Origin of the sequence: Massilia sp. AB1, from assembly GCF_018119385.1 — a bacterium.
Lineage (GTDB): Bacteria > Pseudomonadota > Gammaproteobacteria > Burkholderiales > Burkholderiaceae_D > Telluria.
Window position 1 is genome coordinate 1 of the sequence record NZ_JAGKSG010000030.1, and the last position, 54,974, is coordinate 54,974.

Consider the following 54,974-nt stretch of genomic DNA (forward strand, 5'->3'; position numbering starts at 1 on the left):
TACAGGTCGGCGGCGCGCGCCGGCTTGACCAGCTGGTAGGCCACGCCCGCCTCGCGCCGCTGGACTGGGTCGGCCGCCAGTTTTTCCGGGCTGAGAAGAATCAGCTGGGTGGCGCGTGCCGCCGGCTCGGCGCGGATCGAGGCGGCCAGCGCCAGGCCGCTGGTGTGGGTCAGCTCCATGTCCAGCAAGGCCGCATCGAAGGCACGGCCGGCGCGCGCCGCGTCCAGCAGGCGTTCGTAGGCAGCGGCGGCGCTGGCCGCGCCTTCGCAGGAGGCGCGCCAGGTGTCGAGCTGGCGCATGAGTTCCGTGCGGCTCTCGTCCTGTTCGTCCACCACCAGCACGCGCAGGCCCTCCAGGCTGTGCTGGCGGTGGCCGGGCGCGTCGGGATCGACGCGGCGCTTGTCGAAGCCGACCGTGAACCAGAAGATCGAGCCGCGCTGGGGCGCGTTGTCGACGCCGATCGCGCCTTTCATGAGCTCCACCAGCTGCTTCGAGATCGCCAGCCCCAGGCCGGTGCCGCCGTACTTGCGGGTAGTGGAGTCGTCGGCCTGCGAGAAGGCGTTGAAGATACGCGCGCGCGCCTCGCGCGAGATGCCGATGCCGGTGTCGTGGACCTCGAAGCGCAGGTTGACCTTTTGCGCATCCTCGCCCGCCACGCGCACGCGCGCCAGGATGCGGCCCTGGTCGGTGAACTTGATCGCGTTGCCGAGCAGGTTGGCCATGACCTGGCGCAGCCGGTTCGGGTCGCCGCAGATGGCCACCGGGATGTCGTTGGCGATGTCGAAGTCGAAGCCGATGCCCTTGGCGGCGGCCTGCGGGTTGTAGACGTTGTGGATGTCGTCCAGCAGGTCCCACAGGTTGAAGTTGATGTACTCGATGGTCAGCTTGCCGGCTTCGATCTTGGAGAAGTCGAGGATGTCGTTGATGATCACCAGCAGGTGCTCGCCGGAGCGCTTGACCAGGGTGGTGTAATTGCGCTGCGCCTCGGTGAGTTCGGTGGCCAGCAGCATCTCGGTCATGCCCAGCACGCCGTTCATGGGCGTGCGGATCTCGTGGCTCATGGTGGCCAGGAAGGCGCTCTTGGCGCGGCTGGCCGCTTCGGCCGCGTTCTTGGCCTTCTCAAGCTGCTCGGTGCGCACGCCCACCTGGCGTTCCAGCTCGTCGCGGTGGTGCAGCAGGGCGGCGCCGCGGTCCTGGATCTGGGCCATCATGGTGTTGAAGCTGTCGATCAGGGTGCCCAGTTCGTCGGTGCGCGCGTGGCTGATGCGCAGGCCGTAGTTCTGGCTGGTGGAGACCTTTTGCGCGGCCTGGATCAACTTGGTGACCGGCTCCAGGATGCTGCGCTTGAAGCGCCCGGCCAGCATCAGGGCCACGGGCAGCGAGGCGCCCATGGCCAGGCCGATCACGCCCAGGCTGGCGAGGATGTCGAGCCACATGGGCAGCAGGTCGGCCTCGAGCATGACGATGCCGACCGGGAGCTCGCCATGGCGCACCTCGTGATAGACGCGCATGTGGCGCGACAGCAGGGTGCGGCCGCTGCGGTTGGCCTGGGCCAGGGTGGCGGCATCGACGCCGTCGAGCCCTTCCAGGTCTTCCTCGGCGCGGCCCTGGGCCTGGTAACGCGCCAGCGGTCGGCCGAGGCGGTCGTAGAGCACGGCGGCCGAGATCTCGCGCTGGGCCTCGAGGGCGGCCAGGGTGGCCTGGGCCTGCTTGCGGTCGACCAGCAGCAGTTCGCTGGCGCTGGCCGCGCCGATCACGCGTGCGAAGGATGCCAGCTGCATGCTTTCTTCCTGGCGGTGGTTGATCACCGAGCTCACCGCGAAGGCGGCGAAGACGAACAGCAGGGCGGTCGCCGTGGAAAGCAGCGAGAGGATGGTCAGCTTCTGGTTCAGGCTCGAGCGCTCGAAGTTCGGCATTGCGGTTCCCGCAGGCGGACGGCGAAGCGGACCAGCGATGGACGCAGCAGGTCCTCCTGTGCGGAATGCAAATTCCCGCAAGAAAAAATATACGGTAAGGGGGGATGATGTTTTTGAGGCAACGCAAAGTGGCGGGGGAGGGCGGGCGCTGACCCACGGCCACGATGTAGCCACCTGCCCGTCAACGTCATCCCGGCGAAGGCCGGGATCCAAGTTTGCGCGCGCATCCTCGAACGTCAAGCTCGGTGGGTACGCGACGAACTTGGATTCCGGCCTTCGCCGGAATGACGGTTTTTGGGCTGGAGGGGAGAGCGGGCGCGGGAGGTGTGCAAGCAAAAAAGAAGGGGGCGCTCTCGCGCCCCCTCGTCACTTCATCTGCTTAGCAGCAGCTCGCCCTCGACCCGCCGTACCTCGCCTCCTGGCGCTCACGGAAGAACTCCTCGTAGCTCATCGGCGTCTCATCAGGATGAGTACGCTCCATGTGCGCCAGGTAGGTGTCGTATTCAGGCAAGCCCACCATCAGGCGCAGGCTCTGCCCGAGGTACTTGCCTGCCTGTGCCAGCGAGCCGAACATCACTGCACCTGCGGCGTCGGCATGGCGACGTAAGGCGTTTCCTTCGCGGTCGGGCCGCCGGCGGCGCGGGCCGCCAGCACGGTGCGGACGCCGTAGAACAGCACCGCCACCACCACGAACATGAAGAAGCCCGACAGGGTCGCATCGACGTAGTCGTTGAAGATGATGCGTTCCATCTGCTCCACCGTCTTGGCCGGGGCCAGCACCGTGCCGGCGTCGTGCGCGGCCTGGAACTTGTTGGCGTGGGCGATGAAGCCGACCTTCGGATTCGCATCGAAGATCTTCTGCCAGCCGGCGGTCAGGGTGCAGGCCAGCAGCCACAGGGTCGGCACGATGGTGACCCAGGCGTACTTGGCGCGCTTCATCTTGAAGAGCACGCAGGTGCCCAGCATCAGCGCGATACCGGCCAGCATCTGGTTGGCGATGCCGAACAGCGGCCACAGGGTGTTGATGCCGCCCAGCGGATCGACCACGCCCTGGTACAGGAAGTAGCCCCAGGCCGCCACGCACAGGCCGGTGGCCAGCAGGTTGGCCGGCAGCGACTCGGTGCGCTTGAGCGACGGCGCGAAGGCGCCCAGCAGGTCCTGCAGCATGAAGCGGCCGGCGCGGGTGCCCGCGTCGACGGCGGTCAGGATGAACAGCGCCTCGAACAGGATCGCGAAGTGGTACCAGAAGGCCATCATGGCCTGGCCGCCCACCACGTTCGACAGGATGTGGGCCATGCCCACCGCCAGGGTCGGCGCGCCGCCGGCGCGCGAGATGATGGTGTGCTCTCCGACGTCCTTGGCCATCTGCTCCAGGGCTTCGGGCGTGATCACGAAGCCCATGTTCGACACGGCGGCCGCAGCCGACTGCGCGGTGGTGCCCAGCACGGCGGCCGGGCTGTTCATGGCGAAGTAGACGCCCGGATCGATGGTCGCAGCGGCCACCAGGGCCATGATCGCGACGAAGGATTCCATCAGCATGCCGCCGTAGCCGATGAAGCGGGCGTGCGATTCGTTCTCGATCATCTTCGGCGTGGTGCCCGAGGAGATCAGCGCGTGGAAGCCCGACACGGCGCCGCAGGCGATGGTGATGAACAGGAAGGGGAACAGGTTGCCCGACCACACCGGACCGGTGCCGTCGATGAACTTGGTCACGGCCGGCATGCGCAGGTCCGGCGCCACCAGCAGGATGCCGATCGCGAGGCCGACGATGGTGCCGATCTTCAGGAAGGTCGACAGGTAGTCGCGCGGCGCCAGCAGCAGCCAGACGGGAATCACGGAAGCGACGAAGCCGTAGCCGATCAGCATCCAGGTGAGTTCGGTGCCGGTGAAGGTGAACATCGGGCCCAGGACCGCGGAGTCGTGCACCCACTGGCCGCCGATAATGGCCAGCATCAGCAGCACGAAGCCGATCATCGACACTTCGCCGATGCGGCCGACGCGCACGTAGCGCGAGTACAGGCCCATGAACAATGCGATCGGGATGGTCGCCATCACGGTGAAGGTGCCCCATGGGGAGCCGGTCAGCGCCTTCACGACGATCAGCGCCAGCACCGCCAGGATGATGACCATGATCATGAAGGTGCCGAGCAGGGCGATCATGCCCGGGATCTCGCCCATTTCCGACTTGATCAGGTCGCCCAGCGAGCGGCCGTCGCGGCGGGTGGAGATGAACAGCACGAGGAAGTCCTGCACGGCGCCGGCGAAGACCACGCCGGCCAGGATCCACATCATGCCGGGCAGGTAGCCCATCTGGGCCGCCAGCACGGGGCCGACCAGCGGGCCGGCGCCGGCGATCGCGGCGAAGTGGTGGCCGAACAGGACGTACTTGTTGGTCGGGACGTAGTCGAGGCCATCGTTGAATTTATAGGCCGGGGTCTGGCGCTTGGGGTCGAGCTGCATCACCTTGCTGGCGATGAATAGCGAATAAAAGCGGTAGGCGATCAGGTAGACGCAGACTGCCGCCGCGACGACCCAGATGGCGTTGATGGTTTCGCCGCGCTTGACCGCGACGACGCCGAGCGAAAACGCGCCCAGCAGCGAGAGCGCGACCCAGCCGAGCGCGCGCATGGAACGATTCATTGTGACTCCTCCGATTAAGGATTGATGCTTATTTTCCGCCGGTGGGGCCGGCGCATTTATTGACAGCTATCGGCCAGTATCTTGCACTATCAGTTACGCCACAAGCGCATGATTACGGAGGGGCTGCGTAGTATTACGTAGGGCAACTGTGCGCCTGAGGCGTAGTCGCTCCGTTAGCCGAGTCCCGGGACGACGGCCTTCGGGCTAATGCAGTGAAACTTCGTCAGCGCCTTGCAAGCACTTCGGTAAAAAACCGCCCTCAGGCGTAAAATGCGCGGATGCAAGTATTCGATGTGGAAGCGCCAAATGGCTGAGACATTACGCCTGAGACAAAAGGTCATCGTGCTGGCGATCGCGCCGCTGATCGTGGCGCTGGTGGCCATTGCGCTGTTCGTGCGCCAGCAGGCGGTGACCCTGGCGCAGCAGCAGCGCGCCACCATCCAGCGCGCCTACCTGGACAGCAAGGAAGCCGAGCTGCGCCACTACGTGGCCCTGGCCGCGCGCTCGATCGCCCACCTGACCCGCTCGGGCCGCAGCGACCCCGCCACCCTGGCCGAAGCCAAGCGCATCCTGGCCTCGCTCAGCTACGGCGACGACGGCTACTTCTTCCTGTACGACATGCAGGGCAACAACCTGATGCACCCGCGCCAGCCCGAACTGGTCGGCACCAACATGTGGAACTGGCGCGACGACCTGGGCGAACCCACCATCCAGCGCCTGATCCAGCGCGCCCAGGCCGGCGGCGGCTTCCAGCGCTACCGCTGGGTCAAGCCATCATCCAGCCAGCAGGCCCTGAAGCTCGGCTACGTGGTGCCGGTCCCGCACTGGGGCTGGATGATGGGCACCGGCATCTACCTCGACGACGTCGAGGCCGCGCTGGCCCAGGTCGATGCGCAGCAGTCGCGCAACATCGAAGAAACCATGTTGTGGATCGCCGGCCTGGCCATCCTGGCCGCGCTGACCGTGGCGACCGGCGGCCTGGCGCTGAATATCAGCGAGCACCGCGTGGCCGACGCCAAGCTCAAGGCCCTGGCCCAGCGCGTGGTCGATTCGCAGGAAGAAGAACGGGCGCGCCTGTCGCGCGACCTGCACGACGGGATCAGCCAGGCGCTGGTTTCGGTCAAGCTGCAGCTGGAGGCGGGCATCATCCGCCTGGGCGGCGACGAAGGCCAGCGCGCGCAGGCCAGGATCGGCCTGGAACGCACGGTGGAGCAGGTGAAGTCGGTGCTGGGCGAAGTGCGCCGCATCTCGCACGACCTGCGTCCGACCCTGCTGGACGACCTGGGTCTGGCGCCCGCGCTCGACCACCTGGCCAGCGAATTCGGCGAGCATGCCGGCACGCCGGTGCGCTTCCGCACCGAAGGACAGCTCGACGGCCTGCCCGAGATGGTGGGCACGGTGCTGTTCCGCGTAGCCCAGGAAGCCCTGACCAACGCCGAGCGCCATGCGGGCGCCGCCTGCATCGACATGAGCCTGGTGAGGGCGGAGCGGTGTTTGAGCCTGACGATCCAGGACGACGGCCTGGGCTTCGACGCCGACAGCGTGGCCGTGCACCCGAAGCGCGGCATCGGCCTGCGCAACATGATGGAGAGGATGGAAGCGATCGGCGGCCGGCTCGCGATCGCCTCCTCGCCGGCCGGCACCCGCGTGGTGGCCAGCATCGACCTGGAGGAACAGGCATGAGCCAAGAAGTGAAGATACTGCTGGTGGACGACCACCCCCTGGTGCGCGACGGCCTGCGCGCGCGCCTGGAAGCCGCGCCGCACCTGCGCGTGGTGGGCGAAGCCGGTTCCGGCCAGGAAGCGCTGGAGCAGGCCGGCCGCTGCCAGCCCGACCTGGTGCTGATGGACGTGAACATGCGCGCTAGCAGCGGCATCGAAGCCACCGCCCAGCTCACGGCGCGCTATCCGGGCATCGCGGTCTTGATCCTGTCGATGCACGACAAGCCCGAGTACGTGAGCCAGGCCATGCAGGCCGGTGCGCGCGGCTATGTGCTCAAGGACGCGCCGGGCAAGGACATCGTGCTGGCTATCGAGACCGTGATGGGCGGCGGCATCTACTACAGCGCCGCGCTGGCGCGCCAGCTGGCCAGCCCCCTGGCGGCCGACAACCAGCTGACCTCGCGCGAGCAGGAAGTGCTGCGCCATATCGCCGCCGGCCAGTCGAACAAGCAGATCGCGCGCGAACTCGACCTGTCGGTACGCACCGTCGAAACCCACCGCCTGAACATCAAGCGCAAACTCGGCATCGAAGGGCAGGCGGAATTGATCCGTTTCGCCGTCCAGCGCGCCGGATTCGAAGAAAACCCATAAATCCTTGTCTTCCGGGATGCATATTCTTCGGATATCGTGTCTTTACGGAAACAGCGGGTGTTGCTTTCTAATAATTGGTGCACTAAGATCATCTGAATATCACCTTTGAAACAACACATGGCTGCGCAGGAACAAGATTCAATCCCGCTGGTTGCATTCGACCCGGTCGCCAATGCGCAGAACGAGTGGGTGGCGCTTTGCGTGCGTGTGGAGCCCGGCGAGAACATGCCGGCGCGCCTGCAGGCCGTGTTCGGCATGCCGGACCTGCTGGCCGCCATCGCGCCGCTGGACGGCCTGTTGATGGTCGATTCCCCCGCTGCGCTGACGCCGCCGGTGCTGGCGCTGCTGCCGGCCAACCGCATCGGTTTCGTCGTGGCGGCCGATGCGCTGCTGCAGGAGGGCGCCATGCGCCGCCTGGGCGAGCTGCACGAAACCGGTTACCGGGTCTGGCTCGATGGCGCGATTCCTGAAGGCGTGAAGGCGCCGGCCGCCCTGCGTTCGGTGGCGCGCGACTGCGGCGCGGATGCGCCGCCTCCCGGCCGCCTGGCCGCGCTGTTCGGCCCGCACCTGGCGCGCAATGTGCACACTGCGCTGCGTTTTTCCGAATGCGAGAACGCCGGTTTCGACTGGTTCAGCGGCGACTACCCGCTCGACCCGGCCAGTTTCCCATCGCCGAGCGACGACGGCAGCTCGCGCCGCCGCCTGCTGACCCTCCTGGGCCTGCTGGCGCGCGATGCCGATTCGCGCGAGCTGGAACTGCAGCTCAAGCAGGACCCGACGCTGTCCTATCACTTGCTCAAGCTGGTGAATTCCGCCGCCTTCGCGGTAAGCACCCAGATCACCAGCTTCAACCAGGCCATCAACCTGCTGGGCCGGCGCCAACTGCAGCGCTGGCTGCAGCTGCTGCTGTACGCGCGCCAGCAGCCGGACGGCCCGCCGAACCTGCTGCTGCCGCTGGCCGCGCGCCGCGGCGCGCAGCTGGAAGCTCTGTGCAAGCACGCCGGCGGCAGCCGCGACGAACAGGACCTGGCCTTCATGACCGGCGTGTTCTCGCTGCTGGACCGGCTGCTGCGCATGCCGATGCACGACATCGCGGCGGACCTGTGCCTGCCCGAGCACATCGCGGGCGCGCTGCTGGAGCGCAGCGGCACCCTGGGCGGCTGGCTGCGCCTGACTGAGATCGATCCGCTTGGGGATGACCTGGAGCGGGCCGGCGTGACGATTGACGCCTGGTGGAACAGCCAGTTGCACGCGTATCACTGGGCGATACAGGTGGGCCGCAATGTCTGACCTGCACGAGGTGGTTCCGGTCGCGGTAGATGTCGTCGGCGGTTCTGCCGCCGTGTGCGAGGCCGTCATCCGACTGCGTGGGGAAGCGCTGTCGCATGAGCTGGGCCGCGTGGCGCGCGAGCTCATGTCCAGCCCTGTGGGGCGCTTCGTGCAGGGCGCGGGCAGCTTCGAGACCGGCGTCTATGGCAACTCGCTGCGCCATCCCGTCTGTGCGGGCACCGAGCAGTTCGGCTACTACGAGGTGGCGGGGCGCGGCTACTGCGACAGCGACTACCGCCAGCTGGCCGCACTCGCGCAACTGACCGGCAACCTGATGCAGATGCAGGCGCTGGCCCAGCGTTCCACCCACGCGTACGCGCAGATGGAAGCGCAGCTGGCGCACCAGTCCCAGATCCTGGACCAGATCCACGAATCCGTGCTGACGATGGACCAGATGGGTTACATCACCAGCTGGAACCGCGGCGCTGAGGAGCTGTTCGGCTACTCCGCGCTGGAAGCCATCGGCCGCAACATCCTGTTCCTGTACGCGGACGAGGACGAAGGCTTCCACGACGTGTTCGCGGAGCAGGGCGGGCGCATGATGGAAGTCCGGCGCCGAAAGAAGTCCGGCGAGGTGTTCTGGGCCAGCCTGTCGCTGTCGCCGCTGCGCGACCTGGCGGAGCGGCCGATCGGGCTGATCGCCTACCTGACCGATATCACCGAACGCAAGCAGGCCGAGGAACAGCTGCACCACCTGGCATATTACGATGAACTCACCGGGCTGCCGAACCGCACGCTGTTCGCGCGCCTGGTCGACCAGGCCCTGATGGTCGCCCAGCGCAACGAGGCGAATGGCTGCCTGCTGTTCATCGACCTGAATCGCTTCAAGCGCATCAACGATACCTTGGGCCGCCGCATTGGCGACGAGCTGCTGAAGCAGGTGGCGCAGCGCTTCCGCGATACCTTGCGCGACGAGGACGTGGTGGCGCGCTTGTCCGGCGACGAATTCGCGGTCGGGCTGTTCGACATTCGCCAGCACTACGAAGCCACCACGGTGGCGCAGAAGCTGCAGGGCGTGCTGGATGCGCCGTTCTACATCGCCGGGCACGACCTGCGCGTGGGCGCGAGTATCGGCATCAGCGTGTATCCGCAGAACGGCAACGATGCGGAGACCTTGCTGGGACTGGCGGACATCGCGATGGAGCGGGCCAAGAAAGGCGACGCGAATCCGGACCGCAGCGTGGCCTTCTACAGCGACGACATGAACCAGGGCATGCAGGAGCGCATGCGCATTGAGACCGGCTTGCGCCAGGCGCTCGGTAACGGTGAATTGATCCTGTATTACCAGCCGAAGTTCGAAATCGGCAGCGGGCGCATCGTCGGTGCGGAGGCGCTGGTGCGCTGGGTGCATCCGCAGCGCGGCCTGGTGCCGCCTGGCGAGTTCATTCCGCTGGCCGAGAGCACTGGCCTGATCGTGCAGGTGGGCGAGTGGGTGCTGGAACAGGCCTGCGCGCAGGCGGCCGTGTGGCAGAAGGCGGGCTTGCCGCCGTTCCGCCTGGCCGTGAACGTGTCGGCGCGCGAGTTCACGCAATCGCTGCCGGCGCGGGTGGCGGATACGCTGCGGCGCTACCAGCTCGATCCGTCGTGGCTGGAGCTGGAGATCACCGAGAGCACGCTGATGCACGACATCGGGCGGGTGACCGGGATCATGGACAGGCTGACCGCGCTGGGCGTGGCCTTGTCGCTGGACGATTTCGGGACCGGGTATTCGAGCTTGTCGTATCTGAAGCGCTTCCCGATTCACACTTTGAAGATCGACCGCTCGTTCACGACCGGGATTCCTGGGGATGCGAGCGACTGTGCGATCGCGGGGACCATCATCAGCATGGCGCGCCAGCTTCGCCTGCGCGTGATCGCGGAAGGGGTGGAGACGGTGGAGCAGCTGGACTTCCTGCGCGAGTCGGGTTGCGACGAGGTGCAGGGGTATTTGTACAGCAAGCCGCTGCCGGCGTATGACTTCGAGCGGAGTTTGCGGGACAACTGGCTGCTGCTTGCCTGAGTATCGCGGCTTGTTCCGCACCGACCACCGCTAGCCTTAAGACCGTCGCTCCGGGACTCGGCGTCCCCCTCGGCCGGAGTCTAAGTTTCGTGGCTCAGCCGAGGCATATGCAAACTGCGTGGACCGATGAGCCTCACTGGGACCGATGATTTATGTATAATGCCGGTTCCTCAAAGGAAGCGTGGCCGAGTGGTTGAAGGCAGCAGTCTTGAAAACTGCCGACGGGGGAACCCGTTCGTGAGTTCGAATCTCACCGCTTCCGCCAGTACTATTCCCCACCCTTGGCGTGACCCACATCCTCGTAACCTGAGCATGTGCATCGAGGCCGGTACCCCGCCATTTATTCACTATCCCCTTTTACGCAATTCTCGGCGAAGACGAGCATTGTCTACTGTCACTGCAACAAGCGTCAGGATGACAAGCGTGCACAGCGCGTCGGGTCCTAAGTAGTGCCAAAATGCCCATCCGAAAAGCGCAAGTAGAGCGCCGGCGGCGAGCAGTGAAAGGGAATCCTTCATCGGACCGCCTCTTGGTGCTTGTAGTATTTCCGCGATGTCACGCCTGGGTCGTAAACGCCCGGCAACCGATGAAGAAGCGCTGCAAGCCACGGTCGCCTGAAGCCCCATTTCGCAGCCAGGACAAGTATATCGCCGAGAGAGGTGCCGTTGCCGAGACAGCGCCCTGTAGCGACCGCAAGGCTTCCAATGACTGCCCCCGCGTAGAAGGCCGCAGAACATGCTGCGACGACTCCCAGCTTTTCCAGTTTGGTACCAGCACCAATCAGTTCGGCCACGGTAACTCTGGTGCCGAATTTGTCTATCAAGCCAAGTAGTACCGTTACCGTACCTACCGTGGTTTGCACCGTTCCAAAGAGGCTTTCTGGCGCAGGAAGGCCAAGAGCGCTCATGTTCTCCTTGAAGTATTTGTAAAAGTTCGACATTGATCAGTCTCCTCGATAGTTACGTACTTCTCCGCTAACTCTGCGTATCGAAAGCTGTTCTCAATTGCTGAGTTGATGCACGCACACCCATACCGGCAATTTTCTTTTGATTCTGGATGGAAACGTAGAAGGAATTATTGGGTGTCGGCTTACTGCGCTGATTGAAGAGCATCAAAATTGTCAGCAAGTAGGATCAAGCCTGAGCCTGCGCGTAGGACACGAGAGACATGATCAAAGAACTGATTACTCTAACGAAGCATGAGGCAACCGTAATGCAGTCGAGTAATCTGCTGCTTGCCGAGATGCCGCCCAGTTAAAGCGAAGGGGAAGGGACGATTAAGTTTTTGGCAGTCGCTGGCTCCCATGGACGTAAACCCTGATCCTTAGCCAAGCGAATGCGCTGCACCTTCATCGCATCGATCAGGTCCGTTGGTGAAGCGGCTGCCTCCAGCATCGGAAGCGTTTGCTCGGCTTCGAGGAAGAAGCGGTGCCGCGCATCAGTCCCCGCCGACAGGAAGCCCGCTTCCCACCATTCGGTGATCCGCTCGCTGGCGCGTTCCAGGGCTGTTTGGGTGACCAGGCGGTTCGACTTCTCGCTGTTGATTCGCCTCGATGCAGGCATCAAGTTCCATGCGTCGCCGCAGGGCCAAGCAGCGAAGGGAAAACAATGATCGATGTCGAAATCGTCCTTCAGGCGCTGGCCCGACCATACGCAGTAAATGGACTTGCCGTGGGCGCGAAGTCGTTCGACCGCGGCACGCGCGAACTTGGTATCGCGCTCGGGATCTGCCCACGCAAGTAGCGAATACGCGGTCTGGCTTATTGCCGGTCCGAGTTGCCCCGCATAGGACTCCATCAGGCGCACCCATTCCGAAACAAGAACCGGCTCGACCCACACGTTGTAGTGGCTAAGCGCATCCCAGATTGGGAGGGGAACGTGGAACTCGCCGAAGCTCCACAGGAATAGATCGTCGATCCGCAGGCTTGACGGTGTCGATGTGCGGCGCTGGTGCTTGATGTGGAAGATGTTCTCTTCGCTTGCTGGCCAACGCAGGTACTTGACTGGCATTTCGCGGATCAGCCTGGATATCTCCCACAGGCTGCCGTGAAGGTGGCGCGCCGTGTCATCGTAGAACTCCATCCCTGCACGAAGGTCGATCGGTCGAATTAAGCGCAAGGCCGTGAAGTTGTTGGTCACGAAGCCGGGGGCATTTCCAGCGCGGTTAGACGGCATCTGGGGAAGACCGCCTTCGATGAGCGGCTTGTACATGCGTAGCCAGAAGAGTGCCACCAGGCCCATTGGCAGGACGACGGATTCCGGCTCATGGCGTGCTGCGCCTGCCGCGGTATCGGCGATCCTGGCCAGGATGCGTAGGAGCGCAATCTTGTAGGTCGATGACTTCCCGTCCGTAAGGATCAAGTGGCGTAGCAGCGGAAGCGCGCCCAAGCCATCATCGGGTAGCCCAAGAACCACAGTCGTCCATGAAATACCGGTCCGGCCCAGCCTGTCCGGGCTGTCGTCGGTGCGAACCTGCCTGAGGCCGAACTGCTGGGCCATCGCCGTCAGCTCTGGCAGCGTCACCTCGTACATGGCGCGATCGGTATCGGGCGGACCAATTCGAAGGCTGATGGCGATTCGTCCATTCGGCGACAGCAGCGTTGCCAGCTTTCGTAGGGCACGTTGGCGTGAAGTAGGCGGCACGTGCATCCAGACTGCCGAGAGCAGGATCAGATCGAATGTAAGGCCCAGCCGGCGTACCTGTGCCAGGTTTGGCAGGCTGTCAGCCAACCAGTGAATACGTGGCGAAGGATGGCACTGGCGCGCGAGGGTGCGCATCGCCTCCGAGGGCTCAACGGCGACAACATCGTATCCCTTGCCCGCAAACCAAGCGGCGTCCCGTCCAGAGCCGGCGCCGACGTCCAGAATCGTCGCGCCGGAGACTGGCAGCAGATCCAGCAGGGTAGGGTGCACATCTTCGAATGTCAGCGATTCGTACTGGGAGACAAGCTGCTCGGCGTTCTGATCGTAGTGAGGAATGGTCTGCACGTGACCTTCGGTTTGTTTTGTCGACTCATCAATTGTAAGCCGAACTATGCTGCCGTAGGGCAATCGATTCGCTTTGCAATCGTGATGAGGCTGTCCTATCTTTAATTTCTACGAAAGGAAATTTACATTTCCTGTCGATAATCTTTACAACAGTAAAGTTGCTCCAAGAAATTTTTCATGTTTTTCAAGGAATTGCAGATTTGGCATAAAGATTGCTTAATAGTGCCAGTAAGTTCACTATAATTTCCTGAAAGAAATATGAAAACCCAACTTGCTTACTCTTTGGCTGCACTTGCACTCAGTGCTTTCGCCAGTACGGCTTCTGCCGCTCTCATCCCTTCAGGCGTACACAACGACGTCGCGTTCTCGACGGTAACGGATGATTGGGGGTGGAAACTCATCAGCACGAGCGATTATGGCGGCGGCCTTTCCGTTGCCGACCTATTTGCCGGTCACCAGAAGTACGTCATGCTGGGTGCAATGCGGCGTGGCTCCACCACGATTGACGTCTTGGCAGCAGACCAATATGCGACGGTGACCACCTATACCTCTATAAACACCACGAACAAATCGAATAACGTGGGTTGGTACTACAACGGCTACTCCATGGGATTTGCCGGCGCCGATGACATCATTTGCCAAAATAGTGCGGACGTGTGCGCGATGGGTGAACGCGATCGCATGAGCTGGCACACCAGCAATTCGATTTCGTACTGGGAGCAAAATCATCTCACCGCGCCCAATTATGTGTTTAACGGATGGCGCAGCGGCAATAACACGGGTATTTATAGTGGCACCGATTGGGTTCGCGTCGTCTTCACGCGCGACGAGATCCGAACTGAAGTGCCGGAGCCCGCATCCCTCGGTCTCATCGGCCTAGGTGTTTTTGCCTTGGCGGCAGCACGGCGTAAATCGCGCGCTGCAAAGAACGCTTAATTCGGCATCAAGAGGCTCGCTAAAACGTGCCTCTTTCTTTTTGGCCCGCGGTAGGGATTTGCTGCACGATGGCGCGGAGAGCGGGATGCCATCAGGGCGGATGAGAGAGCGAAAGGCAAGAATCATTTAGTTTGGTTTGAAGAAATAAGGCAAACTATGCAATGCGTGCAAGCACGGCTTGCGGCAGTCATTGCACTTCGATGCCAACCAGACTTCAACCGAGCGCCAGGCCATGATCATCTCCTCCGCCACGGATTTTCGCGAAGCAGCCCGACGTAAGCTGCCTCCCTTCCTGTTCCATTATCTCGATGGTGGCGCGGGCGCTGAACAAACCCTGCGCGCCAACGTGGACGACTTGCAGGCGGTCAGGCTGCGCCAGCGCGTCCTGCGCGGCTCCGACCAATTAGACGTCAGCGCCGAATGGTTCGGCGAGCGCTACAAGCTCCCGATCGCGCTGGCCCCGGTCGGCCTGGCCGGCATGTATGCCCGCCGCGGCGAGGTGCAGGCAGTCCGCGCCGCCTGCCACCGCCACATCCCCTTCATCCAGTCCACCGTCTCGGTCTGCTCCCTGTCCGAAGTCGCCGCCCAGGCCTCCAAACCAATCTGGTTCCAGCTCTACGTCCTGAAAGACCGCGCCTTCATGCGCGACGTGATGCGCCGTGCCTGGGAGCTGGGCGCGCGCAACCTGGTCTTCACGGTCGACATGCCCGTCCCCGGCAACCGCTACCGCGACCTCCACAGCGGGATGAGCGGCCCCGACGGCCCCTGGCGCCGCGTGCTGCAGGCGATGCTGCACCCGCGCTGGGCCTGGGACGTCGGCCTGCACGGCCGTCCCCACGATCTCGGCAACATCTCCACCTACCGCGGTCACGCCACCGGCCTGGCCGACTACATCGGCTGGCTGGGCGAGAACTTCGACCCCGGCATCGCCTGGCAAGACCTGCAGTGGATCCGCGACGAGTGGCAGGGCAAGCTGATCATCAAGGGCATCCTCGACCCGGACGACGCGCGCGACGCGCTGAAGCTCGGGGCCGACGGCATCGTAGTTTCGAACCACGGCGGCCGCCAGCTGGACGGCGCCATGTCCAGCGCCCAGGCGCTGCCGGCGATCGCCGAAGCGGTGAAAGGGCAGATGACCATCTTCGCCGATGGCGGCGTGCGCACCGGCACCGACGTGTTCCGCATGCTGGCCCTGGGTGCCGACGGCGTGCTGCTCGGCCGCGCCTTCGTCTACGCCCTGGCGGTGCAGGGCCAGGCCGGCGTCGAGAAGCTGCTGGCCATCATGGAAAAGGACTTGCGCACCAACATGGTCCTCACCGGCGTGAAGTCGGTGGCGGAAATTGGACCCCACTTGCTGGCCCGATGAGGCGGCTAACCAACATGCATACCAGGGAACTAGCTCTTATTGCAACAAAGCGGTAACATCGAAACAAGCCTTGCAGTAAGGAATCTGTAAGGAAACGCGTGAATTCTAGAAATAGTTTCAAAGTATTTAATTAAGGAGGAGTCCCCAGAGCCAAGCGTTGTGCGTGTCATCGATTCAGATTCAGTCCGTGCATTTCATGTATCAGTCCGTAATCAATAACTAGACAGGAGACATACGATGAAGAAGGGCGACAAAGATTTGAAGGAAGCAGTACCGAACCGCAGGAAGTTCCTGGGAACCGCAGCCGCCGGCACCGCCGCAGGCGCGTTGGCGTTCCCGAGTATCGCAACCGCACAAACGACGAAGCAGATGCGCTTCCAGAGCACCTGGCCAAGCAAGGACATCTTCCACGAATACGCGCTGGACTTCGCCAAGAAGGTCAATGACATGACCGGCGGCGAAATGAAAATCGAGGTGCTGCCCGCCGGCGCCGTGGTCCCGGCCTTCGGCCTGCTCGACGCCGTTTCCAAAGGCACCCTCGACGGCGGCCACGGCGTGATGGGCTACAACTACGGCAAGCAGGCCGCCATCGCCCTGTGGACCTCGGGCCCGGCCTTCGGCATGGACGCCAACATGGTGCTCGCCTGGCACAAGTACGGCGGCGGCAAGGAGCTGCTGGCCGAACTCTATAAAGGCATCGGCGCCAACATCGTTTCCTTCCTCACCGGGCCGATGCCCACCCAGCCGCTGGGCTGGTTCAAGAAGCCGGTCACCAAGAAGGAAGACCTCAAGGGCCTGAAGTTCCGCACCAACGGCCTGGCGATCGACCTGTTCACGGCCATGGGCGCGGCGGTGAATGCTCTGCCAGGCGGCGAAATCGTCCCGGCCATGGACCGCGGCCTGCTGGACGGCGCCGAATTCAACAACGCCAGCTCCGACCGCCTGCTCGGCTTCCCGGACGTCTCCAAGATCTGCATGCTGCAAAGCTTCCACCAGAGCTCCGAGCAGTTCGAGATCACCTTCAACAAGACCAAGTACGATGCGCTGCCGGCCAAGCTGAAGGCGATCATCGAGAACGCGGTCGAAGCGGCATCGGCCGACATGTCGTGGAAGGCGGTCGACCGCTATTCCAAGGACTACCGCGACATGCAGGCCAAGGACGGCGTCAAGTTCTACAAGACCCCGGACGCGGTGCTGCAGACCCAGCTGGCGGTGTGGGACGAGGTCGTGGCCAAGAAGGGCGCGGACAATCCGCTGTTCAAGAAGGTGGAGGCGTCCATGCGCGCCTTCGCTGAACGCGCGATGAAGTGGGACATGGACACCAACAATCCGCGCCGCATGGCTTACAACCACTACTTCGGGCGCAAGGCTCCCGCGCCGAAGAAGGCGTAAGACGTCCGCGCCAGTACGCGCGATTCGTTAGCAGTAGCACCGTCGTACCGGCGCAGGCCGGGACCCAAGTTCTGCGTGAGCTATCGAGATGCTTAACTTGGGTTCCGGCCTACGCCGGAACGACGGGCTGAGGTTAGCGATGCCCTCATGTCCTTGCAGTGCTTTTGCGTCACCCCGCGAGACGCCGGGTGGCTGTTTGTCGCGACCGGGAGCAGCTTCATGCAGAGAGTTTTGTTTTTCGTCGACCGGGTCAGCAGCTGGGTCGGCCAGGCCTTTTCCTGGCTGATCGTCGCGCTCACCTTCCTCATCAGCTGGGAAGTGTTCGCGCGCTATGCCCTGAACAAGCCCAATCCCTGGGCCTTCGACCTGATGATCATGATGTACGGCGCCGCCTTCATGATGGCCGGCGCCTATACCCTGGCCAAGAACGGCCATGTGCGCGGCGACGTGCTGTACAGCTTCTTCCCGCCGCGCCTGCAGGCCGGCCTGGACCTGATCCTGTACTTCGTCTTCTTCATCCCCGGCGTGGTCGCCCTGGTCTGGGCCGGCTACACCTATGCCGAGGAATCCTTCGCCATCCGCGAACACTCCACGCTCACCGCCAACGGTCCGCCGCTCTATCCCTTCAAGATGGTCATCCCCTTCGCCGGCGTCCTGCTCCTGCTGCAGGGTTGCGTCGAGATCGTGCGCTGCGTGATCTGCCTGCGCAACGGCGAATGGCCCGCGCGCGAGGCCGATGTCGAGGAAGTCGACGTCGACAAGCTAAAGGCGTCCGTCCACATGGAAGAGGGGAAGGCGCCATGAGAAAAGAGATTTACTTCGGCCTCTCGATCCTGGTCCTGATCGTGATCGGCCTGTTCATCCTGATGCCGGCGCCCGCCGACATGACCAACGGCCACCTGGGCCTCCTGATGCTGGCGCTGGTGGTGGTCGCCATCATGCTCGGCTTCCCCACCGCCTTCACCCTGATGGGCATGGGGGTGATGTTCGCCTGGTTCGCCTTCCACAGCAACGACCCCGCCAACGCCACCCAGCTCACGCTCGACCTGATGGTGCAGCGCGCCTATTCGGTGATGGCCAACGACGTGCTGATCTCGATCCCGCTGTTCATCTTCATGGGCTACCTGGTGGAGCGGGCCAACCTGATCGAGCGACTGTTCAAGAGCCTGCACCTGGCCATGGCGCGCGTGCCCGGATCGCTGGCCGTGGCCACCATCGTCACCTGCGCGATCTTCGCCACCGCCACCGGCATCGTCGGCGCGGTCGTCACGCTCATGGGGCTGCTGGCGCTGCCGGCCATGCTCAAGGCCGGCTACAGCACCCAACTGTCGGCAGGCAGCATCACGGCAGGCGGCTGCCTGGGCATCCTGATTCCGCCCTCGGTGCTCCTGATCGTGTATGGCGCGACGGCCGGGGTCTCGGTGGTCAAGCTGTATGCGGGCGCCTTCTTCCCTGGGATCATGCTGGCCAGCCTGTATGTGGCCTATGTGCTGATCGTCGCCAAGCTCAAGCCGTCCGCCGCGCCGCCGCTGCCGGCCGAGGAGCGCATCGTCGCGCTGCCGGCATTCACGCAGACAATTCCGAATGCGTACAACAAGTCGGCGGTGCCCGGCCTGGTGCGTGCGATCAAGGGGCCGCGCGGCGCCGATGTGCCCTCGCGCACCCTGATGTCGCACCTGTTCGTCGCCTTGCTGCCGGCGCTGGCTTTCGCCGCCATCATGGGTGTGAGCTACCGGATCGTGACTGCGCCGGACGCCGCGCCCACCGAACTGGTCGAGATGGGCGCCCAGCAGGATATCGACAGTTCCTCCAGCGCCGACGCCGGGGGACTGGAAGAGCCGCCGGTCGAAGGCGGCCTGCAGGAGCCGCCGGTGGAAGGCGAGCTGGCCGAGCCGCCGTCGGAGCAGCCCGTCGCGGCAGCCGCGGCAGGGGTTCCCGAAGCGCCCGGCGCCGAAGTGCCGTCCGCGCCATCGGATCCGGTCGCCAAGCCGGCGTCGAAGACCTACTGGATCGTGCTGGCGGTCGGCGTCGTGGCGCTGGGCATCTTCTACCTGTTCTTCAGCTTCGCGCGCCTCGAGATCTTCAAGATGCTGCTCGGGTCCTTGTTCCCGCTGGCGATCATGATCCTGGCGGTCCTCGGCAGCATCGTGTTCGGGCTGGCGACGCCGACCGAGGCGGCGGCGATGGGCGCGTTCGGCGGCTTGATCCTGGCGATCGCCTACCGCCGCTTCAACTTCGGCCTGTTGCGCGAATCCGCCCACCTCGCCACCAAGACCACCGCAATGGTGTGCTGGCTGTTCGTCGGTTCGAGCATCTTCTCCGCGGCCTTCGCCCTGCTAGGCGGGCAGGAAATCATCAACGCCTGGGTGCTGGGCATGAACCTGACTCCGGTGCAGTTCATGATCCTGGCCCAGGTGGTGATTTTCCTGCTCGGCTGGCCGCTGGAATGGACCGAGATCATCGTCATCTTCATGCCGATCTTCGTGCCGCTGCTGGCCCACTTCAACATCGATCCGCTGTTCTTCGGCCTGCTGGTGGCGATGAACCTGCAGACGGCCTTCCTGTCGCCGCCGGTCGCCATGTCGGCCTTCTACCTGAAGGGCGTGTCGCCGCCACATGTGACCTTGAACCAGATCTTCCTGGGCATGCTGCCATTCATGGGCTTGCAGATCCTGGGGATCGTGCTGCTGTATGCCTTCCCGGCGATCGGGCTGTGGCTGCCGGAGGTGCTGTACAAGTAAGCCAAGGGCTCAAGAGATTGGGCGCAGCCGCCAGACTTGGCGGCTGCGTTCGTATCTGGGAATCCCAGCCAGTCGTGCGCTGAGGATTTATTTGTAAAAATATAATGAGATCTCCCGCCACCCACATCGGGTAAGGTCTACCCCAAGGGCAGGTCGGACTGCCGCTTCCGGCAGATTTACGTTCCGAGCGAATCCATGCCCACAGATCCGACACGCCCAGACGCCTGCTGGACCCAGCGCGATGCCGATGCCTTCTCCGAGCTGATGCTCGTCAAGACCAGGCAGTACGGCGTAATGTTCTACGACACAGAGCTCCGTATCACCGGCTGGAACCAAGGCGCGGCCTTCATCACCGGCTGGACTGCGGACGAAGTCATCGGCAAGACGACTGCCATCCTGTTCGTCCCCGAAGACCGCGAACGCAAGCTGGACGAGCACGAAGCCCAGACCGCCGCCCTGGTCGGGGTGGGCGAGGACGAGCGCTGGCACCTGCGCCGCGACGGCTCTTGCTTCTGGGCCAGCGGCGTGAGCGTGCCGCTGCACCGCGACGAGAACGGCCGCGTCACCGGCTTCGTCAAGATCTTCCGCGACGCCACCCACCTGCGCGCCCGTACCCGCTACCTCGAGAACGAACTGAAGGAAAACGTGAGCCGCCAGGCCGAGCGCGACGTTTTCATCGGCACCATCGCGCACGAGATGCGCAACCCGCTGTCGCCGCTGCGTTCGGCCCAGCAGCTGCTGCAGATGTTTTCCGGCGACGCCGAGCGCAGCCGCCAGCCGCTGGCCGTGATCGACCGCCAGCTGGGCTTTCTCGAGAAGCTGATCGAAGACCTGGTCGACCTGACCCGCGTGCAGAGCGGGAAGATGAGCATCGCCTACGAAAAGACCCACCTGCAAGTGCTGCTGAGCGAAGCGATCGAGAGCTGCCGCGGGCTGGCGCATGCCCAGCAGATCAGCTTTCACTTGTCTTTCCCCGCGGTGCCGATCGAGATCGAGGTCGACAGCCGGCGCATCAACCAGATTTTCGTGAACCTGATCAACAACGCGATCAAGTACAACCATCCCGGCGGCGACGTCTGGCTCACCGCGACGGCGGACCAGACCCACTTCGTCTGCTACCTCAAGGACAACGGCAAGGGCATTCCCGCCGAGATCCAGCCCAGGATCTTCGACGTGTTCACCCAGGCCGAAGGCACCGACGCCCAGCGCGGGGCAGGGCTGGGGATCGGCCTGGCGGTGGTCAGGGAACTGGTGTCGCTGCACCAGGGCACGGTGGAGGTGCGCAGCGAAGGCGTGGGCAAGGGCAGCGAGTTCATTGTCCGGATTCCCTTGCGCAGGCCGGCCTGAGTTCGCCCCGGGCGCGCTGCAATCGTGCGTGCTCGTGCGCACTCCCGAGCGATAATGAAGGCGCTGATTTGTCACCCAGGAGATGTCGTGTACCGCACCCCAGTCCGGCGCCGCTTCAGTACGGACGATCGCCGCCTGCCGCCGTCCGGCACGCCGGCGGAGCCGGATGCTTTCGCATCCGATCCGGGCGCGCTGCTGCGCAAGGTGCTGGTGGTGGACGACCAGCACGACCTGGCCGAATTGGCCGAAGCCCTGCTGAGCTCGCACGGCCTGGATGTCGTGGTCGCCCATTCGGGCGAGGAAGCGCTGCAGGCGCTGCAGGACAATACCGATATCGATGCCTTGTTCTCGGACATCATGATGCCCGGCATCAACGGACTCGACCTGGCGGACCTGGTCGACGAGCGCTATCCCCATATCAAGGTGGTGCTGACCTCGGGGTATACGCTGCCGTCCCTCCTGGCCGACCGCCGCAAGCGCTACCTGTTCGCGCCCAAGCCTTACAACATTGCCACTATCCTGAGGCTGCTGCGCAGCTAGTACTGCCCCGTCGGCTGCCGCCTCGTTGCTACTGTGCGTTACTGTGGTTTCCCACACTTACATTGCAGTGCAACATGAGCGATAATGGCGGCTGTAGGCCGCAATACGGTCTGGATTCAAGTAATTTGTCATGGCGGCCCGCCCTGGATAGGCCGGGCCGCCGATTTGAACACTGCACACACCGATGACCCACACACTCTCATTCGCTCTGTCTCTTGCCAATCTGCCTGCCTCGTCTCCGGCCGCCAGCCTGGAGGCAATGCAATGACGCAGGGCGTGATGAGGCGTGGAGGTTCGCAGTCGGGGCCGGCATTCCAGGTGAAGCCGCACTCGCTGCTGGACGATGTCTACGGCATGTTCGTGGGCGTGCTGTTCGCCGCCACCGGCATCCTGCTGCTGCAGGCCGCCGGCCTGATCACGGGCGGCGTGGCCGGCATCGCCTTGCTTGCGTCCTACATGACGGGGCAATCGGTCGGCCTGCTGTTCCTTTTGATCAATGTGCCGTTCTTCCTGTTCGGCTACCTGTTCATGGGTGCGCGCTTCACCATCAAGTCCCTGATCGGCAGCGCGCTGATCATGGCCTTGCTCAAGCTGATTCCCAATGGCCTGACGATCGGCCACGTCGACCCGATGGTGGCGGCGCTGGGCGGCGGCACCTTCTGCGGCATGGGCATCCTGGCCATGGCGCGCCATGGCGCCGGCCTGGGCGGCACCGGCATCTTCACCCTGTGGATGCAGAAGCGGTATGCGATCAACGCGGGCCGCGTGCAGGTGATGATCGACAGCGTCATCCTCATGGTAGCGCTGACAATGGTCGAGCCGGAGCGCGTGGGCTGGTCGGCCCTGAGCGCCATCGCCATGAGCAGCATGGTCATGGCCTGGCACCGCGCCGGCCGCTATTTCGGCAGCTGAGCTTACCTGGCCAGGCGCGCCGCTGCGGCGGCCTTGGCCGTCTCGATCTCTTCTCCCCACGGATCCTTCTTCGGTTCCGGCTTGCCGCTGCCGGCGAAATCCATGATCTCGTCGGTGGCCGGGCGGTAGCGCGGCCAGGCCGGCAGGCCGCGCCCGTTCGGATCGCCTTTGGTCGCGAAGTTCACCAGGTAGGCGCTGATCGCCTTGCCCATCGCGGCGTCCTTCTTTGTGCTCTGCGCGCCATATTTCACCGCCACCGTATCGAAGAAATAGGGGATATCGGTGGCGTGCTCGGCGCCCGGCTTGCCGATGGCGTCGGCGACATAGGAGAAGCGGTAGGCGTACACCGGCACGCCCTGGCCGGCCAGGGTGGCCGCCAGGCTGCGCGCGCCGGCGACCATGAAGCCGGTCTTGCCGCCGATGTCGGCGCTGGTGGCGCCGATCATGACCGGCACCTTGTGGAAGCGTCCGCTGGCGAAGGCCGCGGCCGATTCGATCGCCAGCTTGCCGTCGGCGTAGGGGCCCAGGTAAGTGGGCGCACCCTCGACCTTGCGGTTGGCCAGGTTCAGGCCGTCGACCACCTGCTCGGCGCCCAGGGCGCGCAGTTTGGCCAGGGCCTGCGGGTCGTCCTTCGCGATGCCCTTGGCCGTGGCGAAGTTCACCCCGACCTGCTCGACGTAGGCGAGGCCCGGGTCGACCGTCTTGCCTTCGCCGCCAGACATCACGACCGCCCTGGCGAACAGGCCCTGGGCCATGGGCGAGGTGAGCAATGTATTCACGGCCATGCCGCCCGCCGATTCGCCGATGATCGTCACGTTCGATGCATCGCCGCCGAAGGCTGCCACGTTGCGTTTCACCCATTGCAGCGCGGCCAGCTGGTCCATGAGGCCGTAGTTGCCCAGCATGGCGCCGTCGCCGCTTTCCCTGGTGAGCTGGGGATGGGCGAAGAAGCCGAAGCGTCCCAGGCGGTAATTGAAACTCACCAGCACGACACCCTGTTTCGCCAGCGCCGCGCCCGCATAGGTCGGCGGCGAGGACCCGCCGTTGACGAAGCCGCCGCCGTAGATCCAGACGATCACCGGCAGCTTCGCCGAAGCGGGCTTGGCGGGCTTCCACACGTTCAGGTAGAGGCAGTCTTCGCTGGGCGCAGTGCCGAGCGGGGCGGCGTCGCTGGCGAAGGGGAGTTGCATGCAGTCGGCGCCGTAGCCGGTGGCCTGGCGCACGCCGTTCCAGGCGGCGGCGGGTTGGGGAGGGCGCCAGCGCAGGGCGCCGACCGGCGGGGCGGCGAAGGGGATGCCTTTCCAGCTTGCCACGCCGTTGTGGACTGCGCCTGCGAGCTTGCCGGTGTCGGTGGTGGCGAGCGGCTGGTTCGCTGCCGAGGCGGCGAGGGGTAGGGCGAGCGCAGTGTAGACCGCTAATAGCTTCAGCAGGTCGGGGCGGGGCTGGGGCATTGAGTATCTCCTTGTAGTGCGACGCGTGGAAAGGCGTGCGGGACGCTTACGTTTTTACTTGGTTACCCGCAAAACCGTCGTACGCGCCACTGGCGCCTACGACTCCCGGCGAAGGCCGGAACCCAAGTTTTACGAGCTGTCGAGACGCTAAACTTGGGTCCCGGCCTTCGCCGGGACGACGTGCGTGGGCTAACAATAAGTGTAAGAGGGCTGGCAAGCTCGTCAATGAAAATCTTGACGACGTCGCGGATGAGCGGCAGGTGCTGCCTTTGCCGGCTCGAACCCGGCAAACACCCCCTTCAGCCAGTCGACAAACACCCGCACCCGCGGCGACAGCTGCCGGCTTTGCGGGTACAGCACCGACACCGGCAAGGTCGGCGGCGGCAGTTCCGGCAGCAGCACTTCCAGGCCGCCCGAACGCAGCTCCGCTTCGATCCGGTAGCGCGGCACCTGCACGATCCCTAGCCCGGCAATCGCGCAGGCGGTGTACATGTCCGCCCCCGTCACGGTCACCGAGCCCGGCAAGGTGCGCTGGCGCAGCTCGCCGTCGCGCATGAACTCGAGCGGATACGGACGGCCGGTGGCGGAGGAGACGAAATTGACCGCCTCGTGCCGGTCGAGGTCTTCCAGCTGCTGCGGCCGGCCGAAACGCGCGACATACTCGGGACTGGCGCAGGTCACCTGTTCCAGCTGGGCCAGCGACAGGCCCACCATCGAGGAGTCCTGCAAATTGCCCACACGGAGCACGCAATCGATCCCTTCGCGCACCAGGTCGACGAGGCGGTCGCCCTCGCTGATCTGCAGTTCGAGCGCCGGGTAGCGGGCCAGGAAACCGGGCAGGGCGGGCGCGACGACGTGGCGCGCCAGGGTCGACTGCACGCTGACGCGCAGCAGGCCCGCCGGCGCCGTGCGTGAAAATACGCTTTCCATCTCGGCCAGGTCGCCCAGCAGGCGCACGCAGCGATCGTAGTAGGCCTGGCCGTCCAGCGTGGGCGCGACCACGCGGGTGGTCCGTTCGAGCAGTCGCGCGCCCAGGCGCTGTTCCAGCCGCTTGATGGCATTCGTAACCGTCGCGCGCGGCAGTTGCAGGTCTTCCGCCGCCGCGCTGAAGCTGCGCTGCTCGACAATGCGGGTGAAAATCTGCATTTCCTGAAAGCGGTCCATGTGGCTGGCCATATTATTCTCGCCTTGTTAACAATGCTTGGAAGAAGCGTAGCATTATTTTCTCTCCAATAATGATTGATTTCGGGTGAAATAGGCCCCCGCTTGCGAGCGCCTCGCGCCTGAGAACTGTGAAAATCCGTGAGAGTGTTGCATTTACCCCATAATGACTGCCTGGAAACGAAAGATTCCCCGTCGCATGGTTTATTTGTCATTGTCCGAGGGTATCATCGAGCCCTTCCAACAGTGTTTGCTCAGGTCCATGAAGGGTATGTTCCAGAAGTTACGGTTGTCGACGCTGATGACCTTGGCCGTCTGCACCACGGTCGCATTGACAGTCGGCTTGCAGCTTAGCTTGGTGAATCACTTCGCGGTGCGCCATGCCGGCATGGAAGCCGAGCTGCGCCTCCAGCAGCTGTCCTGGCAAATGCGCGATTCGCTCAACCGCATCGTCGAGCAGGCCGCCGGCGACGCCCGCCTGCTGGCGGCGCTCCCCGCGCTGCGGCAGGCGCGTGACCCGGCCTCGGCCCGTGACGTGCTGGAAAGCCTGCAGCGCACCTTCCCCGACTATGCCTGGATCGGCATGGCCGCCGCCGACGGCACGGTGACGACCTCCACCAAAGCCCTGCTCGAAGGCGCGAACGTCGGGGCGCGGCCCTGGTTCCAGGCCGGCCTGCATGGGGTGCGGGCCTCCGATTATCACCCGGCCAAACTGCTCGACGGCCTGCTTCCGCGCGGCACCGACCCGTGGCGCTTCATCGACCTGTCCGCTCCCGTGTTCGGCATGGACGGCAAGCTGCAAGGCGTGCTCGGCATGCACCTGAGCTGGGAATGGGCGCGCCGCCACGCGCGCGAGCTGCTCACGCCGGCCCTGCGCGCCTATGGGGCCGAGATCATCGTGGTGCGCGACGACGGCACCGTGCTGCTCGGTCCGCCAGAGATGATCGAGCAAAAGATCGAGACCGCCAGCCTGCACGCCGCCCGCAAGGGCCAGACCGGTTCGCTGCGCGAGGAGTGGCCTGACGGCCGCACCTATGTCACCGGCTACAGCCAGACCGGAGCGGCCAACGATCCGGCCTCGCTGCGCTGGGTGGTGCTGGTGCGCCAGGTCGAGGAAAAGGCGATGGAAGGCGCCAGGCAGCTGCAGGAGCGCATGCTGATGTGGAGCGCGGCGCTGGCGCTGCTGCTGGCGCTCGCGGCCGGCCTGCTGGCGCGCCGCCTGAGCCGCCCCATGGCCCAGCTGGGCCGGGCGATCGAAGCAGCTACGCAAGCCACCGCCGCAGGCGAAGAAGCGCCGCCGATTCCGCTGGTGGACGGCTTTCACGAAGCGACCGTGCTGTCGGGCACCTTGCACGACCTGGTGCGCAGCGAGGCCGAGAACCGGCGCGCGCTGCTGGCCATGAACGAAAGCCTGGAAGCGGCGGTCGCCGAGCGCACCGCCGAGCTGCAGGCCCTGCTGCTGCGCGACGTGCTCACCGGCCTGCCGAACCGGCGCGCCCTGCTGGAGACCTTGCCGGAAGCGATGAGCCGTGCCCAGCGCGTCGGCCGCCCGGCGGCGCTGCTGTTCATCGACATGGATGGCTTCAAGGCGGTCAACGACACCTATGGCCACGAAGAAGGCGACGAGCTGCTGTGCCAGTTCGGCGCGCGCCTGGCCCTGGCCGTGCGCAAGACCGACATGGTGGCGCGCCTGGCCGGCGACGAGTTCGTCGTGGTGCTGGAGATGCTGACCGACTACGCCCATGCCGAAGACACTGCGCGCAAGCTGCTCGACCGGGTGCAGGAAGGCTTCCGCCTGCGCAAGGCCACCGTGCACGTCGGGGCCAGCATCGGCGTCGCGGTGCACATGCCGGACGATGCGCCCGACCTGGACGCCTGGCTGGCGCGCGCCGACCACGCCATGTATGGAGCCAAGCGCTCGGGCAAGAATACGGTCGCGCTGGCGGCGGTGCCTGTCTGAACGGCTAGGTTGCCGGGCTGCAAGCCGGACTGTTACCATCTGAGCATAATTTCTTGTGCTGCCGGTGGCGGCCGATGCCATGTCCGAAATCAGCCTCCTGATCCATACCCTGAAGCGCCAGCTTAAACTGCAGGGCATGACCTACCGCGACGTCGCCCGCTCGCTCGGCCTGTCCGAGCCCAGCGTCAAGCGCCTGTTCGCCACCGAGCAGTTCACCCTGGACCGCGTGGTCGAGGTCTGCAACCTGCTCGGCTTCACCCTCGCCGAACTGGCCCAGGAAGCCCAGGACGGCCAGCGCCGCCTGCGTACCCTGAGCGCGGAGCAGGAAAGCGAGCTGGTGTCGGACGCCAAGCTGCTGCTGGTGTCCGTGTGCGCGCTGAATCACTGGAGCATGGCCGAGATGCAGGCCGTGTACCGCCTGAGCGAGGCGGAGTGCGTGCAGCACCTGCTGCGCCTGGACCGGCTGCAGCTGATCACGCTGCTGCCGGGAAACCGCATCCGCCTGAACGTGGCGCGCGATTTCGACTGGCTGGCCGACGGGCCGATCCGGCGCTATTTCCGCGAACAGGGGATGCCGGATTTCCTGGATGGGGCCTTCGCCCAGGCGGGGGAGTCGCTCGACTTCGCGCATGGCATGCTGACCGAAAGCGCGCAAGCCAAGCTGCGCGCCGAGCTGCGGCAGCTGAGGACGCGCTTCGCCCAGCTGCACGAAGAGAGCCTGGCGGCGCCGCTGGCGCAGCGCAAGGGGACCGGCTTGCTGCTCGCCTTGCGCGAGTGGGAACCGGCCGCGTTCAGCGCGCTGCGGCGCTAGGCTTGGCGGCGTCGATCTTGTAATCCCACGCCGCCAGGGTCCGCTTCGCGGCGCTGCCCGGCAGGGAGTACTGCTGCTTCGCCCCGCTCAGGTTGACCGTCACGCCCACCGCATTCCCATCCTTCTCGCGCCGGAACGCGAACACCTTGTCGTTCCCCGTCTCCAGCACCTTCACCGCGCCGCCGTACTGCCCGTTCCACAGCGCAGGATTGTCATGCTTGAGCTTGAGTAGTCCCGCATAGAAGGATGCGTACGGAATATCCTTCCACTCGATCGGATCTTTCTCGAAGAATTCCAGCCGCTTGTGCAAGCCCGCTTCCTGCCCACCATAAATCAGCGGCATGCCGGGCAAGGTCGCCGCCAGCACCGCCATCGCCTTGAAGGCCGGGCCGTAGTGTTCCTTGTCGCTGCCGTGCCAGGAGTTCTCGTCATGGTTGCTGGTGAAGCGCATCCGGTAGGCGTATTCCGGATAGGCGACCTTCGGCTGGGCCAGGAACTCCTTCAGCGCACGCGCATCGGCCTTGCCCTTGGCGATGTCCTTGAACAGGCCAAGCGTATCCCAGCCGTAGGTCATGTCGAAGGCTTGGTGCTGGTCGGGCTGCCAGGCTTCGGCCAGCATGAACACCGGCTTGATCTTCTCCAGCTCGGCGCGCGTCTCCACCCAGAAGGCGAGCGGCACCTTGGCCGACACGTCGGCGCGGAAGCCGTCGATATCGGCCTCGCGCACCCAGAAGGCCATCGCGTCCGCCATGCCTTTCCAGAGGCCTGGCTGCTTCCAGTCGAGGCCCGTCACGTCGGTCCAGTACTCCGGTTCGGCCCCTTCGGTATAGGTGACCGGAAAGATCTCGCCTTTCTCGTTCTTCAGGTACCAGTCCGTGTGCTCGACGGTCCAGGGGTTGTCGAAGGCCGTGTGGTTGGCGACCCAGTCGATGATCACCCGCATGCCGAGCCCGTGCGCCTGCCGCACCAGTTGCTTGAAGTCGTCCATGCTGCCGTAATCGGGATTGATGCCCTTGTAGTCGCGCACCGCGTAATAGCTGCCGAGACTGCCCTTGCGGTTCTTTGCGCCGATCGGGTGGACCGGCATCAGCCACAGGATGTCGACGCCCATCTTGCGCAGGCGCGGCAGGTGGGCGGCGAAGGCCTTGAACGTGCCTTCCTTCGTGTACTGGCGGATGTTGACTTCGTAGATGTTGGCATTGCGCGACCACGCGACATGCTCGACGACCGCCGGACTACGCGCTTGTTGAGCGGAAACCTGCAGCGGAGAAAGCGTGGCGCACACGGCCATTGCGAGCATCGAAAGAGGGCGGGCGGCGTTTCTCATGGGTATCCTTGTTGGGTTGACGTAAGTCATTGTACGGTGCCGAACTACATCGAACCTCGAAAGTTTGGCACGACGGCTGGAATATCTGCATGTTTCGGCGTAATCTGAGTGTTATGTGAAGTATTAGACAGATCGGCTCGCCAAACAGTCGGAAAGTAAGCGACAGAGAGGGATGACGCCATGAGAATGTCAATCGTCGCATGTGCCGTACTCGGAGGGAGTGCGGCTTGCGCCGCGGCGCAGGACCACGCCGCTCCGAACGGGAGCGCCGGCGCCAAGGCAATCAAGGAATACGTCTGCACCGACAAGTGCAGCGAAGGCGCGCGTCCGCCCGCGGGCGCGGCCCAGGATGCCCCTGCGATCTTCACTGTCGAGACCGTTCCCGAGCAGGATCAGGCGTCCAGGAACAGCGGGAAAGGCGGGCGTGGAGGTGCGCTGACCGTCGGCCGCCAGTACAGCCTGGAATACACGGCGCTCAACGATGTGGGCGATCCCTTCCATGGCGGCCTGGCCGGCGCCAGCCAGCCTTCCGGCCCGCGCGCCGGCGACAGCATGAACTACCGGGGCCGCGTCGCCGGCCTGTCCACCGGCGCGGCCTGGGACAAGGGCGACATCGACGGCTCGCCGTCCGGGCGCGCATGGGGCATGTCGCTGGGATTCAGCGCCGGTCCGCTGACCATCCGCGCGGCCCACCAGAACCGCAACGTCGCCAAGGTGACGCGCTACGACCAGGTCGGCATCAGCATGGCGGCCAAGAATTCCATTCTCGCCGCCAATATGCGCTTCGGCTGGGGCACCGCCTATGCGGCCTACAGCGCCAGCCGCGGCTGGGGCAGCTCGCCGCTGTTCAATCCCGACAACCCCTACGGCGCAGGCATCGCCTCCACGCCCTCGACCGACAGCCGCGACGTGCTGGCGGGCGTGGCCGTGCCGATCGGCCACGCCACCACCTTGCTCGCTTCCTACATCCGCAAGAACGACCGCGACCCGGCCAACCGCGACGCGCGCCAGATCGCCGTCGGGGCAAGCTATGCGGTATCGCGGCGCCTGGATTTCTATGCCGCCTGTTCGCGCATCCAGCAGCTGAACGGCACGCCGCAGGGCGCGCGCTCCGGCAATGGACTCGCCGTCAACCTCGGCATGCGGCGCTCGTTCTGACGCTGCGCGCGCAGCGTGCGTGCGCTGCGCCGCCGCAAGGCAAATTTCAGTACCCTGTCTCCATGGTTCAACGATCATCTACTGGAGGCATCATGACTGGAACTAGCACCCTCGATCCGGACAACTTCCCGGAACGTCCGGACCGCAGCCTCGGCAAGGGGCATGGCATCGACGCGCTCGGGCCGAGCGACATTTCCGACACCGGCAGCGACGTGGTGGGCGGCCCGGGCTTTGCGGGCAACCTGGACCCGGAGCAAATGCTCGATTTCGATGAAGGCACGACCTCGGACATGGAGATGAGCCATGCGGGCGATACCGCCGGCCCCGACGTCGGCGACGCCAACTTCTCGGGCGACAGCGACTCGGGCGGCACCGGCGAGCGGGCTTCGGCCGGCCGCGACACGGTGGTCAAGGACGGCGCCGACATCGACACCGACCACATCGAGTCCATCCCCGATCTGCCGCTGACCGAGGAGGACACCAACTTCTTATCGAGCAAACCGCCGCGACAGTGACCAGGCCGCGAACAGGGCTCCACCGCCCAGCAGGGCGGTGACCAGCGGCGTGGAGCGCAGGCTGGCCTTGGTGTACAGGCTGCGCTCGTGGATATGGCCCGGCATACCCTGGCGCTGGCGCAGCTCATGCGCCGGATTCGGGGCGTGCAGCGCGTCGCGGCGGCCCGGCTGGGCGGCGATGTCCGACTTCTGCTGCCGGAACATGGTCGCGCGCATGTAGCGGTCGAACAGGCGGGGCATGGCGCGCGAACCGGCGGAGATCATCTTCGAGGCGCTGCCCGCGTAGACGTCGCGCTTCGGCGCCTGGGCCGCGTGCAGGATGGCCTCGGCCACCACTTCCGGCGCGTAGATCGGCGGCGGCAGGGCCGGCTCCTTGTCCAGGTAATTCTTCGCGTGCTTCACGAACATGGTGTCGATCGCCGCCGGCTTGACCAGGGTGACCGACAGCGGCGCATCTTCCTTTTCCAGTTCCATCCGCAGCGAATCCGTGAAGGCTTTCACGGCGTGCTTGGAGGCCGAGTACATGCCCTGCAGCGGGATGGCGCGGTCGGACACCTCGCTGCCCACATTGATGATGGCGCCGCCGCCGCGCGTCTTCATGCGCTTGACCGCTTCCAGCGAACCGTTGACCACGCCCCAGAAATTGGTCTGGAACAGGCGGTGGTGGTCCTCGGGCGCGACGTCTTCCAGGCGGCCGAACACTGAGATGCCGGCATTATTGACCCAGGTGTCGATGCGGCCGAAGCGCTCCATCGCGGCCTGTCCGATGCGCTCGACGTCGGCCGGGTTGCCGACGTCGGCGGCGACCGTGGCCACTTCGACGCCGCGCACGCGCAGTTCGCTCGCCAGTTCGTCGAGGGCCTCGGCGGCGCGCGCGGCCAGCACCAGTCTGGCGCCCTGGTCGGCGGCCATGCGTGCCGTGGTCAGGCCGATGCCGCTCGTGGCGCCGGTGATGACCATGACCTGTTCGTTGAGCTTGCGGAGTTTGACTGACATGACGTGTTCCTTTCCTTGGATAGGTGCGGAAGGACTGCCGCGGAGAAACGGGGCAGGCCACGAGTTGACGAACTAATCACGTCGTGGTCGATGGGGGGATTTCAAGGGTTGTTTTTGGATGGGGAGGGGCAGGAGTGCTCGATGCGGAGTGCGGGAGCAAAACGCAGAGGACACGGTGAAGAATGAAAGAGCAGGGGTATCGCTATTCCTTCCCGCAACCATAAAACCGTCGTACGCGCCAGTGGCGGGTACGACGGTTTTTAGCGTGCTGGCTTCGGTTAGTAATGGCTAGCCGCACTGATACAAGGCTGCAGAACGGCTCAGGGAATTACCTACCCGGCTGATAAATCTGATCGAACACGCCGCCATCCGAGAAGTGCGCCTTCTGCGCCTGCGTCCAGCCGCCCAGCTCGCTGATCTGGAACAGCTTGATGTTCGGGAACTGGGTCGCGTACTTCTTGGCGAAGCGGTCCACCGCCGGGCGGTAGTAGTTCTTGGCGATGATTTCCTGCCCTTCGTCGCTGTACAGGTATTCCAGGTAAGCCTGGGCCACCTTGCGCGTGCCCTTCTTGTCGACGTTCTTGTCGACCACGGCCACCGGCGGTTCGGCCAGGATGCTGATCGAGGGGGCGACGATCTCGAACTTGTCCGGACCCAGTTCGCGCAGGGCCAGCAGGGCTTCGTTTTCCCAGGCCAGCAGCACGTCGCCGATGCCGCGCTCGACGAAGGTGGTGGTGGCGCCGCGGGCGCCCGAGTCGAGCACCGGCACGTTCTTGTACAGCTTGGCCAGGTAGTCGCGTGCGGTCTGCGGCGAGCCGCCCGGCTGGCGCAGGGCGTAGCCGTAGGCGGCCAAATGGTTCCAGCGGGCGCCGCCCGACGTCTTCGGGTTCGGCGTGATCACCGACACGCCCGGCTTGACCAGGTCGCCCCAGTCGCGGATCTGTTTCGGATTGCCCTTACGGACCAGGAACACGATGGTTGAGGTATAGGGCGAACTGCGGTAGGCAAGGCGCTTTTCCCAACCGGGCGCGACCAGCCCACGTTCGCTGATAGCATCGATGTCATAGGCCAAGGCCAGGGTCACGACGTCGGCTCCCAGGCCGTCGATCACGGCACGCGCTTGCTTGCCCGAGCCGCCATGCGACTGCTTGACCGTCACGTTGTCGCCGGTCTTGGCCTTCCAGTGCTTGGCGAAGGCGCTATCGAAGTCCTGGTACAGCTCACGCGTCGGATCGTAGGACACATTGAGCAGGGTGACGTCGGCTGCGAAGGCAGTGGACTGAACCAGCAGCGTCAGGGCTGCCAGCGAACGGATAAGGTTTTTGCGAAACATGTTCTGTCTTTCGGTGGGTTCGGAAACACTAGAGTAGAGTTCCGGCCCACCCGAAGAGAACGAATAGTTTCGCCTAACAATATGCGTTTTTTGATGCGTGCGATGTTTGGATGTTGCTCAGGTGTTCGCAACCTGGGACCGCTTACTTGGCCTTGGACAGCACCAGCAGCCAGCGGCGGAACAGCAGGATTTCGACGTGGCCGGCATCGACACCGGTATCGCATTCGATGATCGGGTTGACCGCATAGAAGCGCTTGCGGAAATCACGGGTGACGCGGATTTCGCGGCGGCCGATGCGGGCCATAAAAGGGACAGGTGCGTATTCCAGGCCGAAGGAGCTGTTCAGAGTGGTCATGGCGTTTTTCCTTTTATCGTTGTTTGTTGTCGATGAGTGAAGAATAGCAACAACCACTGTATATGTCTACAGTACTGTGTGGACATACAGTAAAAAAATATTTTTGTGGTTTTTTCGCCAATAGGCCCCATATCGCGCAGCATGTTGAACAAGGTTACCCCCCGCCTGCACCGCTTCGCCGCGGCGCGCTTCTCGCCCGAAGGCGAATTCGGACTCCACCTCACGGTCGGGGTCGCCATGCTGCTGGCCGCCATGGCCGTCTTCGCCCGCCTCGCGGGTGCGGTCGTCGCCGGCGCCCCCATCACCCAGACCGACCTGGAAGTCGCCAACTGGCTGCACGAACACGCGCGCCAGGGCGGCCTGCTGCGCGAGCTGCTGCTTGTGGTCACCCATGTACACAGCACGCCCGGCATGCTGGCGCTGACCGCCATCGCGGGCATCTGGCTGTACCGGCGCGGCCATCGCTACTGGATCGTGGCGCTGATCGCCTCCGTCCCCGGCGGCATGCTGCTCAATGTGGCGCTCAAGCATACCTTCGAGCGCGCCAGGCCGCATTTCGTCGAACCGATCCTTACCCTGAGCACCTACAGCTTCCCCAGTGGCCACGCGCTGGCCGCCACCGTGTTCTACGGCTTCCTGGCCTGCTATGCGGCGCGCCATGCGCGCGGCTGGCCGGGGAGGGTATTGCCCTTCCTGCTGGCCGCGGCGATGATCTTCACGGTGGCGTTCTCGCGCATGTACCTGGGCGCGCACTATTTGTCCGACGTCCTGGCCGGCATGCTCGAAGGTTGCGGCTGGCTGGCTGTTTGCATCACCGCCGCCGTCACGTTCAACCGGCGCAGCGCGGCGCGCCAGAAGCGTCAGACGGGCAGCGCGCCGCCCCAGGAAGTGTGAAAGGAGAACCATGCGTACCCTCGTGCACCTGTCCGACCTGCATTTCGGCCGTGTCGACCAAGAACTGCTGGCGCCGCTGCGCGGGCTGATCGAACGCGTCGCGCCGGACGTGCTGGTGGTCTCGGGCGACCTGACCCAGCGCGCCCGTCCCGAACAGTTCGAGGAGGCGCGCGCCTTCCTCGACACCTTGCCGGGACCGCAGATCATCGTACCGGGCAACCACGACATCTCGCTGTACAACGTGTTCCGCCGTTTCGTGCTGCCACTGGCGCGCTACAAGCGCTACATCACCGACGACCTCGACCCGGTCTACATCGACGACGAGATCGCCGTGCTCGGCGTGAACACGGCGCGCTCGCTGACCATCAAGGACGGACGCGTCAGCCGCCACCAGGTGGAGAGCATCCGGAAGTGCCTGTCCGGCCTGGACCCGGCCCTCACGCGCATCATCGTGACCCACCATCCCTTCGACCTGCCCGATCACTTCGAGGAACGCGACCTGGTGGACCGCGCGCCGATGGCGATGAAGGTGTTTGCGGAGACGGGGGTGGACATCCTGCTGGCGGGCCACATGCACGCCAGCCATGCCGGCAGCACGGCGGAACGCTACCAGATGAGCGAATACGCTGCCCTGGTGGTGCAGGCCGGGACGGCGACCTCGACCCGCGGACGCGGCGAAGTGAACTCTTTCAATGTGATCAGGGTCGAACAGCAGAAAGTCGAAATCGACCGTTACGGATGGGACGTCGTGCACAAGGACTTCCACGTGGTGAACACGGAGAAGTTCATGCGTAATGGGAATGTCTGGACACCGCACATCGATGGGATGCTGGCGGCCGGGCTCTAAGCTCTGTCTGACTTACTGGAGGAAGCCGGTCGATAAGGCTTGAACACCCGTCTCTCAACGTTAGCAGCTTACGTTAGCACGTCGTACGCGCCACCGGCGCCTACGACTTCCGGCGGAGGCCGGAACCCAAGTTCCGCAAGCATACCGACTGCGCAACGAACTTGGACCCCGGCCAAGGGGGCCGCCCAGGCCCGGGGCGACGGTTTTATGGCTAGCCACACTAACCGATCGGCCAGACGATCAGCTGACGAGTCGGCAAGTCGGCAAGTCGCCAGTCGTAATCAGTCAAGTCATACGGAACTTAGATCCAGTACTCGGTCAGCCGCGACAGCATCTCCCGAATGCGGTCCGTCCACGGCCGTCGCCGCCACTGCTCGAGGGTCACTTCCTTCGAGTCGCGCAGGTCTTCGTTGAACGCGCTTTCCATGTCGCGTCCGAAGGCCGGGTCGAGCACGACCACATTCACCTCGTAGTTATGAATAAAGCTGCGCCGGTCGATATTGGCCGAACCGATGGTCGACCACATGCTGTCGATGACGGCCGTCTTCGCGTGCAGCACCGCCACCTGCAGCTGGTAGATGCGCACGCCTCCCTTCAGCAGCTGGTCGTAGAAGGATTGGCCCGCGTACTTGATGAAGTCGTGGTCCGAGACGCCCGGCAGCACCAGCTTCACATCCGCTCCCCGCTTGGCGGCGCCGATCAGCGCGTCCACCGTCTGCTGGTCCGGCACGAAATAGGCCGAGGTGATGTGGACCGACTTCTTGGCCTCGTTGATGGCCAGCAGCAGCGCCTTGTAGATCTCGGAATCGCGCTCAGGCGTGGTGGCCAGCACCCGCACCACCTTGTCGCCCGCGGGCGCCAGGCGGGGGAAGTAATCCACCTGGGGCAGCTCGCCCGCCTCCTGGCTCACCCAGTTGTCGATAAAGGCATACTGCAGGGCAGCCACCGCCGGGCCTTCGATGCGGATGTGGGTATCGCGCCAGCCCACCTTGTTGGCGTCGGCGGTACTGGCCTTCATGCGCGAGCGGAACAGCGAGCTGTTGGCATAGGTCTCGCTGATGTTGATCCCGCCCGTGAAGGCGACCTTGCCGTCGACCACCATGATCTTGCGGTGGTCGCGGTTGTTCAGCTGCCACTTGCCCGGACGCTGGGCCGGGTTCACCGGGTTGAAGATCAGGACGTTGAGCCCGCCCGCACGCAGGTGTTCAAAAAATTCCTTGGGCGTGGCCAGGGTGCCGACGCCGTCGGCGATGATGTTCACCACCACGCCCTGGCGCCGCTTCTCGATCAGGAGCTCGGCGAACTCCAGGCCCACCGGGTCGCGGTCGAAGATATAGGTTTCGAGGTTGATCGAGGTGGTGGCGGCGCGCGCCGCGTCCATCATGGCGCGGATCGTGGCCGGGCCGTCGAACAGCAGGTCGACCCTGTTGCCGGCGATGAGAGGCACGCCGGTGGCCTGTTCCTCGAGCACCGCCAGCTGCTTGAGGTCGGGCGTGGCGTTGGCCCAGCGGCGCGCCAGCAGGGCGGACGCTTTCTTCTTGTCGAGGGCGCCGCGCGGCGTGGCGACGGTCGGGGTCGCCTTCGCGGGCTGGTCGGGCAGGCGGTCGGCGTCGGGCAGGGTCTTGCACGAGGCGACCACGCACACGAAGGCGAGGAAGGCGGCCCATGCGCTGATGCGGTACTTGTTCATTTCGTTCCCCTCAGGGTATGCGGGTCGGGCGGCGGCAAGGTCTGGAACTTGGGGCCGATGAAGAACTCGACCGGCGAATACGCGAAGCGCCGGCCGAGGGCGCGCAGCAGCAGGATGCCGCGCTTGAAACGGATCTTGCGGGCCCGCAGGGCCACCCACAGCGCCAGGCCGAAGCTCACCAGCAGGTTGGCGGCGCCGATCAGGAACACGCCCAGCGCGGCGTTGCCCAGCTGCGCAGGCGTCAGGTCGTAGTCCAGTCCTACCAGCGCGGTGGCGACGTTGGCGGTCGAGAAGGTGATGTGGCGGATGTCGAGCGGCAGGCCGAGCAGGTAGCCCACGGTGCCGGTGGTGCCGAGCAGGATGCCGAAGAAGAAGTTACCCATCAGGCCGCCGAGATTGTCCTCGACATACTGGGCGAAGCGCCCCAGGCGCTCGGCGCCCAGCACGCGCCGCAGTCCGCGCAGCTGGCGCACGCGCTGGCCCATGCGCGTGTACAAGGCCTTGTTGTCGTAGTAGCCCGAGATCAGGCCGGCCACGAACAGCCAGACCCCGGCGATCGCGGCATAGAACACGGCCGGGCTGTGGATCGGGTCGACGTCGGCCAGCAGGTGGTGGGCCTTGTCCGGGCTCACCAGGTGGTGGCCGGTGAACCATACCCAGGCCTCGGCCAGCGCCCAGGCCACGGGGAAGGCGAGCAGCACGTTGCCCAGCACGGCCACCATCTGGGTGCGGAATACCTTGTTGACCAGCTCGGCCATGCGGTCGACGTCGACCCCGCGCCCGTTCTCGGCGCGGTGCAGCGAGGCGGCGATGCGCTGGGCGGTCATGGCCGGCTGCTTGGTGGCGATGGTGAAGCGCAGGATGTGCACCAGCACGAAGCCGAGCGAATAATTCATCGAGAACAGGAAGGCTTCGACCAGCGGGGCACTGCGCAGGGTGCCCAGCAGGATCTTGAACATGGCCATGAAGCCGACGATGAAGCCGGCTCCGCTCGCCGCCCAGAACATGTGGCGCAGTTCCCTGCGGCTTTCGGCGATGTAGTGCTCGCCGGTGCGGCTGGCGTTCTCGGTCACGTTGCGCGCCAGCAGGTCGACGTTGTCGCGCAGCAGGCCGCGGATGCGGTACTTGGTGTTGTGGGCCTCGATCAGTTCCTGGGCCAGGTCGACCGCCGCCAGGCGCCGGTCGCTCACCACGGGTTCGGCCGGGCGCGCTGCACTGGTCGCGAGGGCGTCCAGGTCCAGGGTCGGCGCGGACGGCAGTTCCCCGCTTACGTCCACCAGGTAGAGCAGCTTGTGCAGGCGCTCCAGGCTCTGGTGCAGGGCCACCAGCAGGTAGGTGAGGGCGACGCTGGTGCCGGACGAAAGGGCGCCGCGGCGGATCTTGGCCACCACCTCCTCGCACTGGTCGAGCATCACCAGCAGGTGGCGCGCATCCTCGGGCTGTTCGATCTGGCCCTCGAGGTAGCGGCCGTACTCATCGAGGTAGCGGTTGACCTCGATGTTCTGCATCAGGAAGGGCGAGTCGAAATCCTCGATCTCGCTGTAGCTGTGCACCAGGCGCGGCTCCAGGCCCAGCGCGCAGATGCGGCAGGACAGGGTGCGGATCGCATCCAGCAGGCCCATGATGGTGACCAGGCGCGCGCGGTCCGGACTCGCCGGTGCGCCGCCGCGCTCTTCGGGCGGGGGGGCGTCGGCGACCACGTCGAACAGCTCCAGCCAGTCGGCGGTGGGCACTTCGCGGATCCATTCGTAGTCGTCCTCGCGGTACAGCACCTGGTCCAGGGCGTCCGATAAATACAGGTCGTCGAGCGCGGGCGGCAGGAAACGGTAGGTGACGCGGCGCTTCAGTTCGGTGACGAAGCCGTCGTTCGAGAGGATCCCGATGTCGCTGTACAGGCTGGTATGGCGGCGGCGCTCGAGCAGGGTCGTGACGTAGCGGCGCAGCGCCCAGGCCTGCGCGGGATTACCCTTGAGCAGCTGGGTCAGGGTGCGCACGTTCTTCGCCGGATCGTCCGGCCGCTGCCACAGCCAGCGCTGGCGCGGACGCAGCTGGCAGACCAGCTGCACCAGCAGGTCGATATCGCCACTGTCCGGATCGATCTGTTCGAGAATAGCTAGCATGGAAAACAACATTGTCGGAAAGCCTCAGTGTACGCGAGGCAGGCGGTCGGCATGGTTCGGAAACGAACAGTAAGCCGACTGTACTGACGGATGCCATCCGACTGGACGCGAGAGCGCCGAAGCCGATACACTGGACTGATTTTGTTACCAATCGGGAAGAACATGTACCTGACTTACTTCAACGGCCAATGGGCCGAAGGCAACACTCCTCTGTACGGCGCGATGGACCACAGCCTGTGGCTGGGCTCCTCGGTCTTCGACGGCGCGCGCGCCATCCGCGGCAAGCTGCCGGACCTGCGTCCGCACCTGGAGCGCGTGATCGCCTCCAGCGAGAAGCTGGGCCTGCGCTGCCCGCTGAGCGTGGACGAGATGGAGAAACTGGTGCGTGAAGGCGTGACCAAGTTCCCGGCGGACGCCGAGCTCTACATCCGCCCGCTGGTCTTCGGTTCCGAGGGCTTCCTGATCCCGGTGGCGGAAAAGAGCCAGTTCGCCCTGACCCTGTTCGACGCGCCGCTGCCGCCCTTCGCAGGTTTTTCGGCCTGCCTGTCGACCCTGCACCGTCCGCAGCCGACCATGGCGCCGACCGACGCCAAGGCCTCGGCCCTGTACGCCAACTCCACCCGCGCCATGCGCGAGGCCAAGGAGCGCGGCTTCGACCAGGCGATCATGCTGGACGCCGCCGGCGCCGTGGCGGAATTTGCGTCCTCCAACCTGTTCCTGGTTACCGAAGACGGCAAGGTCGTGACCCCGGCCCTGAACGGCACCTTCCTGGCGGGCATCACCCGTGCGCGCGTGATCGCGCTGCTGGCGCAGGAAGGCGTGCAGGTCGAAGAGCGCATCGTCAAGCCGGAAGAACTGGAAACGGCGCGCGAGATCTTCAGCACCGGCAATTATGGCAAGGTGACGCCGTGCACGCGCTACGAGAGCCGCTCGCTGGAAGCGGGTCCGGTGGCGCGCCGCGCCCGCGAACTCTACCTGGCGTTCACCGAGGCGTCCTGAGTTCCTCTCAGGTTCTCACGTAAGGCCTGCAGCAGGATGACGGTCTTGGCGTCGCAGATGCCGCCGTCCCGCACCTGCCGCAGGGCCTGGTCGACGTCCATTTCGAGGACTTCGATGTCCTCGCCTTCGTCTTCTTCTCCGCCGCCTTCCTCTTTCTTGTCGGCCTTGGTGTACTCGCCCAGGAAGTAGTGCACCTGCTCCGTCAATGAACTGGGGCTGGCGAACAGGGTCATCAGCTTGCGCAGCTTGCGCGCTTCGTAACCGGTTTCCTCCATCAGCTCGGCGCGGATGCGGTCTTCGGGACTGGCGTCGTCGAGTATGCCGGCCGGCACTTCGATCATGAAGCCGTCGTGGCCCGCCAGTCGCGCGCCGGGGCGGAACTGGCGTGTCAGCAGCACGGTGCGGCGCTCCGGATCGTAGAGCAGCACGGCCACGCCCGAAGCGCTGGCATAGACTTCGCGCGTCTGGCGCTGCCAGCTGCCATTCTTGCGGCGCTGTTCGTAGGTGAGGTTCTTGAGCTGGAAGTAGTTGTTCGAGAGGATGTCTTCCTTGATGATGCGGATGGGGTCGTCGGTGGACATGCTGGCTCCTCGTAGATGTAGGTCGAGGATACCCGGAGGGGAGGGAGGCCCGCGCACCGTTTCGTCTTCCATCAGTCCGCAACCCCGGAACGACGGTTTCACAGCTAGCAGAAATAAAAAAGCTGCCGGCTTTCACCGGCAGCTTTCCCACATCACGATGCAACAGACGCTAATCAGCCCTGCGCACGCTCCGCCACATAGATCTCGACACGGCGATTGCGCGCACGTCCCGACGCATCGTTATTCGACGCGATCGGCTCGCGCTCGCCGCGGCCTTCGATGGTGATGCGGTTCGGGTTCACGCCGCGGGCCGACAGGTAGTCGCGGGTGCGCGCCGCGCGGTCGACCGACAGCGGCTGGTTGATGTCCGGGGTGCCGGTGCTGTCGGTGTGGCCGATGATGGTCACGGTGGTCGCCGGATTTTCCTGCAGGGTCTGGGCGAAGCGCTCCAGCACCGGCTGGAAGTTGGACTTGATGTCCGAACGGCCGGTGTCGAACGAGACGTCGCTCGGGATTTCCAGCTTCAGGCGGTTGTCCTGGGTCTGGGTAACCTGCACGCCGGTGCCGCGGGTCGCCTGTTCCATCTGCTGCTTCTGCGCTTCCATGCGCTTGGACCAGATGTTGCCGATCACTGCGCCGGCTGCGCCGCCGATCACCGCGCCGCGGGTCGCACGGCCGCTGCCGCCGCCGCTGGTGGTGCCGCCGATGATGGCGCCCAGGCCCGCGCCGATGCCGGCGCCGGTGGCGGTGCCACGCTGGGTGGCGCTCATGTCGGCGCAGCCGCTGGCGGTCAGGGCCACGAGGGCGGCGGCGACTGCCGATTTGGTCAGTTTGCTATGCATAGAAATCTCCTCAAAATAAAATCCGTTTCGGAGTCGCGCCCGTTCCAGGCACGACCGCGAAACGGATTGGTCCTACAAAAACAGCGCATCACTACGTGATGCACTCACTATATGCCGCGCCCGCTGATCAGTCGCACCAGAATCATGATCACGGCCACAACCAGCAGAATGTGGATGAAGCCGCCGATGGTGTACGACGTCACCAGGCCAAGCAGCCACAGGACGATGAGGATAACGGCGATGGTGTAGAGCATAATGGCCTCCTTGACAGAGTGTTTCGCGCTGATTGCGCTGTGATTCCAGTATGCTTTTCGCCGTACTCGAGCACCGTACGATGGCGTACATTAAACGCAACTTTTCTCCGTGCGCAAGCCGGGGATCCATCCCATCAGCCCCATCAGCCCAGTCACGCCGATCAGGCAGGTCAGCATGCCGCCCGCCACCAGGAACACCACATCCTGCGGCTGCAGCGAACCGCTGGCTGCCGAAGGCGGTTCGGCCGAGAACAGGCCAAAGCCGGTGAGTACCACTCCCCAGATGATGATGCCGATCCATGCGAGACTGTTCATATGGCTTCCCCTTCGATGGTTTAGTTTCCACACCGCCACTTTGTTTCAGCGTGGATCCATTTTCGGGGTAGCTCATCCATTCTTCCGTGCGCTGCCGCACATTGTCATTTAGAAAGTTTTGGCCGGCATCCTCGCGGAAAACCGGCCATGTGCTAGCCATGCGGCTTGGGTGTATATCGTGGGCGCGGCGGTTCAGGCCACCGAACGCAGGCGGCCCTTGACGATGCGCACGCGGTCGCCCGAGCGCCATTGCGGCGGGCTGCTCTGGCGGAAGGTGCGCAGGGTGCCGTCGTCCAGGCGTACCCGGATTTCATAGCTGGTGGTGGCCTTCATATTGCCTTCGACCTGGTTGCCGACCACGGCGCCGCCCACTGCGCCGGCCACGGTCGCGATCTTGCGTCCGCTGCCGTCGCCGATCTGGTTGCCCAGCAGGCCGCCCAGCACGGCGCCGCCGGCCGCGCCCAGGCCGCTGCCTTCGGCGCGCTGCTTGATGGTGCGGACCGATTCGACGTTGCCGCAGTTCGAGCACCAGTTGCGGCCGTTGTCGGCGGCGGCCACCTGGGTGGCTTTCTTGTGGACCGTCTTGCTCGCCGGTTCAGGATCGTCCCTCACAACGACCGGCTGGGGCTGCTGCACATACGCCTGCGGGGCCGGCTGGGCCGGGTAGACCACGCCCGGCTGTGCCTGCGGCGCATAGCCCTGGACCATGCCGGCCTGCTGTGCAGGAGCCATCGGCACCACGCCAGGGGCCGGTTGCGGCGCGCCCTGCGGCAGCGTGGCGGCCAGGGCCGCGCGGTCGGCTTCGCTCAGCTGGCGGTTGGCGTTGCCGCCGATGGAAGAGGGGATCCAGCCCATGATCGCCGCGGTGCCTACCATGCAGAACAGCAGGACGGCGAGCGCGGCCAGGATCATCAAAGGGTGGAGGCGGCCTTTCACAGGCGAGTTCGGTATGTTGTTCATGTCTTGTCCTTTCCGTTGATCCATGAGGCGGCGCCGGCGCGGCGCAGCTTGCCCATTCGAGCAAACATTGTCGCTAGGAACGAACTGCGCTTCCGTGCGTCACCGTACATACTCGCTCGGGACGCGCCGTTACGCTGGCCTAAATTGTTTGCAAATGTATCCGACACGTCGCCAGGCAGCCATGAAATCCCATCACGAGGACACGATGAATTTTGCTGTGCCCCCGCAGCTCGCCGGGCACCACAGCAACCTGTTGCTGGCGGCCTTGCCGCCGCAGGATCTGGCGCAACTCCTGCCCTCGCTCGACCCGGTGAGGGTCGAGGTCGGCGAGGTGCTGTGTGAAGCGGGCGACCCGATTCAGTACATCTATTTCCCGCACGATTGCCTGATCTCCCTGCTGGGCGTGGCCGAGGGGCGCATGACCCTGGAAGTAGGCCAGGTCGGGCGCGAAGGCATGCTCGGCGCTACCGTGGCGCTAGGGCACGACACCACCCAGGTGCGCGCGATCGTGCAGCGCGCGGGCAGCGCCAGCCGCATGGACAGCGCCCGTTTCCACGAGGAAGTGGCGCGCAATCCGGCGCTGCAGCGGGTGCTCTACCGCTACACCGACCAGCTGCTGGCGCAGGCGATCCAGATCGCCGTGTGCAGCCGTTTCCACGTGCTGGAAGCGCGCCTGGCGCGTTCCCTGCTGGTCACGCGCGACCGCCTGCAGTCGAGCAAGTTCCACCTGACGCACGAGTTCCTGGCCCACGCGCTCGGGGTGCGGCGCGTCGGCGTGACCAAGGCGGCCAGCGCCCTGCAGCAGCAGGGACTGATCAACTACAGCCGCGGCAACATCGAGATCCTCGATCCGGAAGGACTGGCGGCGGCGTCCTGCACCTGCTACGAGATCGTCAAGGAAGCGGGCGCGCTGCCGGTGCACAGTTTCATGTAGCGGACAGCAATGTGGTCAGTTCGTCATTAACATTCGCTTACAAAAAAGACAAACGCCCGGGCAAGCCGGGCGTTTGTCTGTCGGTGTCGGTGCTGCTTGTCGTGCTTAGTTGGTCTTCTTGACCTGGTTGCCGATCACGCCGCCCACTGCTGCGCCGCCGACGGTGCCTGCAGCGCTGCCGCCGGTCAGTGCGCCGCCGATGACCGCGCCGGCGCCGGCGCCGATGGCGGTGTTCTTGTCCTGCTGCGACATGCCCGAGCAGCCAACCAGGCCCACGGCAGCGGTAGCCAGCGATGCGGTAACGATGAGTTGTTTGATGGTTTTCATGGTGGATCTCCTATCGGTGGGTTCTATTTCAGACGCAGGTCATTCCTGACCGACTTCACGCCTTTTACGGTACGGGCAACCGTCGCAGCAGTCGCCACGCTCTCCGCCGAGCTGACGAATCCGCTCAGCTGGACGACGCCTTGATAGGTCTCGACATTGATTTCGGAGGCCTTCAGTTCCGGATCCCCCACCAGCGCCGCCTTCACCCCTGCCGTGATCGCCGCGTCGTCGACGATCTCGGCGACGCCGCGTCCCGGCGCGGTGGAAGCGCACCCGGCCAGGCTTCCCAGGACCAGGCAGGCCAGCAGGGCAGTGGTGGAGCCGAGGTGCTGCATGCTGCGGTTTCCGTTCATTCCAGCTTTCAATGTTCGATGACTTGACGCCAGCATATTCCTGCGCACGATTCTGATCTGTTCGGCAACACACCGATGCGGCACAGTTCGCTAGTCGGTGCGCGCCATCCTCCTTAGCGACGCTGGACCTTGCCCGGCGGCGGAGCGGTCGGCTTCTCCTTGGCCTGGGCCACCAGGCGGGCGCAATCGCTGTCCTCGCCCGGGCCGGCGTTAATCAGGGGCAGCAGGGCCGCCACCGGCGCCGCCGCCGCGGCCAGCGCTGCCGCGCCGCCGGCTTTCAGGGCCAGCACCTTCTTGTCGATCGACACGTCCGGCTTCTTGAACGGGCCGCGCACGTAGAGCGGGGCGCGAAGCGAGAAGATGCGCAGGGCCTTGGTCTGCGGGTTGACGCGCAGGTCGAGCTGCTCGCCGGCCAGGTTGATGGCGCCGTCCACCGTGATCAGGGCTTCCTCGGTATCGATCACGAAACTGCGGGTCTTGGCGATGCCGCTGGTGACGGCGAAGTCGGCCGCCACGCAATTGAGCTGGACCTGCTTGTCGCCAAACAGCTTGGTGAGGATGATGTTGCCGACGTTCAGGCCAGCCATTTCCAGCAGCATCTTGCTCACCGTTCCACGATCGACCAGGGCCTTCAGCTCGCCGTTCGAGCCGGCCAGCAAGCTGGCCACCGAATTACCGACCGCAGACAGCTGGGCGTCGCCATTGATCTGGCCCACCGTCGCCTGCTGGATCTGCTCGACCTGGGGGAACAGCTGCTTGATCTGGATCTTGCGCGCCGCGACCTTGGCGGTGGCCTTGATCGCGTTCTTGCCTTCGCGGCCGCGGCCGTCCAGGCGGATGTTGGAGCGCACCGTGCCGCCCGCCATGCCGAACTCGAGCGGCTCCAGGCTCAGCACCGCGTTCTGCATCTTGAGGTGGGTCGAGAGCTTGCTGATCGGCAGGGCCTTGTCGCGGATGACGCGGTCGGCGGCGAAGCGCACGTCGGCGTCGAGCACGTTCCAGCGCTCGGTCTTGAATTCCTCGACCGGCAGCACCTTGCCCTCGGGCTGCAGGGTCTCGGCATTGCGCTCCTGCTTGGCCTTGTTGGAGTCGGCGCCGATCAGCGGGGCCAGGTCGGCGAACACCAGCTGTTTCGAACGCACGTTGCCCGACAGCTTGGGGCGCTCGCCGCCGGTGACGTATTCGAGCCGGCCGCCGATGTCGCTCGAGCCCACCTTGCCCTTGAAGTCCTCATACACCCAGCGCTTGCTGTCTTCGCTGAGCGTGCCGGTCAGGTGCCCCGAGGTCGAGAACGAGCCGGTGGTCGGCAGCAGCACCTTGGTGAAGTAGTACAGCTGGTCCATGCTGGGACCCGCCAGGTCGAGCTTGAGGTCGAGCGCCGCCAGCCTGGCCGGGCGCGTCACCGTGCCTTCGACGGCGATGCGCGTCTTGCCGGAGCGCATATCGGCCTGGATGGGGTATGGCGTGCTCTGCTGCTTGAGCGAGAGCACCGCGCCGGCCTTGCCGCCGCCTTTCACGGGCGCGCCGTTGTAGGTGCCGCTCAGGGTCCAGCCGACGCCGTATTTCGGATCCTTGTCGAGGGTGCGCACCTGGGCCGTGACATCGGCCTTGGTGACCGCGTCCTTGATGTGCACGACGCCGTCGGTCAGCACCACGCGCTCGAGGTCGAGCTTCCAGCGCGATTTCTCCTGGTTGCGCTTGAAGGTCCAGTTGTTGTGGGTTTCGTCGGTGCGCAGCAGGTCCACGCGCGGCGAGTCGAAGCGCAGCAGCGGAATGTGGATGGTCTTGTCCAGCAGCGCGAATGGATTGAGCGAGAACGAGAACTGGCGTACGCTGGCCATGTCGCGCACCGGCAGGTTCGCCGGATTGCCCACGTACACATCGTCGGCGTAGAGGTAGGGCCAGGGGATGTGGTCGCGCCAGGTGCGCTCGGCCGGGGCCATGTTCTTGGCCGGACGTTCCCATTCGACCTCGAGGTCGCCGCGGATGGCGAAGGGACGGTCGATCGCATCGCTGACCCGGGTGTTGATCCAGGGCCGCGCGCGGTTCCAGTCGAAGGTGAGGATGAAGATAATGGCCAGCACGGGCAGCGCGATGACGATGCCCAGGATGGTCAAGAGGATCTTTTTCTTGCTTTTGTGCTTGCGGCCGGCCTCGGAGTTCGTGGCCGCCGGCGTCGGCATGTCGGCCATGGCGGTCCTTCCTGTCAGGGATTGTTGGGCCGAGCGTAGCGCAAGCCGAAGCGTATTGATGTGCGGTGCCGCACCCATCGCGGAAGGCCCCCGCCGCAGGGCCTTCGCTGGGGCAATGTGCGCCAGCGAACCGAGCGATTCCGATAACAGGTTTATAACCTTGTCTAAATCATCTTCACCCCAGGAGACTGTGATGGACAAGACTCATCCAATGCAACATCTGGCCCGTCTCGGCTGCCTGTGCGCCGTCCTGGCGCTCACCGCTTGCGCCAGCGAACAGAAGGCGCCCGCGACCGCCGACGTGGCGGTGTCGCGCAATGCCGTTGAAAACGCCGTCGCCGCCGGCGCCGCCGAACTGGCTCCCGAGGAAGTCTCGGCTGCGCGTTCGAAGATGCTGCGCGCTAACCAGGCGCTGGCAGCCAAGGACTACAAGCTGGCGCGCGAACTGGCGATCCAGGCCCAGGCCGACGCCAAGCTGGCCCAGAGCAAGGCCCGCTCGGCCAAGGCCAACGCCACCGCCAACCAGCTGAACGAAGACCTGCGCGTGCTGCGCGAGGAAGTCGACCGCGCCAATGCCGGCAGCACCCAGATGGGCAGCAGCCAGACGGGCACGACCCAGCAGCCGCAGCCGGCGCCGCAGCCGCAGCAGCAACAGTAAGCGTCCAGCCGCGAGCGCCCGGCCACGCGAGGCCGGCGCGCCGGCCACCCATGCGTCCGCGCCCATGGCGCCCGAACAAGAAGAGGACCAGACCATGAACAACCGCAAGCCCGTGATCTCGATGCTGGCCGCCGCCGTCCTGGCCGTTGCCTGCGCCAGCGCCCCGGTGACCACCCCGACCCTCGACCAGGCGCGCGCCGATTTCGTCGCCGCCAACAACAATCCGCAGATTTCGACCTACGCGCCGCTCGAATTCAAGCAGGCCAGCGACGCGCTCGACCAGGCCAACGCCGCCGCCGCGCGCCGCGAGAGCCTGAACGACATCGACCGCCTGGCCTACCTGGCCAAGCAGAAGATCGCCACCGCCCAGGAGATCGCCAAGGCCAAGGCTGCCGAGGCCGACATCGCCAACGCCGGGCGCGAACGCGACGCCGTGCGCCTGGAAGCCCGCACCGCCGAGGCCGAGCGCGCCAGGCGCGAAGCCGAGGCCGCCCAGGCCCAGGCCGCCTCCGCCCAGCAGCAGGCTGCCGCCGCCCAGGCCCAGGCCCAGGCGGCCCAGCAGCAGAACGCGGCGCTGGCCCAGCGCGCGGCCCAGCTCGAAGCCTTGCTGGTGGAACTGCATGCCGTCAAGACCGAGCGCGGCTACGTGGTGACGATCGGCGACGTGCTGTTCGGCACCGACAAGTCCAGCCTGACGCCGAACGGCATGTCGACCCTGCGCAAGCTGGCCGACGTGATGGCGCAGAACCCGAACCGTACCGTGCTGGTCGAAGGGTTTACCGACAGTGTCGGCAGCGAGACCTATAACCTGGAGCTGGCGCAGCGCCGCGCCAACGCCGTGGCCACCGCTCTCGGCCAGCTGGGCGTGCCGCGCGAGCGGATCGCGATGCGCGCCTATGGCGAAGCCTTCCCGGTGGCGCCGAACGACACCGCCGGCAATCGCCAGCTGAACCGCCGGGTGGAGATCGTGCTGTCGAACGAGGGCGCGCAGATTCCGCCGCGCGCGGCAGGGCGCTGAGACGGCCGCCCGGGACCGCCCGGGCACGCACTGGCACGCTTTCGCCGCCGGCTTTTACCCTACGTTTTTTCGTCATGTAAGGATTCACTATGGAACAGAAGACCAACCTGGCGCACGGCTTCGACATCGCGGCGATCCGCCGCGCCGCGGCCAACCTCGACGACGGCGCCGTCACCGAGGGCTACCAGGCCGACCGCGAAGCGGTCATCGCGATGCTCAACGACGCGCTGGCCACCGAGCTGCTGTGCGTGCTGCGCTACAAGCGCCACTACTACACGGTGAGCGGCCCCAACACCGGCCACATCAAGGCCGAGTTCCTCGAGCACGCCCAGCAGGAGCAGGACCATGCCGACCGCATCGCCGAGCGCATCGTCCAGCTGAACGGCTCGCCGAACTTCAACCCGGCCACGCTGACCTCGCGCAGCCACGCCGAGTACGACGAATCCGAGGACGTGCAGGCCATGATCCGCGCCGACCTGATCGCCGAGCGGGTGGCGATCGAGTCCTACCGCCAGATGATCGCCACCATCGGCGACAAGGACCCGACCACGGTCAAGATGCTCACCGACATCATGGCGATCGAGGAGGAGCACGCCGACGACATGCGCGACCTGCTGTCCTGAAGCGGGCCGGCCAACCATCAACACCTATCACAACGACACAAAGGAGTAGATCATGCACCACACACACCGCTCTTCCAGCAACGACAGCCTGCATCCGATCAGCGGCGCCACCTACGCCACCCAGTCCGACATGAAGGCGCTGGTGCGCGATGCGCAGTCGATGCTGACGGCGGCGGCCAACCTGACCGGCGAGAAGGCCGACGAGCTGCGCCACCGCGGCATGGAAATGCTGGACCGCGCGCTGGGCAAGGCCAGCACCATGCAGGGGCAGGCCGTGGAACGCAGCAAGGAACTGGCGCACGAGGCCGATGTCTACGTGAAGGACAACCCATGGCGCACCATGGCCGTCGCGGCCGGCGTCGGCATCCTGCTCGGTGTGCTGCTTAGCCGCAATTCCAAATAATCCGCGCCGGGGGCTGCCATGGAAAAAAACGATACCGTAGTGCACAACCCCGGCCTCATGGGCGGGATCTCCAGCCTGGGCAAGAGCATCTTCGGCCTGCTCGTCTCGCGCGTGGAACTGGCCGCGCTCGAGCTGTCCGAAGTGCGCAACCACGTGATCGAGCTGGTGGCGATCTTCGCCGTCGCCGTGCTCTCGATCTGGTTCGCCGTCGCCTACGGCACGGCCATGGTGGTGGCGCTGGCCTGGGATGCCATGGGCTGGAAGATCCTGTTGATTATGTTCGTCATTTTTCTTCTCGTCACTGCGGTGCTGGTGGCGAAGGGACTGTCCATGCTGAAGCAAAACAAGCTGGCTCTCCCTGCGACCATGAAGGAACTGAAGAACGACCGCGACATGCTGCTCTAAGCGGCGACACGATGGGGAGGAATCATGCACAATCATGACGGAACGACTGGTTTGGCGGGTCACAAGCATAGCCTGGACCCGGTAGCCCGCAAGCAGGAGCTGCTGCGCGAAGGGGAATTCTTCCGGGCCGGCGTGGCGCATGCGAAAGCGCACATCCGGCACGCGGCACGGCCCGAGGTGATGCTGCATTCGGCGATCGACCACGCCACCTGGGCCCTGCGTGCACGCGCCGACGCGCTGCTCAAGCCGACGGGCACCAATGTGTCGGTGTTGATGCCGTACGCGCTGGCCGTGGTGAATTTCGTCCGCCAGCGCCGGCTGGGCAAGCCGGCGGCGGGCGCGGTGCTGGCAGTGGGGGCGCTGGGCTGGTATCTGAATCGCAGGAAGGCGCGGCAACAGCAGCTGGCCCACTAGCCGGCACTGGGCTGCACGACAAGAAGCACAAGAAGCCTGTCACGAATATGGTGGGGCTTGAGCGGCGTCTCAATCGGGGATTGGACGCCGTCTTTTTTTGTGCAGCATGGATGGCGGCCAATGCGCGCGCCGACTGTCAACAAGGAACGGAGGAGCAGGGTTGGCGGCTTCGCCGCCGACGCGTTCAAACTGCGTCGACAATCCGCCGATGAGAGAGACGTTGAGAATCACTGCGTCGGCGGCGTAGCCGCCAACCCTAGGTGTCCAGGCGAACATGGTGGCGTTGGATCGGGGGAGAGAGAAGAGGGGACGCGCTCGCGGCGCGGAGCTGCCTGGCCGGCCGCCAAGACGGCCGGCTCCAGCCGGCGATGTGTGCCTGTCAGTCCTGGCTCACTGCTCCTGGTCCAGCTGCGCCTTGGCCTGGGCCATGTCCTGCTGCCAGGTTGCGCGCGCTTCCTTCATGCAGGCGCTGCGTTCGGCGGCGGGGCGCTTCTTGCACGCGTTCTGCGCTTCCTGCAGCGCGGCGCCGATTTCCTTCTGCAGCGTCTTCATCTTTGCCTGGCGGGTCGGATCGTCGCGGTACCAGCGCGCCGGATCGCCTTGCGCGATCTCGCGCGCCTGCTGCCGTGCGACGGTCGGATTCACCGCGGCATCGGTGTTGCGTACGGCGGCCTCGGCGCCCGCCTGGGGCTGGGCCTGTTCCTTCGCCGGTTCCTGTACTTGCGCCTGCGCCGCGAGCGCAGCGATGCCGAGCGCGCAGGCGCAAACGCCGCGCACCAGGCGGTTCATGTGTTCCATGCTTGCCTCCAGCTTCAATATCCGGCGCACGCGGCGCCGGCCGGTCAGACTACAGCCATCCGGTCAGCAGCAGGACGACCAGCACGATCACCAGCACGCCGGTCACCCCAACCGGGCCATATCCCCAGCTTCGACTGTGGCTCCAGGTCGGCAGTACGCCGACCAGGGCCACCAGCAGGATGACGAGCAGAAGCGCGCCCATCGCTGCCTACCGCCTGCAGCCGATCAGTAGCGATAGACGCGACCGTCGACCATGCGAACCCGATTACCGACGCGCAGGTCATACACGCTGTCCTGGGTCACGGTGCGGTATTCGCCGTTGTCCATGCGGATGTTGATTTGGTATAGCTCCTGGCCGGTCGCGTTGCGGTTGCCTTCGACGCGGTTGCCGATCGCAGCGCCGGCGACACCGCCGGCCACGGTGGCGGCGGTACGGCCGCTGCCGCTGCCGACCTGGTTGCCGGCCAGGGCGCCGACCACGCCGCCCAGCAGCGCGCCGGCGCCGCTGGTGCGGCCGTCGGCCCGGGTCACCTGGATCGATTCGATGGTGCCGTAGCCCATGTTGGCATTGTCGTAGCGGCCATTGGCGTAGCCGCCGCTGGCATAACCGTCGTTGTACGGCTGGGGATTATTGCTGGCGCAGCCAGTGAGCAGGGCGCCAGTGGCGACGACGACGGCGGCGAGGGTGCGGGTAGCTTTCATGTTGTTCTCCTGACAAAAGTATGAGCTCAGATTAGCCATGTGGACATAGGGGGTCTGTGCGGTGCCGCACCCACCTTTCGAGGCAGCCGGGCCGAACTGTTGTGTCCTGTCGAATGTGTTCGATACCGAACAGAAAACGCTGGGCGCGACGTGTACAACGTGGGTTAGCGTGTTGACAAATGGAGAAGAAAAAATGAAAACCTCGCATGCGCTTTTGCTGCTCGGCGCCGCCCTCGGTTGGGCCGGACACAGCCGTGCGCAACAGCCGGTGCCGGATGCGAAAACGGCTTACGAGCAGGCACGCGAATCCGCCGCGGCGAACTACAAAGCGGCGCGCGCCAAGTGCGACCTGATCGCCGGCAATCCGCATGACCTGTGCGTGGCCGAAGCGCGCGCGGCGCGCGTCCGTGTCGACGAAGAAGCGGGCGCCGCCTACAAGAACACCCTGGCCGCCTATACCAAGGCGCGGATGCGCATCGCCTCGGCCAACTACGACCGCGACAAGGTGCGCTGCGCCGGCCTGGCGGGCAACGACCGCGACGTGTGCATGGAGCAGGCCAAGGCCGTGCTGGTGGCGGCCCAGGCCGACGCCAAGGCCGACCGCAAGACCATCGAGGCGCGCCTCGATGCGCGTGAAGACAAGATTGCCGCCGAATACAGGGTGGCGCTGGAAAAATGCGACGCCTTCGCCGGCGCCGCCAAGGACCAGTGCGTGAACGCCGCGAAAGCCGCCTTCGGTAAATAAGACCCCGCGCGCCGGCCGGCGCCGGTGCTGCACAACCCGCCCGACAGGGCACAGCTGTATCTCTGACCACTAACAAGGAGCCATCATGAAAATCGCACAACGCCTCATCACCGCCGCCTTCACCGCCGCCGTCGCCATCACCGCTGCCGGCTGCGCATCGAACAGCTCGGACAACACCGCCAAGACCGCCGGCGAATACGTCGACGACGCCGTCATCACCACCAAGGTGAAGGCAGCCCTGGCCGCCGACCCGAACGTGAAGGCGACCGAGGTGAACGTCGAGACCTACAAGGGCGACGTCCAGCTGTCGGGCTTCGTGGCCCAGCCGGGCGATGCACAGCGCGCCGTGGAGATCGCGCGTGGCGTGAAAGGCGTGACTTCGGTCAAAAACGACATCCGTGTGAAATAATAGTGGGTCACCGGGGCGGCCCGGTTCATTGTTCAGGCGTTTTCCATGCAGCTAGCTAAATCCGATCCGGCGTCCCCGACGCCGGCCCCCTTGCCGGCCCCCACGCCTGACGAAGCCGCCCCGGACGCACATCCCGACGGCCAGCAGCCTCCTCATGCCGAGGAGGACCTGGCCCTCCACGCCGGCGGCCTGCGCCTCCCGGTGCACGTCAATGCCCGCGGCCTGTCGCTGGGCATCCTGGCGACCATCGCCTGCGTGTTCGCCCTGCAATGGGCGCAGAAATTCTTCGTGCCGCTGCTGCTCGGCATCCTGATCGCCTACACCCTGAATCCGGTCGTGCTCTGGTTCGAGCGCATGCATGTGCGCCGCATCGTCGGGGCCACCCTGGTCACCGCCGTGATCGTCGCCTTGATGGCGGGCACCATCTACCGGCTGCAGGACGAATTCTTCAACATCATCGACGAGCTGCCGACGCTCACCCACAAGATCACCAAGATCCTGACCAACAACCCGGGCGGCCAGCGCTCGACCATCCAGCAGGTCCAGGCGGCCGCGGCCGAGATCGAACGCGCCGCCAACAATGTCGGCAGCGATACGCGCCGCGCGGCGCCCAAGCGCCAGAGCCAGCTGCCGGCGGCTGCGGCCGGTTCGAATATCCGCGTGATGGACTGGGTGCTGGCCGGCTCGGTCGGCCTGGCGACCTTCCTGTCGCAGGCGACCATGGTGGTGTTCCTGGTGTTCTTCCTGCTGCTGGCGGGGGATACCTTCAAGCGCAAGCTGGTCAAGCTGACCGGGCCGTCGCTGACGCGCAAGAAAGTGACCGTGCACATCCTGGACGACATCAACACCTCGATCCAGAACTACATGTTCATGCTGCTCGTCACCAACGTGCTGCTGGCCTTGCTGATGTGGGGCGCGCTGCGCGCGATCGGGCTGGAAAACGCCGGCGCCTGGGCCGCCTTCTCGGGCGTGGCCCACCTGATGCCTTACTTCGGGCCGCTCCTGATCACGGCCGCCACCGGCATGGTGGCCTTCCTGCAATTCGAATCGCTGCGCATGGTGATCCTGGTGGCCGGCGCCTCGCTGGGCATCGCGACCCTGGTCGGCATGGTGGTCGCCACCTGGATGACGGGCAAGATCGCCAAGATGAACCCGGCCGCCGTGTTCGTCAGCCTGCTGTTCTGGGGCTGGCTGTGGGGCGTCTGGGGCTTGCTGCTGGGGGTGCCGGTGGTGATGGTGCTGAAGGTGGTGGCCGAGCGGGTCGAAGGCATGGAGTGGCTGGCCGAGCTGCTGGGCGAATAGGCGCGCCTGACGCGCCACGCTGCCCGGCCATCCGTTTCCTCAGGCGCTGCCCGGCATCGGAGCCTTCTTCTTGTCGCCCGTCTCGTGCGCCGGCTTGTGGCGCAGGCTGCCCATCTTGAGCGCATACTGGCGCGCGAACTCCGCGCCCAGGAAGAAGATCTGGGCCGAGTAATACACCCACAGCAGCAGGGCGATCAGCGAGCCCGCCGCGCCGAAACTGTCGGCCGCGCCGCTGTTGCCGATGTACAGGCCGATGCCGAACTTCCCGAGCGTGAACATGGCGGCGGTGCCGAGCGCGCCGATGGTCACGTCGTGCCAGGACAGCTTGATCTTCGGGAGCAGCTTGTAGATCACCCCGAACAGGGTGGCGATGACCAGGAAGCTGATCCCGGAAGCGACCCAGCCGAGCACCAGGGCCGCTTCTTTCCACATGCCCCCGATATAGCGCTCCACCACCGCCAGGCCGGCGCTGACGACCAGCGAGACCATCAGCAGGAAGCCCAGCACCAGGATCAGGCCGAAGGACAGCAGGCGGGTGCGCACCACGTTCCAGACGCCGGACTGGGTGGGCTTGGGCACGTCCCAGATTTCGTCGAGCGAGTCCTTCAGCTCGGCGAATACGGTAGTGGCGCCCACGAACAGCAGGATCGACGCCACGATGGTGGCGAAGCGCCCGGTTTCCTTGTTCTGGGCCCCGGCCAGGAT

54 protein-coding genes and 1 tRNA gene (1 of these 55 running past the window's edge) are annotated in these 54,974 nt (G+C 65.1%); 30 read left to right on the forward strand and 25 right to left on the reverse strand.

Features of this window, described 5'->3' with window-relative positions; translation table 11 throughout:
• The 3 genes from J8847_RS16680 to J8847_RS16690 form a co-directional block, all read right to left on the reverse strand.
• Positions 1–1,916 (reverse strand): ATP-binding protein (locus J8847_RS16680; protein WP_211525832.1); only part of this gene is annotated, 1,916 nt, incomplete at its 3' end.
• Between the two features lie 379 nt (positions 1,917–2,295).
• On the reverse strand, positions 2,296–2,490 hold the full coding sequence (locus J8847_RS16685) for a YbdD/YjiX family protein (RefSeq protein WP_211525833.1): 195 nt from the start codon (positions 2,488–2,490) through the stop codon (positions 2,296–2,298).
• Positions 2,490–4,556 (reverse strand): carbon starvation CstA family protein, encoded by a 2,067-nt coding sequence (locus J8847_RS16690; RefSeq protein ID WP_211525834.1) that lies wholly within the window; start codon positions 4,554–4,556, stop codon positions 2,490–2,492. Before J8847_RS16690 ends, J8847_RS16685 begins: the two co-directional genes overlap by 1 nt.
• A 306-nt stretch (positions 4,557–4,862) precedes the next feature.
• On the opposite strand from J8847_RS16690, the gene J8847_RS16695 reads away from it, so the two are divergent.
• From J8847_RS16695 to J8847_RS16715, 5 genes are all read left to right on the forward strand, one after another.
• Positions 4,863–6,239, forward strand: a complete 1,377-nt coding sequence (locus J8847_RS16695) for a cache domain-containing protein (RefSeq protein WP_211525835.1) — start codon at positions 4,863–4,865, stop codon at positions 6,237–6,239.
• Positions 6,236–6,868 (forward strand): response regulator transcription factor, encoded by a 633-nt coding sequence (locus J8847_RS16700; protein ID WP_211525836.1) that lies wholly within the window; start codon positions 6,236–6,238, stop codon positions 6,866–6,868. The genes J8847_RS16695 and J8847_RS16700 overlap by 4 nt, the downstream gene beginning before the upstream one ends.
• A 117-nt stretch (positions 6,869–6,985) precedes the next feature.
• Complete coding sequence (locus tag J8847_RS16705) at positions 6,986–8,158, forward strand: HDOD domain-containing protein (protein WP_211525837.1); 1,173 nt, start codon at positions 6,986–6,988, stop codon at positions 8,156–8,158.
• Positions 8,151–10,196, forward strand: coding sequence for a bifunctional diguanylate cyclase/phosphodiesterase (locus J8847_RS16710; protein ID WP_211525838.1), 2,046 nt, complete (start codon positions 8,151–8,153; stop codon positions 10,194–10,196). The genes J8847_RS16705 and J8847_RS16710 overlap by 8 nt, the downstream gene beginning before the upstream one ends.
• A 175-nt stretch (positions 10,197–10,371) precedes the next feature.
• Positions 10,372–10,461 (forward strand) — tRNA-Ser (locus J8847_RS16715).
• 249 nt (positions 10,462–10,710) lie between these two features.
• On the opposite strand, the gene J8847_RS16720 is transcribed toward J8847_RS16715, so the two are convergent.
• Both J8847_RS16720 and J8847_RS16725 read right to left on the reverse strand, forming a co-directional pair.
• On the reverse strand, positions 10,711–11,136 hold the full coding sequence (locus J8847_RS16720; protein ID WP_211525839.1) for a hypothetical protein: 426 nt from the start codon (positions 11,134–11,136) through the stop codon (positions 10,711–10,713).
• Positions 11,137–11,449: 313 nt separating this feature from the next.
• Positions 11,450–13,183, reverse strand: coding sequence for a methyltransferase domain-containing protein (locus J8847_RS16725; RefSeq protein ID WP_211525840.1), 1,734 nt, complete (start codon positions 13,181–13,183; stop codon positions 11,450–11,452).
• A gap of 258 nt (positions 13,184–13,441) precedes the next feature.
• On the opposite strand from J8847_RS16725, the gene J8847_RS16730 reads away from it, so the two are divergent.
• The 8 genes from J8847_RS16730 to J8847_RS16765 all read left to right on the forward strand — a co-directional run bounded on the left by J8847_RS16730 (position 13,442) and on the right by J8847_RS16765 (position 22,417).
• Positions 13,442–14,119, forward strand: coding sequence for a PEP-CTERM sorting domain-containing protein (locus J8847_RS16730; RefSeq protein WP_211525841.1), 678 nt, complete (start codon positions 13,442–13,444; stop codon positions 14,117–14,119).
• Positions 14,120–14,351: 232 nt separating this feature from the next.
• The gene (lldD, locus tag J8847_RS16735) at positions 14,352–15,485 is read left to right on the forward strand and encodes an FMN-dependent L-lactate dehydrogenase LldD (protein WP_211525842.1); all 1,134 of its coding nucleotides are present in this window, start codon (positions 14,352–14,354) and stop codon (positions 15,483–15,485) included.
• Between the two features lie 237 nt (positions 15,486–15,722).
• Positions 15,723–16,877, forward strand: coding sequence for a TRAP transporter substrate-binding protein (locus J8847_RS16740; protein ID WP_211525843.1), 1,155 nt, complete (start codon positions 15,723–15,725; stop codon positions 16,875–16,877).
• Between the two features lie 219 nt (positions 16,878–17,096).
• Positions 17,097–17,681, forward strand: a complete 585-nt coding sequence (locus J8847_RS16745; RefSeq protein ID WP_211525844.1) for a TRAP transporter small permease subunit — start codon at positions 17,097–17,099, stop codon at positions 17,679–17,681.
• Positions 17,678–19,618 carry a TRAP transporter large permease subunit gene (locus tag J8847_RS16750; RefSeq protein WP_211525845.1) on the forward strand — a complete coding sequence of 647 codons (1,941 nt, stop codon included), beginning with the start codon at positions 17,678–17,680 and terminating at the stop codon, positions 19,616–19,618. Before J8847_RS16745 ends, J8847_RS16750 begins: the two co-directional genes overlap by 4 nt.
• Positions 19,619–19,813: 195 nt before the next feature.
• On the forward strand, positions 19,814–20,965 hold the full coding sequence (locus J8847_RS16755) for a PAS domain-containing sensor histidine kinase (protein ID WP_211525846.1): 1,152 nt from the start codon (positions 19,814–19,816) through the stop codon (positions 20,963–20,965).
• 87 nt (positions 20,966–21,052) lie between these two features.
• Positions 21,053–21,505, forward strand: coding sequence for a response regulator (locus J8847_RS16760; RefSeq protein ID WP_373999923.1), 453 nt, complete (start codon positions 21,053–21,055; stop codon positions 21,503–21,505).
• 279 nt (positions 21,506–21,784) lie between these two features.
• Positions 21,785–22,417, forward strand: coding sequence for a YitT family protein (locus J8847_RS16765; RefSeq protein WP_211525848.1), 633 nt, complete (start codon positions 21,785–21,787; stop codon positions 22,415–22,417).
• Positions 22,418–22,419: 2 nt separating this feature from the next.
• On the opposite strand, the gene J8847_RS16770 is transcribed toward J8847_RS16765, so the two are convergent.
• Positions 22,420–23,868, reverse strand: coding sequence for a carboxylesterase/lipase family protein (locus J8847_RS16770; protein ID WP_211525849.1), 1,449 nt, complete (start codon positions 23,866–23,868; stop codon positions 22,420–22,422).
• A gap of 222 nt (positions 23,869–24,090) precedes the next feature.
• Positions 24,091–25,032, reverse strand: a complete 942-nt coding sequence (locus tag J8847_RS16775) for a LysR family transcriptional regulator (RefSeq protein WP_211525850.1) — start codon at positions 25,030–25,032, stop codon at positions 24,091–24,093.
• A gap of 355 nt (positions 25,033–25,387) precedes the next feature.
• Here J8847_RS16775 and J8847_RS16780 point away from each other — a divergent pair, with 355 nt between their 5' ends.
• Together J8847_RS16780 and J8847_RS16785 are read left to right on the forward strand one after the other, a co-directional pair.
• A complete protein-coding gene (locus J8847_RS16780; RefSeq protein WP_373999926.1) occupies positions 25,388–26,989 on the forward strand; it encodes a diguanylate cyclase domain-containing protein in 1,602 nt (533 codons plus the stop codon).
• A 79-nt stretch (positions 26,990–27,068) separates the two neighbouring features.
• Positions 27,069–27,800, forward strand: a complete 732-nt coding sequence (locus J8847_RS16785; RefSeq protein ID WP_211525852.1) for a helix-turn-helix transcriptional regulator — start codon at positions 27,069–27,071, stop codon at positions 27,798–27,800.
• Here J8847_RS16785 and J8847_RS16790 read toward each other — a convergent pair.
• Positions 27,781–29,127 carry an alpha-amylase family glycosyl hydrolase gene (locus J8847_RS16790; RefSeq protein WP_211525853.1) on the reverse strand — a complete coding sequence of 449 codons (1,347 nt, stop codon included), beginning with the start codon at positions 29,125–29,127 and terminating at the stop codon, positions 27,781–27,783. The genes J8847_RS16785 and J8847_RS16790 overlap by 20 nt on opposite strands.
• Positions 29,128–29,307: 180 nt before the next feature.
• Between J8847_RS16790 and J8847_RS16795 the strand changes: the two genes are divergently transcribed.
• Together J8847_RS16795 and J8847_RS16800 are read left to right on the forward strand one after the other, a co-directional pair.
• The gene (locus J8847_RS16795) at positions 29,308–30,285 is read left to right on the forward strand and encodes a porin (RefSeq protein WP_211525854.1); all 978 of its coding nucleotides are present in this window, start codon (positions 29,308–29,310) and stop codon (positions 30,283–30,285) included.
• Positions 30,286–30,377: 92 nt separating this feature from the next.
• Entirely contained in the window at positions 30,378–30,800 is a 423-nt protein-coding gene (locus J8847_RS16800; protein ID WP_211525855.1) for a hypothetical protein, read from the forward strand.
• Here J8847_RS16800 and J8847_RS16805 read toward each other — a convergent pair.
• The 3 genes from J8847_RS16805 to J8847_RS16815 all read right to left on the reverse strand — a co-directional run bounded on the left by J8847_RS16805 (position 30,774) and on the right by J8847_RS16815 (position 33,484).
• The gene (locus J8847_RS16805) at positions 30,774–31,796 is read right to left on the reverse strand and encodes an SDR family oxidoreductase (RefSeq protein WP_211525856.1); all 1,023 of its coding nucleotides are present in this window, start codon (positions 31,794–31,796) and stop codon (positions 30,774–30,776) included. The genes J8847_RS16800 and J8847_RS16805 overlap by 27 nt on opposite strands.
• Before the next feature lie 328 nt (positions 31,797–32,124).
• Entirely contained in the window at positions 32,125–33,129 is a 1,005-nt protein-coding gene (locus tag J8847_RS16810) for a sulfate ABC transporter substrate-binding protein (protein WP_211525857.1), read from the reverse strand.
• Between the two features lie 142 nt (positions 33,130–33,271).
• Complete coding sequence (locus J8847_RS16815) at positions 33,272–33,484, reverse strand: hypothetical protein (protein WP_211525858.1); 213 nt, start codon at positions 33,482–33,484, stop codon at positions 33,272–33,274.
• 141 nt (positions 33,485–33,625) lie between these two features.
• Here J8847_RS16815 and J8847_RS16820 point away from each other — a divergent pair, with 141 nt between their 5' ends.
• Both J8847_RS16820 and J8847_RS16825 read left to right on the forward strand, forming a co-directional pair.
• Entirely contained in the window at positions 33,626–34,378 is a 753-nt protein-coding gene (locus J8847_RS16820) for a phosphatase PAP2 family protein (protein ID WP_211525859.1), read from the forward strand.
• Positions 34,379–34,388: 10 nt separating this feature from the next.
• Positions 34,389–35,225 (forward strand): metallophosphoesterase, encoded by an 837-nt coding sequence (locus tag J8847_RS16825; protein WP_211525860.1) that lies wholly within the window; start codon positions 34,389–34,391, stop codon positions 35,223–35,225.
• A 301-nt stretch (positions 35,226–35,526) separates the two neighbouring features.
• Here J8847_RS16825 and cls read toward each other — a convergent pair whose 3' ends face one another.
• Both cls and J8847_RS16835 read right to left on the reverse strand, forming a co-directional pair.
• Complete coding sequence (cls, locus tag J8847_RS16830; protein ID WP_211525861.1) at positions 35,527–36,915, reverse strand: cardiolipin synthase; 1,389 nt, start codon at positions 36,913–36,915, stop codon at positions 35,527–35,529.
• Complete coding sequence (locus tag J8847_RS16835; RefSeq protein ID WP_211525862.1) at positions 36,912–39,035, reverse strand: site-specific recombinase; 2,124 nt, start codon at positions 39,033–39,035, stop codon at positions 36,912–36,914. The genes cls and J8847_RS16835 overlap by 4 nt, the downstream gene beginning before the upstream one ends.
• A 162-nt stretch (positions 39,036–39,197) precedes the next feature.
• Here J8847_RS16835 and J8847_RS16840 point away from each other — a divergent pair, with 162 nt between their 5' ends.
• A complete protein-coding gene (locus J8847_RS16840; RefSeq protein ID WP_211525863.1) occupies positions 39,198–40,034 on the forward strand; it encodes a branched-chain amino acid aminotransferase in 837 nt (278 codons plus the stop codon).
• Here J8847_RS16840 and J8847_RS16845 read toward each other — a convergent pair.
• From J8847_RS16845 to J8847_RS16865, 5 genes are all read right to left on the reverse strand, one after another.
• On the reverse strand, positions 40,007–40,615 hold the full coding sequence (locus tag J8847_RS16845) for an NUDIX domain-containing protein (RefSeq protein ID WP_211525864.1): 609 nt from the start codon (positions 40,613–40,615) through the stop codon (positions 40,007–40,009). The two genes, J8847_RS16840 and J8847_RS16845, sit on opposite strands and share 28 nt — an antisense overlap.
• Before the next feature lie 173 nt (positions 40,616–40,788).
• Positions 40,789–41,457 carry an OmpA family protein gene (locus J8847_RS16850; RefSeq protein WP_211525865.1) on the reverse strand — a complete coding sequence of 223 codons (669 nt, stop codon included), beginning with the start codon at positions 41,455–41,457 and terminating at the stop codon, positions 40,789–40,791.
• A gap of 107 nt (positions 41,458–41,564) precedes the next feature.
• A complete protein-coding gene (locus J8847_RS16855) occupies positions 41,565–41,711 on the reverse strand; it encodes a lmo0937 family membrane protein (RefSeq protein WP_020652694.1) in 147 nt (48 codons plus the stop codon).
• Positions 41,712–41,801: 90 nt separating this feature from the next.
• On the reverse strand, positions 41,802–42,026 hold the full coding sequence (locus tag J8847_RS16860) for a hypothetical protein (protein ID WP_211525866.1): 225 nt from the start codon (positions 42,024–42,026) through the stop codon (positions 41,802–41,804).
• Positions 42,027–42,218: 192 nt separating this feature from the next.
• The gene (locus J8847_RS16865; protein ID WP_211525867.1) at positions 42,219–42,986 is read right to left on the reverse strand and encodes a glycine zipper 2TM domain-containing protein; all 768 of its coding nucleotides are present in this window, start codon (positions 42,984–42,986) and stop codon (positions 42,219–42,221) included.
• A 205-nt stretch (positions 42,987–43,191) separates the two neighbouring features.
• On the opposite strand from J8847_RS16865, the gene J8847_RS16870 reads away from it, so the two are divergent.
• The gene (locus J8847_RS16870; RefSeq protein WP_211525868.1) at positions 43,192–43,920 is read left to right on the forward strand and encodes a Crp/Fnr family transcriptional regulator; all 729 of its coding nucleotides are present in this window, start codon (positions 43,192–43,194) and stop codon (positions 43,918–43,920) included.
• A 105-nt stretch (positions 43,921–44,025) separates the two neighbouring features.
• On the opposite strand, the gene J8847_RS16875 is transcribed toward J8847_RS16870, so the two are convergent.
• The 3 genes from J8847_RS16875 to J8847_RS16885 form a co-directional block, all read right to left on the reverse strand.
• On the reverse strand, positions 44,026–44,247 hold the full coding sequence (locus J8847_RS16875; protein ID WP_211525869.1) for a glycine zipper 2TM domain-containing protein: 222 nt from the start codon (positions 44,245–44,247) through the stop codon (positions 44,026–44,028).
• A gap of 23 nt (positions 44,248–44,270) precedes the next feature.
• Positions 44,271–44,582, reverse strand: coding sequence for a BON domain-containing protein (locus tag J8847_RS16880; protein ID WP_229429611.1), 312 nt, complete (start codon positions 44,580–44,582; stop codon positions 44,271–44,273).
• Positions 44,583–44,713: 131 nt separating this feature from the next.
• Positions 44,714–46,792: an AsmA family protein gene (locus J8847_RS16885; RefSeq protein ID WP_211525871.1), complete on the reverse strand. Its 2,079-nt coding sequence runs from the start codon at positions 46,790–46,792 to the stop codon at positions 44,714–44,716.
• A gap of 193 nt (positions 46,793–46,985) precedes the next feature.
• On the opposite strand from J8847_RS16885, the gene J8847_RS16890 reads away from it, so the two are divergent.
• The 6 genes from J8847_RS16890 (at position 46,986) to J8847_RS16915 (ending at position 50,313) form a co-directional block, all read left to right on the forward strand.
• Positions 46,986–47,450: a DUF4398 domain-containing protein gene (locus J8847_RS16890; RefSeq protein ID WP_211525872.1), complete on the forward strand. Its 465-nt coding sequence runs from the start codon at positions 46,986–46,988 to the stop codon at positions 47,448–47,450.
• A gap of 64 nt (positions 47,451–47,514) precedes the next feature.
• Complete coding sequence (locus J8847_RS16895) at positions 47,515–48,468, forward strand: OmpA family protein (protein WP_229512928.1); 954 nt, start codon at positions 47,515–47,517, stop codon at positions 48,466–48,468.
• Between the two features lie 89 nt (positions 48,469–48,557).
• Positions 48,558–49,091, forward strand: coding sequence for a bacterioferritin (locus J8847_RS16900; RefSeq protein ID WP_211525873.1), 534 nt, complete (start codon positions 48,558–48,560; stop codon positions 49,089–49,091).
• Positions 49,092–49,221: 130 nt separating this feature from the next.
• Positions 49,222–49,494: a YqjD family protein gene (locus J8847_RS16905; RefSeq protein ID WP_373888772.1), complete on the forward strand. Its 273-nt coding sequence runs from the start codon at positions 49,222–49,224 to the stop codon at positions 49,492–49,494.
• Between the two features lie 18 nt (positions 49,495–49,512).
• Positions 49,513–49,899: a phage holin family protein gene (locus tag J8847_RS16910; RefSeq protein ID WP_229512936.1), complete on the forward strand. Its 387-nt coding sequence runs from the start codon at positions 49,513–49,515 to the stop codon at positions 49,897–49,899.
• A gap of 24 nt (positions 49,900–49,923) precedes the next feature.
• Positions 49,924–50,313, forward strand: a complete 390-nt coding sequence (locus tag J8847_RS16915) for a hypothetical protein (protein WP_211525875.1) — start codon at positions 49,924–49,926, stop codon at positions 50,311–50,313.
• Between the two features lie 390 nt (positions 50,314–50,703).
• Here the strand turns inward: J8847_RS16915 and J8847_RS16920 are convergent, their stop codons facing one another.
• From J8847_RS16920 to J8847_RS16930, 3 genes are read right to left on the reverse strand one after another with little or no spacing between them, the layout of a single operon-like run.
• A complete protein-coding gene (locus J8847_RS16920) occupies positions 50,704–51,111 on the reverse strand; it encodes a hypothetical protein (RefSeq protein WP_211525876.1) in 408 nt (135 codons plus the stop codon).
• Between the two features lie 49 nt (positions 51,112–51,160).
• The gene (locus tag J8847_RS16925; RefSeq protein ID WP_211525877.1) at positions 51,161–51,313 is read right to left on the reverse strand and encodes a DUF3309 family protein; all 153 of its coding nucleotides are present in this window, start codon (positions 51,311–51,313) and stop codon (positions 51,161–51,163) included.
• Between the two features lie 23 nt (positions 51,314–51,336).
• A complete protein-coding gene (locus J8847_RS16930) occupies positions 51,337–51,813 on the reverse strand; it encodes a glycine zipper 2TM domain-containing protein (protein ID WP_211525878.1) in 477 nt (158 codons plus the stop codon).
• A gap of 193 nt (positions 51,814–52,006) precedes the next feature.
• Here J8847_RS16930 and J8847_RS16935 point away from each other — a divergent pair, with 193 nt between their 5' ends.
• From J8847_RS16935 to J8847_RS16945, 3 genes are all read left to right on the forward strand, one after another.
• A complete protein-coding gene (locus J8847_RS16935) occupies positions 52,007–52,558 on the forward strand; it encodes a hypothetical protein (protein WP_211525879.1) in 552 nt (183 codons plus the stop codon).
• An 85-nt stretch (positions 52,559–52,643) separates the two neighbouring features.
• On the forward strand, positions 52,644–52,967 hold the full coding sequence (locus J8847_RS16940; protein WP_211525880.1) for a BON domain-containing protein: 324 nt from the start codon (positions 52,644–52,646) through the stop codon (positions 52,965–52,967).
• A 45-nt stretch (positions 52,968–53,012) separates the two neighbouring features.
• Positions 53,013–54,269 carry an AI-2E family transporter gene (locus tag J8847_RS16945; RefSeq protein ID WP_211525881.1) on the forward strand — a complete coding sequence of 419 codons (1,257 nt, stop codon included), beginning with the start codon at positions 53,013–53,015 and terminating at the stop codon, positions 54,267–54,269.
• Between the two features lie 39 nt (positions 54,270–54,308).
• Here the strand turns inward: J8847_RS16945 and J8847_RS16950 are convergent, their stop codons facing one another.
• Positions 54,309–54,974, reverse strand: partial view of a YihY/virulence factor BrkB family protein gene (locus tag J8847_RS16950; RefSeq protein ID WP_211525882.1) — the 3' portion only. The gene runs 258 nt beyond the window's last position; 666 of the gene's 924 nt are visible here — the last part of the coding sequence; its start codon lies off the right edge, out of view — the gene reads right to left on this strand; it ends in the stop codon at positions 54,309–54,311.

What these genes read in the sequence shown, in the direction of transcription:
- J8847_RS16850 (WP_211525865.1), bottom strand. Translation starts at nt 41,457, where the DNA reads ATGCATAGCAAACTGACCAAATCGGCAGTCGCCGCCGCCCTCGTGGCC.
- J8847_RS16720 (WP_211525839.1), bottom strand. Translation starts at nt 11,136, where the DNA reads ATGTCGAACTTTTACAAATACTTCAAGGAGAACATGAGCGCTCTTGGC.
- J8847_RS16915 (WP_211525875.1), top strand. Translation starts at nt 49,924, where the DNA reads ATGCACAATCATGACGGAACGACTGGTTTGGCGGGTCACAAGCATAGC.
- J8847_RS16705 (WP_211525837.1), top strand. Translation starts at nt 6,986, where the DNA reads ATGGCTGCGCAGGAACAAGATTCAATCCCGCTGGTTGCATTCGACCCG.
- J8847_RS16805 (WP_211525856.1), bottom strand. Translation starts at nt 31,796, where the DNA reads ATGTCAGTCAAACTCCGCAAGCTCAACGAACAGGTCATGGTCATCACC.
- J8847_RS16945 (WP_211525881.1), top strand. Translation starts at nt 53,013, where the DNA reads ATGCAGCTAGCTAAATCCGATCCGGCGTCCCCGACGCCGGCCCCCTTG.
- J8847_RS16860 (WP_211525866.1), bottom strand. Translation starts at nt 42,026, where the DNA reads ATGAACAGTCTCGCATGGATCGGCATCATCATCTGGGGAGTGGTACTC.
- J8847_RS16695 (WP_211525835.1), top strand. Translation starts at nt 4,863, where the DNA reads ATGGCTGAGACATTACGCCTGAGACAAAAGGTCATCGTGCTGGCGATC.
- J8847_RS16935 (WP_211525879.1), top strand. Translation starts at nt 52,007, where the DNA reads ATGAAAACCTCGCATGCGCTTTTGCTGCTCGGCGCCGCCCTCGGTTGG.
- J8847_RS16775 (WP_211525850.1), bottom strand. Translation starts at nt 25,032, where the DNA reads ATGGACCGCTTTCAGGAAATGCAGATTTTCACCCGCATTGTCGAGCAG.
- J8847_RS16880 (WP_229429611.1), bottom strand. Translation starts at nt 44,582, where the DNA reads ATGCAGCACCTCGGCTCCACCACTGCCCTGCTGGCCTGCCTGGTCCTG.
- J8847_RS16845 (WP_211525864.1), bottom strand. Translation starts at nt 40,615, where the DNA reads ATGTCCACCGACGACCCCATCCGCATCATCAAGGAAGACATCCTCTCG.
- J8847_RS16865 (WP_211525867.1), bottom strand. Translation starts at nt 42,986, where the DNA reads ATGAACAACATACCGAACTCGCCTGTGAAAGGCCGCCTCCACCCTTTG.
- J8847_RS16770 (WP_211525849.1), bottom strand. Translation starts at nt 23,868, where the DNA reads ATGCCCCAGCCCCGCCCCGACCTGCTGAAGCTATTAGCGGTCTACACT.
- J8847_RS16795 (WP_211525854.1), top strand. Translation starts at nt 29,308, where the DNA reads ATGAGAATGTCAATCGTCGCATGTGCCGTACTCGGAGGGAGTGCGGCT.
- J8847_RS16905 (WP_373888772.1), top strand. Translation starts at nt 49,222, where the DNA reads ATGAAGGCGCTGGTGCGCGATGCGCAGTCGATGCTGACGGCGGCGGCC.
- J8847_RS16700 (WP_211525836.1), top strand. Translation starts at nt 6,236, where the DNA reads ATGAGCCAAGAAGTGAAGATACTGCTGGTGGACGACCACCCCCTGGTG.
- J8847_RS16785 (WP_211525852.1), top strand. Translation starts at nt 27,069, where the DNA reads ATGTCCGAAATCAGCCTCCTGATCCATACCCTGAAGCGCCAGCTTAAA.
- J8847_RS16895 (WP_229512928.1), top strand. Translation starts at nt 47,515, where the DNA reads ATGGCGCCCGAACAAGAAGAGGACCAGACCATGAACAACCGCAAGCCC.
- J8847_RS16835 (WP_211525862.1), bottom strand. Translation starts at nt 39,035, where the DNA reads ATGCTAGCTATTCTCGAACAGATCGATCCGGACAGTGGCGATATCGAC.
- J8847_RS16800 (WP_211525855.1), top strand. Translation starts at nt 30,378, where the DNA reads ATGACTGGAACTAGCACCCTCGATCCGGACAACTTCCCGGAACGTCCG.
- J8847_RS16900 (WP_211525873.1), top strand. Translation starts at nt 48,558, where the DNA reads ATGGAACAGAAGACCAACCTGGCGCACGGCTTCGACATCGCGGCGATC.
- J8847_RS16910 (WP_229512936.1), top strand. Translation starts at nt 49,513, where the DNA reads ATGGAAAAAAACGATACCGTAGTGCACAACCCCGGCCTCATGGGCGGG.
- J8847_RS16690 (WP_211525834.1), bottom strand. Translation starts at nt 4,556, where the DNA reads ATGAATCGTTCCATGCGCGCGCTCGGCTGGGTCGCGCTCTCGCTGCTG.
- J8847_RS16890 (WP_211525872.1), top strand. Translation starts at nt 46,986, where the DNA reads ATGGACAAGACTCATCCAATGCAACATCTGGCCCGTCTCGGCTGCCTG.
- J8847_RS16730 (WP_211525841.1), top strand. Translation starts at nt 13,442, where the DNA reads ATGAAAACCCAACTTGCTTACTCTTTGGCTGCACTTGCACTCAGTGCT.
- J8847_RS16940 (WP_211525880.1), top strand. Translation starts at nt 52,644, where the DNA reads ATGAAAATCGCACAACGCCTCATCACCGCCGCCTTCACCGCCGCCGTC.
- J8847_RS16925 (WP_211525877.1), bottom strand. Translation starts at nt 51,313, where the DNA reads ATGGGCGCGCTTCTGCTCGTCATCCTGCTGGTGGCCCTGGTCGGCGTA.
- J8847_RS16855 (WP_020652694.1), bottom strand. Translation starts at nt 41,711, where the DNA reads ATGCTCTACACCATCGCCGTTATCCTCATCGTCCTGTGGCTGCTTGGC.
- J8847_RS16755 (WP_211525846.1), top strand. Translation starts at nt 19,814, where the DNA reads ATGCCCACAGATCCGACACGCCCAGACGCCTGCTGGACCCAGCGCGAT.
- J8847_RS16840 (WP_211525863.1), top strand. Translation starts at nt 39,198, where the DNA reads ATGTACCTGACTTACTTCAACGGCCAATGGGCCGAAGGCAACACTCCT.
- J8847_RS16820 (WP_211525859.1), top strand. Translation starts at nt 33,626, where the DNA reads ATGTTGAACAAGGTTACCCCCCGCCTGCACCGCTTCGCCGCGGCGCGC.
- J8847_RS16870 (WP_211525868.1), top strand. Translation starts at nt 43,192, where the DNA reads ATGAATTTTGCTGTGCCCCCGCAGCTCGCCGGGCACCACAGCAACCTG.
- J8847_RS16815 (WP_211525858.1), bottom strand. Translation starts at nt 33,484, where the DNA reads ATGACCACTCTGAACAGCTCCTTCGGCCTGGAATACGCACCTGTCCCT.
- J8847_RS16750 (WP_211525845.1), top strand. Translation starts at nt 17,678, where the DNA reads ATGAGAAAAGAGATTTACTTCGGCCTCTCGATCCTGGTCCTGATCGTG.
- J8847_RS16920 (WP_211525876.1), bottom strand. Translation starts at nt 51,111, where the DNA reads ATGGAACACATGAACCGCCTGGTGCGCGGCGTTTGCGCCTGCGCGCTC.
- J8847_RS16765 (WP_211525848.1), top strand. Translation starts at nt 21,785, where the DNA reads ATGAGGCGTGGAGGTTCGCAGTCGGGGCCGGCATTCCAGGTGAAGCCG.
- J8847_RS16745 (WP_211525844.1), top strand. Translation starts at nt 17,097, where the DNA reads ATGCAGAGAGTTTTGTTTTTCGTCGACCGGGTCAGCAGCTGGGTCGGC.
- J8847_RS16710 (WP_211525838.1), top strand. Translation starts at nt 8,151, where the DNA reads ATGTCTGACCTGCACGAGGTGGTTCCGGTCGCGGTAGATGTCGTCGGC.
- J8847_RS16930 (WP_211525878.1), bottom strand. Translation starts at nt 51,813, where the DNA reads ATGAAAGCTACCCGCACCCTCGCCGCCGTCGTCGTCGCCACTGGCGCC.
- cls (WP_211525861.1), bottom strand. Translation starts at nt 36,915, where the DNA reads ATGAACAAGTACCGCATCAGCGCATGGGCCGCCTTCCTCGCCTTCGTG.
- J8847_RS16825 (WP_211525860.1), top strand. Translation starts at nt 34,389, where the DNA reads ATGCGTACCCTCGTGCACCTGTCCGACCTGCATTTCGGCCGTGTCGAC.
- lldD (WP_211525842.1), top strand. Translation starts at nt 14,352, where the DNA reads ATGATCATCTCCTCCGCCACGGATTTTCGCGAAGCAGCCCGACGTAAG.
- J8847_RS16810 (WP_211525857.1), bottom strand. Translation starts at nt 33,129, where the DNA reads ATGTTTCGCAAAAACCTTATCCGTTCGCTGGCAGCCCTGACGCTGCTG.
- J8847_RS16875 (WP_211525869.1), bottom strand. Translation starts at nt 44,247, where the DNA reads ATGAAAACCATCAAACAACTCATCGTTACCGCATCGCTGGCTACCGCT.
- J8847_RS16885 (WP_211525871.1), bottom strand. Translation starts at nt 46,792, where the DNA reads ATGGCCGACATGCCGACGCCGGCGGCCACGAACTCCGAGGCCGGCCGC.
- J8847_RS16685 (WP_211525833.1), bottom strand. Translation starts at nt 2,490, where the DNA reads ATGTTCGGCTCGCTGGCACAGGCAGGCAAGTACCTCGGGCAGAGCCTG.
- J8847_RS16790 (WP_211525853.1), bottom strand. Translation starts at nt 29,127, where the DNA reads ATGAGAAACGCCGCCCGCCCTCTTTCGATGCTCGCAATGGCCGTGTGC.
- J8847_RS16740 (WP_211525843.1), top strand. Translation starts at nt 15,723, where the DNA reads ATGAAGAAGGGCGACAAAGATTTGAAGGAAGCAGTACCGAACCGCAGG.